Source organism: Massilia sp. 01N417 (assembly GCF_056399645.1).
This window is the reverse complement of sequence record NZ_JBFTRS010000012.1, coordinates 54,883-112,553: the sequence shown is the minus strand read 5'-3', so window position 1 is coordinate 112,553 and position 57,671 is coordinate 54,883. Positions and strand designations below refer to the sequence as shown.

The 57,671-nt window shown below is 66.0% G+C and carries 42 protein-coding genes and 1 pseudogene (2 of these 43 only partly in view); 21 read left to right on the top strand and 22 right to left on the bottom strand.

Translation table 11 applies throughout. The features are described from left to right. The 9 genes and pseudogenes from AC1DOQ_RS14565 to cqsA form a co-directional block, all read right to left on the bottom strand. Window positions 1-1,842, bottom strand: the 5' portion of a protein-coding gene (locus AC1DOQ_RS14565) for an Ig-like domain-containing protein (RefSeq protein ID WP_477365262.1). The gene continues 285 nt to the left of window position 1, outside the view; the window shows 1,842 of its 2,127 coding nt (coding positions 1-1,842); it begins with the start codon at window positions 1,840-1,842; the stop codon falls past the left edge of the window. Between the two features lie 10 nt (window positions 1,843-1,852). After that, on the bottom strand, window positions 1,853-3,217 hold the full coding sequence (locus AC1DOQ_RS14560; RefSeq protein WP_477365259.1) for a multicopper oxidase domain-containing protein: 1,365 nt from the start codon (window positions 3,215-3,217) through the stop codon (window positions 1,853-1,855). Then, window positions 3,214-4,443, bottom strand: a complete 1,230-nt coding sequence (locus AC1DOQ_RS14555) for a multicopper oxidase domain-containing protein (RefSeq protein WP_477365256.1) — start codon at window positions 4,441-4,443, stop codon at window positions 3,214-3,216. The genes AC1DOQ_RS14560 and AC1DOQ_RS14555 overlap by 4 nt, the downstream gene beginning before the upstream one ends. Window positions 4,444-4,474: 31 nt before the next feature. Beyond that, complete coding sequence (locus AC1DOQ_RS14550) at window positions 4,475-10,291, bottom strand: choice-of-anchor Q domain-containing protein (RefSeq protein WP_477365253.1); 5,817 nt, start codon at window positions 10,289-10,291, stop codon at window positions 4,475-4,477. Window positions 10,292-10,906: 615 nt separating this feature from the next. Next, window positions 10,907-11,713 (bottom strand): sensor histidine kinase, encoded by an 807-nt coding sequence (locus AC1DOQ_RS14545; protein WP_477365250.1) that lies wholly within the window; start codon window positions 11,711-11,713, stop codon window positions 10,907-10,909. Window positions 11,714-11,981: 268 nt separating this feature from the next. Continuing rightward, window positions 11,982-13,538, bottom strand: coding sequence for a fatty acyl-CoA reductase (locus AC1DOQ_RS14540; RefSeq protein ID WP_477365247.1), 1,557 nt, complete (start codon window positions 13,536-13,538; stop codon window positions 11,982-11,984). 3 nt (window positions 13,539-13,541) lie between these two features. Continuing rightward, on the bottom strand, window positions 13,542-14,558 hold the full coding sequence (locus tag AC1DOQ_RS14535) for a DUF2156 domain-containing protein (protein WP_477365244.1): 1,017 nt from the start codon (window positions 14,556-14,558) through the stop codon (window positions 13,542-13,544). Further along, window positions 14,555-15,211, bottom strand: a pseudogene (locus AC1DOQ_RS14530) (class I SAM-dependent methyltransferase); the annotation flags it as partial. The pseudogene AC1DOQ_RS14530 and the gene AC1DOQ_RS14535, both read right to left, overlap by 4 nt. A gap of 96 nt (window positions 15,212-15,307) precedes the next feature. After that, window positions 15,308-16,546, bottom strand: a complete 1,239-nt coding sequence (cqsA, locus tag AC1DOQ_RS14525; protein ID WP_477365241.1) for an alpha-hydroxyketone-type quorum-sensing autoinducer synthase — start codon at window positions 16,544-16,546, stop codon at window positions 15,308-15,310. A 186-nt stretch (window positions 16,547-16,732) separates the two neighbouring features. On the opposite strand from cqsA, the gene AC1DOQ_RS14520 reads away from it, so the two are divergent. The 4 genes from AC1DOQ_RS14520 to AC1DOQ_RS14505 are packed head-to-tail and all read left to right on the top strand — an operon-like array spanning window position 16,733 to window position 20,895. Beyond that, window positions 16,733-18,103 (top strand): sensor histidine kinase, encoded by a 1,371-nt coding sequence (locus AC1DOQ_RS14520; protein WP_477365238.1) that lies wholly within the window; start codon window positions 16,733-16,735, stop codon window positions 18,101-18,103. 1 nt (window position 18,104) lies between these two features. Continuing rightward, the gene (locus AC1DOQ_RS14515) at window positions 18,105-19,106 is read left to right on the top strand and encodes a response regulator (protein WP_477365235.1); all 1,002 of its coding nucleotides are present in this window, start codon (window positions 18,105-18,107) and stop codon (window positions 19,104-19,106) included. 44 nt (window positions 19,107-19,150) lie between these two features. Beyond that, on the top strand, window positions 19,151-19,987 hold the full coding sequence (locus AC1DOQ_RS14510; protein ID WP_477365232.1) for a DUF1906 domain-containing protein: 837 nt from the start codon (window positions 19,151-19,153) through the stop codon (window positions 19,985-19,987). Between the two features lie 35 nt (window positions 19,988-20,022). Continuing rightward, window positions 20,023-20,895: a DUF4232 domain-containing protein gene (locus AC1DOQ_RS14505; protein ID WP_477365230.1), complete on the top strand. Its 873-nt coding sequence runs from the start codon at window positions 20,023-20,025 to the stop codon at window positions 20,893-20,895. A gap of 129 nt (window positions 20,896-21,024) precedes the next feature. Here the strand turns inward: AC1DOQ_RS14505 and AC1DOQ_RS14500 are convergent, their stop codons facing one another. Continuing rightward, window positions 21,025-21,903 carry a DMT family transporter gene (locus AC1DOQ_RS14500; protein ID WP_477365227.1) on the bottom strand — a complete coding sequence of 293 codons (879 nt, stop codon included), beginning with the start codon at window positions 21,901-21,903 and terminating at the stop codon, window positions 21,025-21,027. A 248-nt stretch (window positions 21,904-22,151) separates the two neighbouring features. Between AC1DOQ_RS14500 and zwf the strand changes: the two genes are divergently transcribed. Both zwf and AC1DOQ_RS14490 read left to right on the top strand, forming a co-directional pair. Further along, a complete protein-coding gene (zwf, locus tag AC1DOQ_RS14495; RefSeq protein ID WP_477365224.1) occupies window positions 22,152-23,618 on the top strand; it encodes a glucose-6-phosphate dehydrogenase in 1,467 nt (488 codons plus the stop codon). 124 nt (window positions 23,619-23,742) lie between these two features. After that, window positions 23,743-24,441 (top strand): FadR/GntR family transcriptional regulator, encoded by a 699-nt coding sequence (locus tag AC1DOQ_RS14490; RefSeq protein ID WP_477365221.1) that lies wholly within the window; start codon window positions 23,743-23,745, stop codon window positions 24,439-24,441. A 45-nt stretch (window positions 24,442-24,486) separates the two neighbouring features. Here AC1DOQ_RS14490 and AC1DOQ_RS14485 read toward each other — a convergent pair whose 3' ends face one another. Beyond that, on the bottom strand, window positions 24,487-25,479 hold the full coding sequence (locus tag AC1DOQ_RS14485) for an alpha/beta fold hydrolase (RefSeq protein WP_477365218.1): 993 nt from the start codon (window positions 25,477-25,479) through the stop codon (window positions 24,487-24,489). A 157-nt stretch (window positions 25,480-25,636) separates the two neighbouring features. Between AC1DOQ_RS14485 and AC1DOQ_RS14480 the strand changes: the two genes are divergently transcribed. The 6 genes from AC1DOQ_RS14480 to AC1DOQ_RS14455 all read left to right on the top strand — a co-directional run bounded on the left by AC1DOQ_RS14480 (window position 25,637) and on the right by AC1DOQ_RS14455 (window position 36,610). Further along, on the top strand, window positions 25,637-27,031 hold the full coding sequence (locus AC1DOQ_RS14480; protein ID WP_477365215.1) for a glycoside hydrolase family 88/105 protein: 1,395 nt from the start codon (window positions 25,637-25,639) through the stop codon (window positions 27,029-27,031). 7 nt (window positions 27,032-27,038) lie between these two features. Further along, a complete protein-coding gene (locus AC1DOQ_RS14475; RefSeq protein ID WP_477365212.1) occupies window positions 27,039-28,268 on the top strand; it encodes a DUF4861 family protein in 1,230 nt (409 codons plus the stop codon). A 276-nt stretch (window positions 28,269-28,544) separates the two neighbouring features. Further along, the gene (locus AC1DOQ_RS14470) at window positions 28,545-31,268 is read left to right on the top strand and encodes a TonB-dependent receptor (protein WP_477365209.1); all 2,724 of its coding nucleotides are present in this window, start codon (window positions 28,545-28,547) and stop codon (window positions 31,266-31,268) included. A gap of 2 nt (window positions 31,269-31,270) precedes the next feature. Next, entirely contained in the window at window positions 31,271-32,056 is a 786-nt protein-coding gene (locus AC1DOQ_RS14465) for a rhamnogalacturonan acetylesterase (protein ID WP_477365206.1), read from the top strand. Beyond that, complete coding sequence (locus tag AC1DOQ_RS14460) at window positions 32,056-34,713, top strand: pectinesterase family protein (protein WP_477365202.1); 2,658 nt, start codon at window positions 32,056-32,058, stop codon at window positions 34,711-34,713. Before AC1DOQ_RS14465 ends, AC1DOQ_RS14460 begins: the two co-directional genes overlap by 1 nt. A 10-nt stretch (window positions 34,714-34,723) precedes the next feature. Beyond that, window positions 34,724-36,610: a glycoside hydrolase family 28 protein gene (locus tag AC1DOQ_RS14455; protein WP_477365199.1), complete on the top strand. Its 1,887-nt coding sequence runs from the start codon at window positions 34,724-34,726 to the stop codon at window positions 36,608-36,610. 10 nt (window positions 36,611-36,620) lie between these two features. Here the strand turns inward: AC1DOQ_RS14455 and AC1DOQ_RS14450 are convergent, their stop codons facing one another. Next, a complete protein-coding gene (locus tag AC1DOQ_RS14450; protein WP_477365196.1) occupies window positions 36,621-38,867 on the bottom strand; it encodes an NADP-dependent malic enzyme in 2,247 nt (748 codons plus the stop codon). A gap of 76 nt (window positions 38,868-38,943) precedes the next feature. After that, window positions 38,944-39,243, bottom strand: a complete 300-nt coding sequence (locus tag AC1DOQ_RS14445; RefSeq protein ID WP_477365193.1) for an antibiotic biosynthesis monooxygenase family protein — start codon at window positions 39,241-39,243, stop codon at window positions 38,944-38,946. A 111-nt stretch (window positions 39,244-39,354) separates the two neighbouring features. Here AC1DOQ_RS14445 and AC1DOQ_RS14440 point away from each other — a divergent pair, with 111 nt between their 5' ends. The 3 genes from AC1DOQ_RS14440 to AC1DOQ_RS14430 all read left to right on the top strand — a co-directional run bounded on the left by AC1DOQ_RS14440 (window position 39,355) and on the right by AC1DOQ_RS14430 (window position 42,293). Then, window positions 39,355-39,975, top strand: a complete 621-nt coding sequence (locus AC1DOQ_RS14440; protein ID WP_477365190.1) for a flavin reductase family protein — start codon at window positions 39,355-39,357, stop codon at window positions 39,973-39,975. Between the two features lie 69 nt (window positions 39,976-40,044). Next, complete coding sequence (locus tag AC1DOQ_RS14435) at window positions 40,045-40,884, top strand: universal stress protein (RefSeq protein WP_477365187.1); 840 nt, start codon at window positions 40,045-40,047, stop codon at window positions 40,882-40,884. Between the two features lie 32 nt (window positions 40,885-40,916). Further along, on the top strand, window positions 40,917-42,293 hold the full coding sequence (locus AC1DOQ_RS14430; protein WP_477365184.1) for a universal stress protein: 1,377 nt from the start codon (window positions 40,917-40,919) through the stop codon (window positions 42,291-42,293). Between the two features lie 73 nt (window positions 42,294-42,366). Here AC1DOQ_RS14430 and AC1DOQ_RS14425 read toward each other — a convergent pair whose 3' ends face one another. The 6 genes from AC1DOQ_RS14425 to AC1DOQ_RS14400 form a co-directional block, all read right to left on the bottom strand. Beyond that, window positions 42,367-43,260 (bottom strand): N-acetylmuramic acid 6-phosphate etherase, encoded by an 894-nt coding sequence (locus tag AC1DOQ_RS14425; RefSeq protein WP_477365433.1) that lies wholly within the window; start codon window positions 43,258-43,260, stop codon window positions 42,367-42,369. 11 nt (window positions 43,261-43,271) lie between these two features. Then, a complete protein-coding gene (locus AC1DOQ_RS14420) occupies window positions 43,272-44,474 on the bottom strand; it encodes an anhydro-N-acetylmuramic acid kinase (protein WP_477365181.1) in 1,203 nt (400 codons plus the stop codon). A gap of 34 nt (window positions 44,475-44,508) precedes the next feature. Further along, window positions 44,509-45,252 carry a GntR family transcriptional regulator gene (locus AC1DOQ_RS14415; protein WP_477365178.1) on the bottom strand — a complete coding sequence of 248 codons (744 nt, stop codon included), beginning with the start codon at window positions 45,250-45,252 and terminating at the stop codon, window positions 44,509-44,511. Beyond that, window positions 45,249-46,727 carry a sodium:solute symporter gene (locus tag AC1DOQ_RS14410; RefSeq protein WP_477365175.1) on the bottom strand — a complete coding sequence of 493 codons (1,479 nt, stop codon included), beginning with the start codon at window positions 46,725-46,727 and terminating at the stop codon, window positions 45,249-45,251. The genes AC1DOQ_RS14415 and AC1DOQ_RS14410 overlap by 4 nt, the downstream gene beginning before the upstream one ends. Window positions 46,728-46,837: 110 nt before the next feature. Beyond that, entirely contained in the window at window positions 46,838-49,600 is a 2,763-nt protein-coding gene (locus AC1DOQ_RS14405) for a TonB-dependent receptor domain-containing protein (RefSeq protein WP_477365172.1), read from the bottom strand. Between the two features lie 538 nt (window positions 49,601-50,138). Continuing rightward, window positions 50,139-50,654, bottom strand: a complete 516-nt coding sequence (locus AC1DOQ_RS14400; RefSeq protein WP_477365169.1) for a BRO-N domain-containing protein — start codon at window positions 50,652-50,654, stop codon at window positions 50,139-50,141. A gap of 232 nt (window positions 50,655-50,886) precedes the next feature. Between AC1DOQ_RS14400 and AC1DOQ_RS14395 the strand changes: the two genes are divergently transcribed. Next, window positions 50,887-51,171: a hypothetical protein gene (locus AC1DOQ_RS14395; protein WP_477365166.1), complete on the top strand. Its 285-nt coding sequence runs from the start codon at window positions 50,887-50,889 to the stop codon at window positions 51,169-51,171. On the opposite strand, the gene AC1DOQ_RS14390 is transcribed toward AC1DOQ_RS14395, so the two are convergent. After that, window positions 51,141-51,530: a DUF2784 domain-containing protein gene (locus tag AC1DOQ_RS14390; RefSeq protein ID WP_477365163.1), complete on the bottom strand. Its 390-nt coding sequence runs from the start codon at window positions 51,528-51,530 to the stop codon at window positions 51,141-51,143. The two genes, AC1DOQ_RS14395 and AC1DOQ_RS14390, sit on opposite strands and share 31 nt — an antisense overlap. Before the next feature lie 171 nt (window positions 51,531-51,701). Between AC1DOQ_RS14390 and AC1DOQ_RS14385 the strand changes: the two genes are divergently transcribed. Next, on the top strand, window positions 51,702-52,817 hold the full coding sequence (locus tag AC1DOQ_RS14385; protein ID WP_477365160.1) for an alpha/beta fold hydrolase: 1,116 nt from the start codon (window positions 51,702-51,704) through the stop codon (window positions 52,815-52,817). On the opposite strand, the gene AC1DOQ_RS14380 is transcribed toward AC1DOQ_RS14385, so the two are convergent. Next, on the bottom strand, window positions 52,786-53,529 hold the full coding sequence (locus tag AC1DOQ_RS14380; RefSeq protein WP_477365157.1) for a sulfite exporter TauE/SafE family protein: 744 nt from the start codon (window positions 53,527-53,529) through the stop codon (window positions 52,786-52,788). The two genes, AC1DOQ_RS14385 and AC1DOQ_RS14380, sit on opposite strands and share 32 nt — an antisense overlap. Before the next feature lie 15 nt (window positions 53,530-53,544). Continuing rightward, a complete protein-coding gene (gene lldD / locus AC1DOQ_RS14375; protein ID WP_477365154.1) occupies window positions 53,545-54,678 on the bottom strand; it encodes an FMN-dependent L-lactate dehydrogenase LldD in 1,134 nt (377 codons plus the stop codon). A 147-nt stretch (window positions 54,679-54,825) separates the two neighbouring features. Between lldD and AC1DOQ_RS14370 the strand changes: the two genes are divergently transcribed. From AC1DOQ_RS14370 to AC1DOQ_RS14355, 4 genes are all read left to right on the top strand, one after another. Beyond that, window positions 54,826-55,479 carry a trimeric intracellular cation channel family protein gene (locus AC1DOQ_RS14370; protein WP_477365151.1) on the top strand — a complete coding sequence of 218 codons (654 nt, stop codon included), beginning with the start codon at window positions 54,826-54,828 and terminating at the stop codon, window positions 55,477-55,479. A 70-nt stretch (window positions 55,480-55,549) separates the two neighbouring features. After that, window positions 55,550-56,134 (top strand): hypothetical protein, encoded by a 585-nt coding sequence (locus AC1DOQ_RS14365; protein WP_477365148.1) that lies wholly within the window; start codon window positions 55,550-55,552, stop codon window positions 56,132-56,134. 59 nt (window positions 56,135-56,193) lie between these two features. Then, window positions 56,194-57,558: a TolC family protein gene (locus AC1DOQ_RS14360; RefSeq protein ID WP_477365146.1), complete on the top strand. Its 1,365-nt coding sequence runs from the start codon at window positions 56,194-56,196 to the stop codon at window positions 57,556-57,558. Then, a protein-coding gene (locus tag AC1DOQ_RS14355; protein WP_477365143.1) for an efflux RND transporter periplasmic adaptor subunit crosses the window boundary here: on the top strand, window positions 57,555-57,671 show its start. 954 nt of this gene lie beyond the right edge of the window; 117 of the gene's 1,071 nt are visible here — the first part of the coding sequence; it begins with the start codon at window positions 57,555-57,557; the stop codon falls past the right edge of the window. Before AC1DOQ_RS14360 ends, AC1DOQ_RS14355 begins: the two co-directional genes overlap by 4 nt.

Sequence of the window (57,671 nt, the reverse complement as noted above, 5' to 3'; positions counted from 1 at the left end):
CGCCGGGGCCAGCGCTACCGGCACATAGGCGCCGCTGCCGGAAGTACGGCAGGCGGAGCCAAATTGATTGCGCACGGTGCAGCGCGGCGCGGTGAAGGCATCCGCCATCGCCACCGGTGCCCGGTTGTCGATGACCTTGATCGTCACCAGCGTATCGGCGCTCTGGCGCGCGGTGGCGCCGCTGCCCGTCTGGGCCCGGTAGGTCACGCGCACTTCGTTGGTGGCGGTCGACGAACTCATGGCAAGGCTGCCGTTCGCGCCGACCGTGACACGGGTCGAACTTGTATTGCAGTTGCCGTTGACGACCGTGCATTCCCTGATCTTCACCGCGCTCAGCGCCTGTCCGGCAGGCGCGCTGTCGTTGGCAAGCACGCCCGGGGCCGGGACCGACTGGGTCCCTGCGCTGGACGAGTGGGCGATCGCCGTGTAGGCATCCGCCACCGCGACCGGCGCGCCACCGGTCCCGCTCGCAGCCACCAGGGTGTAGGCCTGGTCGGCGAACAGGGTCGGCGTCACCTGGTCGGTTGCGCGCAGGGTCAGCGCATAACTGCCCGCCACCGGCGCAGGCCAGCTGACCAGTCCGGTTGCCGGCGCCACGTTCATGCCGGCCGGCGCGCCGCTCAGGCTGTACTGGACGGCGTGTCCGGCGCTGCCGGTGGCATGCGCGGCATAGGTGTAGGGCTGGCCGACGGTCGCCGTGGTCACCGGCGCCGTATCGAAGACCGGCGGCGCCGCGACCGCGGGCGCCACCGCCAGGCGGAACTGCATGCCGCCGTTCGGGTTGCCGTTGCTGGTATCGTAGAAGCGGCTGTCGAACACGGCGAACCTGAGCGTATCCTGGGTACTGCTGCTCACCGGCTTGAGCAGCACGTCGAGCGTCTTCGCCGGCGGCAGGAAGGCCGTGTATTGCTGGCGCGGATTGCCCAGGAAGGGCACCGGATTGCCGTCCTCCGCCACCACCTGCCAGTACTGGCCATTGATCGTCGGCACGTGCGATTTGAGGCCCGCATTGACGAAGCGGATCAGCAAGCTGCTCCCCGCCGGCACGCCCGGGGAACCGGGCGCCAGAGTGGGAATGTCGAGCGGATCGAGGCCCTGGCCGGGAAAGGGCGTGCCGTTGATCAGGAAATACTTCGGCTGGTATTCGAGTGTACTGCCGGGGCCGCCCTTCCCGCCATAGGTGCCTGCGGCAACCGCCGCATGCATCGCCGGGTCGATCTCGCTGTAGACCAGCGTGACCTGGTTGGCGTACACGATATTGCTGCCGCCGCTGCTGTAGGCGACCTTGCCGGCGCCGGCGTCCTTGGTCATCGCGCCGTACAGGCCCATCTGCACCTGGACCTGGGGATGGGTGCCGCTGCTGTACAGGTAGGTGCCAGGGCGGACGCTGGCCCAGGTATAGGTGGCGGTGCCGCCGCTCGCCGCCGCTTCGCGGTCGAAGGAACGTACGCGCGCCGTCGTGTTGCCGGCCGGCCGCGCACCGGTATAGGTCGCGCCGCCGTCGGGCTCGAACCAGACCGGCTGCATGCCCTCCTGCTTGACCTGGCTGGCGATGACCAGCGAGCTGGGTTCGGGCAGCGTATTCGTCAGGTGGACCACCAGTCCCTCCCCCGGCGGCACGTTCAGGGCCGGGCCGGGAACCGTGACCGGCGCATTGCACCCGGTCGGCGCCGTACTGCCGGTGCCGCACAGGGCATAACCCCACATCGGTACGCCGGCGATCGTCGTGGTCCCCGTCTGCAGCCAGTATTCCGCCGCGCCGGCGGAACCCCACCCGCCCAGTCCGGCAAGCGCCAGCAGCACGGCCGCGGTGTGGACCCGCATCAGTCGATTCTGTTTCATGACCGTCCCCTCACTCAGTGATCGCGACGTCGGGTGCTTCGATGATCAGGAAGGTCTTCATCCCGCCAGGAAACACATTATTGGTCGTGATTTCCTTTTCATTGTGCGAATGCCAGATATGGAAATAGCCGCCGTTCTCGCTCAGGCCGGGGTGGCCCTGCGGCAGGACGCCGAACTTGCCCAGGTAGGGACTGCCGCTGTAGTACTCGCCGTAGGCCACGTCCTGCTGGTTCGGCAGGATGACCGGGAAAGCCTTGCCGTGGTCGGCGCACCATTCGTGAGTCGGGCTGTATCCGCTCGCGTCAGGCACGCAGGTATGGGCATTGTCGGTGCCATAGATGTCCCAGCCGATGCCCTTGCCGGTCCACTCGAAGATCAGGTCGGCGGTCTGGCCGGGGATGCTGCGGATCGTGAAGTCCGGCGAGGCCAGGTCCGGGCCGCTGCCGGGCGCGCTTTCCAGCACCCTCGCATCGCGCGCCAGCGGCTGCATGTGGGCGCCGTGATGGTGGAAAGGATGGAGGTCGCGGCCTGCGTTGAGCTCCCGCACCAGGACCTTGTCGCCGGGATGCATGATCGGCGCGGCGTTATACGGCTGGTTCGGCAGCCATGGCACGCCCGCCGCCAGCAGGGTGTCGGGCGCGTTGCGGCCATTGATGAACCACATGGTGGCGAAGAAGGCCGACGTATCGACGCTCACCGGCTGGTGGTTGCGCACCTGGTTCGCCACGGTGTCGTGCATGGCCGCGTCCATGTCCGTCAGCAGCAGCAGGAACTCGCGGTCGAATTCGGTCCCGGCCTGGTTGTAGGCCTTGCGCGTGGCCTTCGCGGACGGATCGAATCCGGCCGGACGGACGATCAGCGCGCCGAGCAGGCCCATTTCGACTTCCAGCGACGGCTGGGAGCCGCTGTGATACAGGTAGGTGCCCGGCTGGCCGGCGACGAAGGTATAGCTGACGCTGCCATTGCGCCCGGCTTCCTTGGTCAAGAGACCGTCCGCGCAGGCCGGCGCGGCCGCCGCGCAGGTCGCGCTCACGCCGATCTGGCCGGGAAAGATAACCGACACCGGAAGTCCGTCGACCGGGAGCTGGTTGACCAGGTTCACGGTCACCGTATCGCCCTGCTGGACGATCAGCGTGGGGCCGGGATACTGCATGATGCCGGTGGCGGCGTCGGCATAGCCCCAGGCATAGACGGTGTTGCCGTCGCCGGTCACGAGGTTGGCGTCGGTGGCGACCAGGTTGAAAGTGCGCGGGCTGGCCGGGGTTCCCGCTCCGCTGCCGCTGATGCCGTCGATCTTGGCCTGCGCATTGCCGGCCAGGCCGGCGATGCAGAAGCCGACCGCGGCGGCGCGCCGCGCCATGTTGGCGATGTTCATGTCGCATCTCCCGTGATCACGATCTCCGTCATCATCCCGCCGTAGTCCTGCTCGTTATTGCTGAGGAAGTTCAGGTTCGTCGTATAGAAGAAATAAGTCCCGGCCGGCACCGCCGACGCGTCGATCATCACCTCGACCGACTCGCCGCCGCCCAGCGTCACCGAGGCCGTGTCGTAGTACAGGTCCTTGCCGGTGGGCCCGCGCAGCTGGCGCGCGCCAGCGCCCACCACCGTCATCGGCAGGCCATGCGCGGTAACCGTGTAGTAGTCGGCCACCCCCAGGTTCGACAGCCGCAGCAGCAGGCGCGAGCCTTCCGTATTACGGTTCAGGGTCACCAGCGCCGTCGTCTTCTGCGACTGGAAACTGGTGCCGGCGGTATAGGGGTCGACCTGGGTCGGCGGCAGCGGATTGGGATTCACCGTGTCCGGATAGCCGCGGCCGTTGATCATTGGGTAGATGGTCTTGATCTCGTTGAAGGGAATCGGCTGGATCGCGAAATCGGCTTCGTGGGTCGCCGTGTCGAACGCGGTCAGCTGCAGGGCCACGGCCTTGGTGTAGCCGGTCGAGCCGTCGCCGTCGTTGTACACGAACTTGGTATAGGTCTTGCCCTTGTAGGTCTTGCTGGTGCCGTCCTGCCTCGGCTTGACGAACAACTGGCCCTGCATGCCCATCTCGATGTGCTCGGTCGCCTCGACGTGGCAGTGGTACATATAGGTGCCGGGCTCGTTGAGGTTGTAGAAATAGGTCACGCTGGCGCCCATGTTGACCGTCAGCGCTCCTTCCGGCACGCCGTCGAAGATCGGCGCCTGGTTGGCGAAGCCGTGGAAGTGGACGCTGTGGGTATCGAACAGGTCCGGCCGCGCCACCATGCCGACATTGCTCAGCGTGAGGTAGAACTTGTCGCCTTCGTTCAGCTCGATCAGCGGCGCCACGAAATTGGCGCGCGCCAGGTTCAGCACCACGTCCTTGGCCAGGGTGCCGGTTACCTCGTCGAAGCCGAAGGTGTACATCTGGCGCCCATCGGCCATGGTGACGAAGCCGTCGCCGCCGGTCAGGTGCTTGCACACCGTGTTCGGTGGGCGAACTTCGCTGCCGGTCCACCTGGCGTCGCCATTGGTGTCGCCAGGACACTGCACGAATACCCCGGCCCGGGCGGCCCCGGGCAGTGCGGCCAGGGCCGCCAGCAAGGCCGGCCCACCGAGTTTGCTGATGATCTTCACGTTCACGATACGCTCCTTCACATGGGACCAGTTGGCATCAGGGGACGGTGCCGCCGGCGAAGTCGTCGATCCGGGCGTTCCCCGGTTCCGCGATGCCGATCCGTCCGGCGCCGGCTACGAAGGCGGTGGCCCCTGTCGTCGGCAGGGTCGCGCTTCCCAGCAGGGTCGGCACCCCGGCCTGCACCTTCCATACGTTGACGACGCCGGCCGCGGTGCACTGGGCCAGCAGCGTGTCGCCCGCCGCCAGCGTCACGCCGCTGGCGAGCGTGGCGGTGTTGGCGAAGGACAGGCCGCCGGTGGTGGTGGTATCGACGATGACCGAACCTGCGTTGTAGCGGACCCTTACGTAGCTGGGATACGTACCGAGCACGAAGTTGCCGGATGCCTTCAGTAGCAAGCCGACGCCGTTGAGCGTACCAGCCCCCAGGGTCAGGGCCGCAGCCTGGTTGGCGCCGAACTGCGCACTCCAGAACGCCGTTCCGGGCAGCAGCGCGCTGGCCGCCTGCTGGCTGTTCACCCGGATGGCGGCGGCGCCGAGCAGCACCGCCTGATTCCAGCTGGCGCCAAGGGTATTGGCGTTGGCGCGGTTGAAGTTGTCCAGCAGGGCCACTTGCGGCGCCGCCGCCGGCGGCCCCGAGCTTCCGCCGCCGACCTCGTCGGCGCCGATGTCGATCTTCTGCGCGGTTCGGGTTTCGCCGTCGTAGTCCACCGCCGGGACGCCGTTCGACCCGGTACGGCTCAGGCCCTTGTCGATCGCCGGCGAGGATGCCTGCAGGTGGTAGTCCCCGAACAGGCTGCAGTTGGCGGCGCTTTGCGGCGATTTCACCTTGCCGTCGCTGCCCATGCAGTTCCAGAGGGTCAGCGGGCCGTAGCGGATATCGATGTAGTTGCCGCCCTCGTCGCTGGTCGCGGCGGTATCGATCGTCGTCGAGAAGCCCGGAATGAAGGGCGTCGGCTTGCGGTCGCCGTTCGGGTAGTTCGCCACGAACAGCGGATCGACCGCCAGGTTGCCGTTGTTGTCGTAGCCGCCGGTTCCCAGCAGGGCCGACAGGATGCTGTGATCCGGGCTCAGCTTGTCCTTGCCGCTATCGACGTACTTGGCGCCGAAGCTTCCCTGGTTCGCGCTGCCGATGACGGCAAGGTCGACGTAGACCGGATTCGAGCCCATCGGCGAAGCGGTGTTGCAGCCGCCATTCGCGGCGGCGTCGAACAGTCCGAACTCACCTGCCCCGGTGCCGGTGATGGCCCAGCAACCGGCACGGTTGTGCCACAGGATGTTATTGGCAAGAACCGGCTTGGAGAACTGGTACTGGGTGCGCTTGTTCCCCTGGATGGCCGCGAGCAGGCCGGCGCTGCTGCCTTGCGAGACCAGGCCGGCCGGCTGCGGGCTCGACTGCGGGTCGCCAGGATGGGCGAAGGCTTCCTGCGAGGTGGCCGTCGTGTCGTTGAAGGCGATCGTATTGTTCGAGGCATTCACCTTGAGCGCATCGACGATCGCCACGCCGCCGCCGGCATAGCCGGAGACGTTGTCGACGATGATGTTGTTGACCATCGTGACGCTGTTCCAGCTGTTCTCGTTGTTGGGCGCCCGGCTGACGTCCAGGCCGTTGACTTGCGCCAGCCGTACGCCGCCGCCAGCCCCGGATCCCGCATTGTTACCCTGGATCAGGTTCTGCTGCAGGCTGACCGAACCGGTACCGGCCGACAGGGCGCCGGCATCCACCGGTGGCGCGCCGCCGATGAACACCCCGCCGCCGGTGGAATTGGCCGCCTGGTTGAAGACCTGGTTGAAGATGATGCGGTTGTTGGCGATCATCCCGCCGTCGGCCAGGCCCAGCTGGGCGACGCCGCCGCCATGGCCCAGGCTGAAGTTGCCGCATACATGGTTGTTCACGACCTGGTAGTTGCTGGCGCCGTTGCCCAGGCTGATGCCGCCGCCGACGCCGGCTTCGGTGCCGCCGTTCTGCACCACCCAGTTGTGATGGATGTTCGCATTCGGATCGACCGAGTCGGTATAGCCGCCATAGACCGTATTGGTCTGGTCGAGCAGGTCGACGTGGCCGATCCGGATACCGCCCGCGTAGGTGCCGGAATTGCCGACGATGCGGTTGTTTGCGATCTGCACGTTGCGGCCATAGCCGCTGACCAGGATACCGCCACCGCCGTCCGCGCCGGTCACGGTCAAGCCGTCGATGCGGGCCGGATTGGTCGCATTGAAGTGACCGTTGCCGGTGCCGCTCGATGCCGCCTTGCCGACCACCAGGATGCCCGGCGCTTCGTCGGCGCCGAACAGGATCGGTTCATTGTCGCTGAGATTGCCGCCCAGCGACTGGCCCGGCAGCAGGTCGAAGGTCCGGTTCGGACCGGCGTTCAGGGTGTTGACGCCGGTGTCCGGATCGATCACCGGCGGGTTGGCCGGCCTGGCGTCGATCTTGCGGTCGATTAGGTTACGCCATTTCTTGAGCGTGTCGTTGGCCAGCTTGGCGGCGTTGATCATGGTCGACATGGCGCCCCAGCCCTGCAGCTGTACCTTCTTGTCGACGATGACCGGCGTGTTATAGATGCCCGGCGGGACGATGATCAGGTCGCCGTCGTTGGTGGTCGGCGCGTCGATGACGGCCTGGATGCTGCCGCCGGCGGGCACGTATTTCGGGGTCGCCCCGCCCACGGTCACGGTCAGGCCGACCGGCGAGACCACGCCGGCGCGGTAGACCAGCAGCTGTCCGGTCGCGGCGTTGGCCGGCACCGTCACGACCAGCACGTCGTTGGCCCAGTTGCCCACCACCGGCAGTTCGACGCCGTTGAGGGTGACCTTGTTGCCGGCGTTCGGCGCACCGAAGCCGAAGTCGCGCTTGATGAGACGCGCCGAACCGTCGTTCGGATCATAGTAGGGGTTGAGCACGTCCATGCTGCCGGCCGAGACGATGGTCAGCGTGCGCGTGCCCGTTGCCGGGACCCAGGGTCCGCTGTTGCCGTTACCGGTGACGCTGTAGATCATCGGCACGCCGTCGGCGAATTCGCAGTCGACCGGGTTCTGGGACGGTCCGGCGAAGGCCGCCACCGGCACCACCGGAGTATCCAGGTAGGTCGTCTTGCCCGGCAGGTACTGGAAGGTATAGCAGAACTGGCTGTAGCGGCGGTCGAAGTACGGGTCGATCACCATTTTCGGGCTGCCGTCGGAATTCCTTGCGCCGCTCGGGTCGGGGATCGGCCCCGGGGAGTTCATGCACGAGGTCATCATGCTCGGCGAGACGCCGGATGGGAATGGCGGATTGATCGTGAAGGTCGACGGCACCAGGAAGTTGAAGGAGCCGAATTCGTCCGCGTACACGCGGCCGACCTCCCGGCCGGTCCAGTCGAGCAGCGAGACGGGCAAGTGCGGCGGCGCGTGCTTTTCACCGAAGGTCGGCGCATTCACGTCGAACTCGCTGGAGAGGTCGTCGAGGATGAAGCCGACGCCATGGCCGGCGACCGGCGCTTCCGTGTACAGGTAGAAGTTGGGCGCGGGATTGCGGCCCGGCTGCATGTCCACCAGCTTCATGTCGCACTTCTTCCAGGTCTGGCCGGCAGACTTGTACATCGGATTCGACTGCTGCTGGTGCGGGAACAGGGTCAGGTACTGCGGCACCGGCAGGTCGCGTCCGACGCAGGGGAAAGGCTCGGCCTGGGGCGTCGGCGTGATGACGTCGCCGAACACCACGTTCTTGTCCCCGTTACCCTGGTGGAAATATCCCGGGGGCGCGACGGCTTCCACGACATACTTCACGTTCGGCAGGTTGGCCTGGCCCGCCACGCTGCCGAAGGCATAGCCGCCATCGAACACCGCCGGACGGGCCTGGTTCCAGTTCCGCAAGCCGTCATAGCAGTCGAGCGGCTTGCCGGCATCGGGGCCATACGGCACCTTGTACTTGTCGCCCGGGCATTCGGAAGGCAGCGCGTCGTCCCAGCCGTCGGTCTTGCCGAGGCCGACATAGGGCTGACCATTGTTGTCGGGATCGGCGCCCCATTTGACGACGTCGCCGTAGCTGAACTCGTCTGCGCCACCGCTCCTGCTGCGCTTGACGTCTTCCGGGCCTTTGAGCGGCACTGCGGAATTGCAGGACGCCGGGTCACGCCAGCAGAACGGGTAATTGTCGACATCGGGCGGGTCGTACACATAACCGTTGCTGCTGAGAGTGGGATTGGAACCGTCGCTCTCGCTGCAGGTGCCGTTGTTTGCCGCTGCCGGCTTGTCCGGCTTGCCGTCGCCATCGCAATCCAGATACAGGTTGACCTGCACGCGCGGGATGCCCGGCTCCCAGTTTTCCGCGGTCGCATTCTTCGGATCGTCTTCCGCCCGCGTGATGCCATACTGGACGATGCCGGCGATGCCGCCATTTTCCTGACCGGCATAGGCTTTCTTGCCGTATTCAATATGGTTGGTCTGACCCAGGAAAGCCTGCATGCCTTCCAACAGCACGACGCCCTGCTCCACGCGGTAGGGCATGGTCTGGCCTTCGGATTGGCACAGGGTGGGACTACCGGCGGAATTCGCGGTAACGTCTTCCTTGGTGCAGGTGTAGAGCTGCGGCGTGAGGCGGTTGAAGGACGGCGTCGTCCAGCCGTTATGGGCCGGCACCGCGCCGCCGGCGTCGACGACGATGGTCGCGCCGGTCGCCTTGAAGCGGGAATAATCGACCTCGCCGATCATCCAGTTAAAGAACGGGAAGAATTCGTTGAACTTGAACTCGCCCTTCGAGTCGGTCAGGGTCGACTGGTAGATGCTGCCGTCGCGAAAACGGATATTCATCACCTGGTTGGCGATGCCGACTTCGTTCGCGTCCGGGAAACCGTCTTCGTTCGTGTCGTAGAACACCTTACCTTCGTAGCGCGCAAACCAGTTAAAAACGGGGACGTTGCCCAAGGCCAGGCTCGTGGCGCCCGGAGCGACCGTGACCGGCGCCGTGGCGATGATCAGGTCCATCGCCTCGTCCCATACCACCAGTTCCCAGGTGCCGGCCGGCACTTTCGGGATCGAGAAGGTGCTGTCGGCATTGCAGGGCGTCGCATACAGGGCGCGCCGGGTGCCGGTCGACTCGTTCAGTCCGACCCAGCATCCCGGAAACGGTGCGCCGTCATGGAAGCTGTAGTCCGGCGGCCGCGAATTATGGATGTTGACGATCTTGCCGGTGATGGTGGCATTGCCGTTCAGGACCGGCGTCGTTCCGTTCTTGGCCAGGAAACCCTTGTGCGTAAAACCGGTGAAGACGTGGTGCCCCGGGGGTCCGAATTCCTGGAAAAACGGTGGTTCGCCATTTCGAACCCAGGCGTCGTCGCCCTTGGTACCTTCGATGGTGGTGGTCTGCTGCCAGTCGGTGCCGGTCGGCGGCACCACCTGCACCGTATATTTTGCGGGGAACAGGTTGCGGATATTCGCCACGCCATCGGGGCCCGACTTGATGATCCCGCTGCCGCGCACCAGCATCACCGGCTTTCCGCCAACATCATAGCAATAGCCTGCCACCGCCGTTTCACCGGCCGCGCAGGCAGTCTTGTAGGTCGTGCCAAGGGGGTTGCCGAAAGCATCCTGCGTGACCTGGCCGCCCGAGGCGCCATAGGTGCCGCCGGCCTCCGTCAGTAGGATGGTGAAGCCGGCAAGTCCCTGTTCCTGCGGCAGGTCGGGGGCGGCATTCAAGGGACTGTTGTCGTTGAAAACGAATACCGAAATCTGCGCCGCGGGCAGCGGATATTTATTCACGTAAACCGTGACCGAGCTGGCGCCGGCGGGAATCGCCGCGCCGCCCATCGCGTATCCGTCATCCGGCAGGATCGAGATGTAGTAGCGCTTGGCCGGATCCAGTTTCGGGAGCGGCATGTATTTGCGGTCCGGGTCGAGGCACGCTACCGAGTCGGTAGCGGTACAGTCATTCCCTGTCAGCGGCGTACCGTCGACGGTTTTACCTGCCGCAATTACCGGCATGTAACTGGAGTGAAAGCTGAAGGAATAATTGTCGCGCGTCGCGTGTTGCCCGGGCACCGAGTCCTTGCTGACGTCCTGCTCGATGGTCCAGCGATAACTCTTTACCTCGGTAACCGCGCCGCTGGGATCGACTCCCTTGACCGTTACCTGTAAAGGATTCGTTTGCGCCTGTGCAAAATTACACAGGATGGCCAGCAAAAGCGACAATGCCGTCGACAGCAGGCATTTCGCCCTTCCGGGAACCGCGCCGAAAAACGTAAGCATATCCATGTTCACTCCCCAGGCACCCTTTAGTTTTATGAAAGCCGATTTGGACAAATACAGCGCCGTTTAACAATGGCTTCACGAAACCAGTATGGCGGAAGGAATCCAGCGGCACAGGGAGGCGAAGAGTGCAGTTGAAAGGGAGGTAAACTACGCACGCGGAAGCGCAATACAAGGTAGGGGAACTACCGTCCCAGAAATGAAAATGGCCGCAATGCGGCCATTTTTACTTATGGATCGGGGCCATCAACAGAGTGGTGTGATACTCCATTCCACGCCGATCCTGGTCCCTTTTCCCGGGCTGCTCGTGATCTCGATTGCACCGCCCGAATCGTGAACGCGGCGTATCATGCCGACAATGCCTGAGGACAGGCCGCGCTCGCGCATACACGACTTTGGCATGCCGGCGCCATCGTCCGCAATCACCAGAGACAAGTGGCGGGCGCCTGCAGAAAATGCCACCGTCAGAAGATGCGCATCGGCGTGCTTCAGAACATTGTTTACCGCCTCCTGCAGGATGCGGAAAGCGACGATCCGGAGTTCGGAAGGCACCTCATTGTCGCTGACCGAGATATCGGCGTCGACCTGCAGTTGCGGACGGGCTTCGCGCGCTTCTCTCAGGATGAAGGAAATACTCGCAACCAGGCCCAGGTCGTCCAGCATGGACGGATACAGGTCCATGACCGTGCGATGCAACTCGTCGATGGCATGGCGCGCGCTCGAACATGCGTGATCGAGGGCGATCCCGAGCGCAGGCATGAATCCACTACAACTCGCAGCGGTTGCCTTTGCGCTACGTAATTCGATCGCCAGCATCGTCAGTACTTGTCCGAGTCCATCGTGCAGGTCCGCGGCAATTCGTCTCCTCTCTAATTCTTGAATTGTAGAAACACAGTCGATCCATTCTCCTCCGTCGTAATGCTGAACTTCCGAAAAAGATACTCGCTGCTTCTCTCCTTTTGACTTCCTTGATCGGGAAATGTGATTCGGACCCTTATGGTTTGCACGTCGGCTAATTAATAGGTCCGTAAAGTCTATTGAGTAATCTCCCATCTCGTTCCCCTAGGCCACTCGGCATTTTTAAGTATTGGTCAACTCATTACTGCGAATCCATGTTACTAAAGATCGGCAGGTAATCCGTCGTAAATATGCCTCGACATGGCATTTTTTTTGCTTCACGATAACTTCACAATTACATGAGGGAAATGTTTTCGAAATTAATGTGCTGCTTTTTCAGCTGAATGGGCAAAAAAAAATCCAGCCGGCGGCTGGATTCAAATATGCGGCAACGTGGAGCCAGACTTGCCTTCGCCGGCAGGTCTCAAGCGGAATCGGCCACCGGCACCGGATAGGTGTGGGTTTCTACTGCGGTATCGCTGGCGTCCGTAGCGCTGCCGGCCGCCCTCGCCTCCTTGCGCTTGAGCGCATAGCGGTTCAGTCCCGCCATATGCACCCGGCATAGATAATCCTCCCAGTCGATCAGGCGCGGATCGACCGGATAGATCGCCCGCCCCTCCTGGCCGAAGCGCGCCGCCAGCGCCATCAGGCCACGGTTGTCGAAGCGGTAGCGCGGCTGGGCATAGAACGAAAAGGTGATCGCCAGCAGGCGGGTGGTACGCAGCTTTTCCATCGCCGGGGTCGCGCCGGGCTGGCCGGCCAGGCGGCGCAGGCCGCTCCAGGCCAGGGCGCCCAGCGCCACGCCGGCCATCGCCAGCCGGAAGCGCAGATTGCCGACCACCCGGAAGTCCTGCTTCGGCTCCTTGTGGAACAGCTTGTCGTACTGGCGCCAGTTGCGTCTGGCCTCGTGCTGCAACAGGCGGATCAGGTCCCCGACCAGGATCGGGTTCGAGGCGCCGCTGCAGCACTGGTAGATGCGGTGGCCCGCCGGCCGCGCCAGCGCTTCGGCGGCCGCCAGCAGGATGGCGTTGGCCACCAGGTCGGCCGGGATCACGTCGATGATGCCCTGCGGGCGCGCCGGAAAGAAGCTGGTGCGGCCGCGCGCATACGCCAGGATCACGGCGTCGGCCACCTTCACGCCTTCCAGCCAGCCCGGCGCCGGATCGCGCAAGGTGCTCTCGATGATCGAGGGCCGCACGATGGTCAGCGGACGGCCGCGCATGCCCTGCATGGCGAGCTGCTCGCCCATCCACTTGGTGAAGGTATAGGTGTCGTTCCAGCCGTGGCGGTTGGCTTCGCGGATGCCGAGCGCGGTCAGCTCCCGGTCCAGCACCTGCGGGTCGGTATGCCGCGCCTTCACCGCCTCGATCCGGCTGCGCAGGCGCCCGGCCAGGGCCTCGATGTCGTGCCGGCCCTCCTCGTCATGCTCGATGGCGGCGCGTCCGGCCGGCGCGGCGCCATCTTCGAGGATGTCGCCGCGGCGGTAGCCGTTCACGTAGCAGGTCGAGACCTGCACCAGCGGCGCACCGGCCGCGCGTGCCAGCGCCGTCAGCTGCCGCAGGCTGAGAGTGTTGATGTCGAGGGCCTCGTCGAGCGGTTCGCGGAAGTTCACGCTGGCCGCCGCGTTGATCACGAGGTCGGTGCGCGCGGCCAGTGCCCGGAAGCGTTCGGCGCCGAGGCCGAAGCAGTCCTGCGTCACCTCGCCGGTCACGCATTCGAGCCGTTCGTCGAAGAAGCGCTCCAGCCAGGGGCCGCGCTCGGCGCGCAGGGTATCGAAGATCGAAGAGGTGGCAACCTGGCGCTGGAAGCGTTCGCGCGCATTGCCGCCGTCGCCGCCGCGGATCAGCAGGATCACGCCTTGGATCTCCGGCACGGTGCGGATCAGCTTTTCGAGCACCACCTTGGCCAGGAAGCCGGTGGCGCCGGTCAACAGGATGCGCTTGCCGGACAGGGCGGCCGGCACGCTCAATTCGTTGGTCATGGTTCAGATGATCCGGGTGAGGCGGAACATGGCCGTCATCGCCAGCGCCGGCATGGCGTTGCGGTGGCAGCAGTAGGTCTTCTCGATGCGGCCCTGGAAGCGCGACTTGGCGAATTCGAGGCCCTTGAAGTTGTACAGGAAATCCATGCGTTCACGGATCAGGGACATGGTGGCGCGCAGCACGCGCGACTCCTGCGGCTCGATTTCGGCATCCACCTGCAGCGGCACCAGTCCCAGGTCCACGTAAGGCACGCCCTCTTCCCGGAACACCGCCAGCGCATGCGCCATCAGCGCATACCACAGGCCCTGGCGGAAGTTGGCGGACGAGCGCGAGATGTTCGGCACATAGCCGGCCAGGCGGCCGTCGCGGTAGATCGGATCGAAGAAGATGAAGCCGACCGCCTCGCCCCCGGCGCCGTAGGCGTAGAAGTAGCGCGTGCCTTCGCGGTAGTCGATGATCATCGGCCGGATCAGGAAGCGGATCTCGTTGTTCTTGCAGCGCCGGGTGCGGATCCAGGCTTCGGAGATGCGCTTGACGTCGTGGTCGAAGCCGCCCTCGCGGATCTCGATGCCCTGGCTCCTGGCGCCGTTGACGGCGGTGCGGACGATCTGCTTGCGCGCGCCGCGCAGGCTCCAGTCGGACAGCGCGATCTTCGATTCGCTGCCGAACTGGGTGCCGTAATAGCCGTGGCGTCCGTGCAGGTGGTCGACCACCGCCTTGCTCACCTGGACGAAGACGGCGCGCGGAAAGCGCTCCAGGAAGCGGTCGATCAGCGGCGCGCGCTGCTCCGGCGCGCATACCGGATCGGCGAGCGCGAACTGCATGCCCCAGTACTGGGCATAGGCGATGTAGCCGACGCCCGGCAGCTCGAAGTAGGCCATGTCCGGCTGCATGGTCGAGAAGGACATAGGGTGGCTGCCGTAGTCCTTCAGCCAGGCCACGCGCCGGGCCAGCTCGGCGTGGGCGTCGGCGTCGGCCGGTGCGAGCGGCCGGGTGAGCGCGAGAGCGGCGTCGCTCATGCGAGGTCCGGCTTCTCGCCCAGCACCGACCAGTAGCAATCCAGCAGCAGCAGCTTGTAGTGCTTCTGCTCCTGCACCCGCAGGCCGAGCCTCTTCATCCACTCGGGATAGTTGTAGATATTGTGGAAGGCGTTGCCGGCAAACAGCCAGAAGAAGCCGACCGCGCCATACCAGTACAGGGTCTTCACCAGCCGGCTCAGGACGTTCCCGGTCGGGAAGGAGAAGTCGCCGACCACCACCCGCGCGCCCGGCCGGCCGAGGCGGATCAGGTGCTGCAGCACCTTCACCATCATGTCTTCGTGGAAGACGTTGAGGAAGAAGTTGGCCACCACCATGTCGTAGCGCTCGTACTCCTCGACTTGCATGATGTCGCTGTGGACCTGGCGGATCGTGACCTGCACGCCCTCTTTCGCCAGGTTGGCCTGGAACTTCCTCAGCATGGTCTCGGACAGGTCGACCACGGTGACCTCGGCCCCGCGGCGCGCCGCGTAGACCGCGTCCCTGCCGTGGCCGACGCCGGCGAACAGCACCCGGTCGCCCGGCTGCAGGCGGTCGAGCATCGCGACCTTGCACTTGTGGATCGACTTCCCGCTGTAGAAAGCACTCAGCCAGTCGTAGATCGGCCCGACGAACCTGTATTTGTCGCTCACGCTTGTCTCCTTCTTGTCTTTTGTATAAGCGTAAGCGAAAGCGTCAGCCCTCCACGATTTTGTGCCTGCCTTTAGGAGCCAACTTTCTGGCCTTCCGAGTCAGTGCACGCGGCGCCGGCGGACGGTCGAGGTCCAGTTCTCGAGGTCGACCTCCTCGCGCATCTCGGCGCAGGCGCCCAGCAGCTTGGCGATCTCGCGCTTGGTCAGGCCCGAGTTCAGGGTCAGGCGCACCAGCGCGCGGTTCTTGGGCGTGGCCGGGGCGCAGAACACGGCGCCCTGGATGCCGCGGTTTTCCAGCGCCTTGCGCAGCACCAGGGTCTTCGGCTCGGTCCCCACTTCGAGCGCGACGATCTGTTCGCTGCCCTCGTCCACGCAGTAGCCGAGCCGTCCCAGGCCGGTACGCACTTCCTCGGTAATGCGGCGCAGGCCGGCCCGGCGGGCGTCGGCCTGCTCGACGAAATCGATGGCGGCGTCGAACCAGACCAGCTCGTGGTTCAGCAGGCAGGAGCTGAAGATGGCCGGGCGCGAGGCCGACAGGAAGTAGCCCTTGAAGCGGCTCGAACAGGTGATGATGCCGGCGCGGCCGGCGAAGGCCTTGGCCAGCGAAGCGGTGCGGAAGTGCACGCGGTCTTCCAGTCCGGCGGCGATCACCAGGCCGGCGCCGCGCGGGCCGTGGGTGCCGAGGGAATGCGATTCGTCGACCACCAGCACGCTGCCGGTCCTCTCGGCCAGGGCGACCACCTCGTGCAGCGGGGCCAGGCTGCCGTCGGTGCTGTACAGGGCGTCGACCACGATCACGCCGGCGCCGTGCTTGTTCAACTGGCGCTGCAGGTGGTCCATATTGTTATGCAGGAAAGGCACGGCCTTGGCGCCGCCCAGCTGGACCCCGTCCCACAGCGAGGCATGCGCCATGATGTCGAGGTAGACCGGCACGCCCGGCTCCGCGACGCTGTGCATCAACCCGACGTTCGCGGCCCAGCCGGATTGCGCCAGCACCGTCTCCTGGGCACCCATGAAGTCGGCGAACTTCTCTTCCAGCCGGTGCTGCCGGCTGCCGGCCTGCAGGTAGACGGCGGACATCAGGTTCTGACCGTCGTTCCCCTGCAGGGCGCGCACCTGGGCCTGGAGCAGCGCCGGCTCGTTCGCCAGGCAAAGGTAATCGTTCCCGGCCAACATCACGGCACCGGGTCCCTGGCGCTTCCACACGTGGACGTGCTCGCCGCCCATCAGCTGTTCGATCCGGTTCACATGGTGTTCGTCCATCCGGCGGGTGACGAAGGCGGGCATGCGCAGGCCTGCGGGGCGGACATTGTTTTGGACTTTGGTCAGTCGTGTCATTTTTTTATCTCCAGGAAAAGTTTCATTGTGTCCATACGCAAAAATTCAGTTCAGCTTATCGACGCACCCTTGACCGAGATCAATCACGTCGGAGCGGTTTCCTTCAAGCTCAACGAAAAATTGAGTGAGATCAATTGCGAATTGACAAGAAGCGAAAACAGACGGTCTACGACCGGGAGTTGCCGAGTGAAGAATCTGCTGTACAGAAGCATCGCGAACATCATTGCGCCGATCAGGATGCGTTATCGGCTGACCCGCCCCGCCTTGCTGGCGTGGCTGCTGCGCCAGGACCAGTTGCAGGAGCATGCCGTGGTGCGGCTGCATTTCCTGGCCTGGGTCGGCTGCATCGGCATGCCGGCGTACTACCTCATCTGGACAATGTGGTTCCCACAAAAGTTCGAGAGCCCGGGCCTGCGGATACTCGGTTTTGTTCTATGCCTTCCAGCACTATTGTTCCCGCGCAAAATCAAGCGAAACTGGCTGCGCTCCTACGAGTTCATCAGCGTCACCTATGTCATGCCCTTCTTTTTCAGCTACATGTTCCTGATGAACCACGGCTCGGCCGTGTGGGGCGAATCCCTGCTGCTGGCGCTGATCCTGCTGTTCCAGTTCGACTCCCTGTGGGCGCTGCTGTCCTGCAGCGCCGGCGCGCTGGCCGCCTGCCTGCTGTACGTGGTGCTGGGCGATCCGAACGCCAGCAGCGACTTCCACGCGCTGCCGCTGACGCTGGAGCAGGCGCCGATCTATCTCTTCACGATCGTGATCGTGGCCCTCACCAGGATCGGGCGCCGGCTGCTGGCGAGCGAGAAGCTGGCCGGCATGGCGCAGGCGCTGGCGATGGTCTCGCACGAATTGCGCACGCCCCTGATCAGCATTTCCGCCAACGTGCGAGGGATAGCACGGGCGGTGGCCGGCGCCGAGGAAGGCGTGCCGGAGGCGCTGGAGCGGATCGGCTTCGAGGTGCGCCACATGAACCAGATGATCGACTTGTTCCTGATGTCGGCGGCGGCCATGAACCAGCAGCTGGCGCCCACCGAGCGGGTCTCGATGGCGGAGCTGGTGAACGGCGTGATCAAGCGCTATCCCTTCGTCAGCGAGGAACAGCAGCGCCTGGTGAGCGTGGTGGTGCGCAGCGACTTCGCCTTCCGCGGACGCCAGGAACTGGCCTCGGTGGTGCTGCTCAACCTGCTCCGGAATGCCCTGAAGGCCCTGCAGCGCGCCGGCAAGGGGAAAGTGCGGATCATCGTCGACGGCGCCCGCAGGCGCCCGCGCCTGCTGCTGATGGACAGCGGCTGTGGCATCCCGGCGCGCCAGCTGCCCTACATCTTCGAGCGCTTCTATTCCTACCCGGCGAACACCGGCGCCGGCATCGGCCTGGCGCTGTGCAAGGACATCGTGCACGCCTGGCACGGCAAGATCCGCTGCCGCTCGCGCGAAGACCTCTACACGGTGTTCGCGCTGGAGTTCCCGCCGGCGCGGCGCGCCGCCGACGCGTCCCCGGCGCCGCGTTCTCCCCAGGCAATGAACGACCGAGTCGAACGAGTCAGCGAGGCCTAGCATGAACCTGCCGATCTACCAGCATCCCACCATGACCGTCCTCGTGGACGACAGTCCCAGCTTCCTGCACAGCCTGCGCTTCCAGCTCGGCGCGAGCTTTCCCAGCATCGGCTTCAGCGACACCACCGCCGCCATCGCCTGGCTGCGCCAGCACGGCGCCGCGCCCGCCGCCCTGGCCGGCCTGCTGTCGCCCAGCGTCGACACCTATACCTTCGCACCGCAGCCCTACAACATCGCCCTGCACGTCGAGCAGGTGTGCGGCATCCGCCGCCACGCCCAGCGCTTCCTGACGCCCTCGGTGCTGGTGGTCGACTATGCGATGCCGGGCATGGACGGGATCCAGTTCTGCGAAGCGGTGCGTGACCTGCCATGCCGGAAGATCCTGCTGACCGGGGTCGCCGACGAGCGGGTCGCGATCGAAGCCTTCAACCGCGGCCTGATCGACCGCTATGTGCGCAAGAGCGACGCCCACGCCCTCGACCGCCTGGAGGAGGAACTCACCCAGCTGCAGGAGGACTTCTTCCTGGCCCAGTCGGAAGCGTTGCGCATGCTGCTCTCGCTGCACGACTTCAGCTTCGTCAACGATCCGGCCATCGGCGGCCTGGTGCGCGAGCTGGGCGCGCGCCACAAGATCGTCGAGCACTACCTGTTCAAGACCCCGCCCGGCTTCCTGATGTACGACCGCGACGCCCGCCCCTGGCTGCTGGCCGTCGAGACCGAGCAGAGCATGAACGCCCATTTCGAGATCGCCCTCGACGGCGGCGCCCCGGCCTCGCTGCTGGAAGCGCTCGGCCAGCGCCGCGTGGTGCCGAACTTCAGCGACGGCGACGGCATGTATTCGCCGGTGCGGCACAAGGAATGGCACCGCTTCACCGCGCCGGCCCAAAGCCGCCATGGCCGCGAGCTGTATTACTGGGCCATGTTCCCGCTCGACCCGGCATTCCTGGACGGGCCGGTGGAGTCCTTCTCGAACTTCCAGCGCCGCTATCCGGGCAATGCCTGAGCCGGCGCCGCCATCCCATCACAACACCACCAAGGAGACCACCGATGCCCACCCTGCCCCGCAAGGCGCCCGCCGGGCTGCTGCCGGCCCTGTTCGCCGCCGCCCTGTTCGCCACGCCGTCCGCCCAGGCCTATCCCGGCGGCGGCGCGGCCTTCAACGGCCGCGGCTTCGACACCTGCGCCGCCCCGTCCACCTCGCAGATGCAGGCCTGGTGGACGAATACCCCGTGGAGCTTCGTCGGCGTCTACATCGGCGGCGCGGTGCGGGCCTGCTCGCAGCCGAACCTGAGCGCCACCTGGATGAACACCACCAACAGCCAGGGCTGGCGCCACTCGCTGATCTGGGTCGGCCCGCAGGCGCCCTGCACCACCTTCTCCAGCCGCATCAGCTACGACACCGCCACCGCCTACCAGCAGGGCAAGGACGAAGCCCTAAAGGCCTACAATGCCCTGACCGCCCTCGGCGTGACCAACAATGCGGCCGGCACGCCGGTCGTGTACGACATGGAAGGCTATGCCAACGACGCCTCCTGCAAGGCCGCGGTGAAGCAGTTCCTGCAGGGCTGGGTGGACCAGCTGGCGGTGGCGCCGGCCCAGGCTTCCGGCGTCTATGGCTCGGCCTGCAATACCTGGTTCGGCGACCTCGCCACCATGGCGCGGCCGCCGCAATTCATCTGGGCCGCGAACTGGGACGGCAACCCGTCGACCTCGACCCTGTCCTGCGTCGCCGGCACCTTGTGGTCGAACCACCAGCGCCTCAAGCAGTACCAGGGCGACCACAACGAGACCTATGGCGGCGTGACCCTGAACATCGACAGCAACTGCGCCAACGGCCCGCTGGCCCCGACCGGCGGCCTGAATTCCGCCAGCGTATGCAACTGACCGTCCACATCACGAAGCCATCCAGGAGCGCCACCATGCCAAGCTGCTTTTCACTTCCGCCATCCGCCATCGCGCTGGCACTTCTCGCCGCGGCGCCGGGCGTCCACGCCGTCCCGGCCGCCGCACGTCCCTGCGCCGCCGCCGACGTCCAGGTCAGCGCCGGTCCGGCCGGTGCCTGGCGCGGCCAGGCGACCCAGGAGATCCGCATCCTGAACAACGGCAGGGAAGCCTGCGCCCTGCCCGGCTTTCCCTCCCTGCAGCTGCAGCCCGCCAGCGAAGCGCCGCAGACGGTGGGCGCCAGCGAGCAGGCGCCGCAGCTGGCCAGCAGCCTCGTCGAACTCGCCCCCGGCGAGGAAGCGGTCGTCCTGCTCGGCACGCCGGGCAGCTGCGAAGCCGCCAACAGGCCGGAGCGCCGGGTCAGCCGCCGCCTGCAGCTGGCCCTGGCCGGCGGCGGCGTCAAGGCCCTGGACGGCGTCCACATCGATACCCTGTGCGGGCGCGCCACCGTGCTGCGCTTCGAGCGCGTGCAGGGCGAAGGCGCGGCGCGGGCGGCGGCGATGAAGGCGGCCGGCGCGCTCAGCCAGCTGACGGGCAGCCTGAGCGCGCCGGACGAGGCCAGCAGCGGCGGCACGCTGCGTTACACCGTGACCTTGAACAATCCGACCGCGGCGCCGGTCTCCCTGGCGGCCTGCCCGGCCTATACGCAGTCGCTGTACGCGGACGGCAAGGCCGTCGACAGCACCCGGCGCCTGGACTGCGGCGCGGCCGGCGGACAGATTCCGGCGAATGCCAGCGTCAGCTTCGAGATGCAGGTGCAGGTGCCGGCCGGGCTGGCCGCGGGGAACGGCAAGCTGAGCTGGAAGCTGGACGGCGGGCCGGGCGTGGGCAAGATCATCGGCCTGCACTGAGTCCGGCGGGATCGGCCATCCCGCCAAGCAGGCAGCCAGGCGTCGGCCCCGGCAGCCTGCTTGCCGGTTTTTTGCTTTGTCTGTCGCTCACCGTCGGTTAGTTGCAAAACCCTGAAACGCACGGCGCCATCAAGCGCTGCGGTGCGCGGCGCGGCTGCCCAGCACCAGTGCGATCCCGCCCAGGATCGCCAGCGCCGACACGCCCAGCCGCAAGGTGAAGGCCTCGCCCAGCAGCAATGCGCCGCCGGCGGTGGCGATCAGCGGCACCGACAATTGCACCACCGCCGCCCTCAGCGCGCTCAGGCGGCGCAGCGCCGCATACCACACCACATAGCCCAGGCCCGAGGTGATGGCGCCGGAGGCGATCGCCAGCCACACGCCGCGCGCGTCCGCATGCAGGCGCGCGGCGAACGGCAGCGCCAGCAGGAGGCCCAGCGGCGCCGCACGCATGAAACTCGCGGAGGTGGCGGCCAGCGGATCGGCGGCGCCCTTCCCGCGCAGCGAATAGCCGCCCCAGGCCGCGCCCGCGCCCGCCATCAGCAGCGCCCCCAGCGGCGGCGGCGCGGCGGCGCCCGGCAGCAGCAGGACCACCAGTCCGGCCATCGCCAGCATCAGGCCCAGCCAGCCGGCCGGAGCGAAGCGCTCGCCGCGCAGCAGGCCCACACCCAGCATGCTCAACTGCACGGTCCCGAACAGGATCAGGGCCCCGGTACCGGCCGCCAGCGACACATAGGCGAAGGAAAACAGCGCCACGTAGGCGAACAGCAGCGCCGCCGAGCGCCAGTCCCCGCCCGCGCCCAGCGGCTCTCGTCTGGCCCGCATCACGCATGCCAGCACCAGCGCCCCGGCCAGCAGCCGCACCGCGCCGAAGCCGGCCGGATCGATGTGATCCTGCTGCAGGGCGAAGCGGCACAGCAGGGAATTGGCGGCGAAGGCCAGCATCGCCACCGCGGTCAGGCCGGCGGCGGCCAGGCCAGGGCCCGCGGCCTCAGGCGCGCGCCGGAACATGCTTCAGCAAGGAACGAATCACGGCATTCTCCTCATCGATACGGCTATCATCGCCTGGATCTTGGCGGCATGGAAGGATTCCCTAAATCGCCTCCAGATTGTAAGCTAGGTAAAATCAACGATATGGATCAGACGCGCAGCGCCGCCAGGCCAAAAGCCGGCCCGGACGAGCGCGTCTTCCGCCCTTCTGCTACCGTATGGGGCTTGCCGGCCCAGCGCCTCCTTCAAAACATTTGACCGCACAAGACATGACCCTCTCGACAGAATCGGATACCGGCCTCCCCCTCGACATGACCATCTTCGGTGGCATGGGCGACCTGGCGATGCGAAAACTGCTGCCGGCCCTGTACATGGCCTACCTCCACGGCAACCTGCCGGCCTCGACCCGCATCATCTCGACCGGCCGCCAGGACTACGACCGCCACGCCTACCTGGCCCACGTGGCGGAGCACTCGCGCTCCTTCATCGCCGAAGCCAATTTCAACGAGAAGACCTGGGACGGCTTCCTGCAGTTGCTCGAATACGTCCGCCTGGACGTCCAGCAGGCCACCGACTTCAGCGCCCTGGCGAACGCCTCGCGCGCCGGCGCCCAGCGCGTGTTCTACCTGTCGACCGCGCCCTCGCTGTTCACCACCATCTGCGAAAAGCTGGCCGCGGCCGGCCTGGTCGACGGCAACGCCCGCGTCGTACTGGAGAAGCCGCTCGGCACCGACCTCGCTTCGGCGATCGAGATCAACGAAGCGGTCGGCAAGCACTTCGAGGAATCGCAGATCTACCGCATCGACCACTACCTCGGCAAGGAGACCGTGCAGAACCTGATGGTGCTGCGCTTCGGGAACTCGATCCTGGAACCGCTGTGGCGCGCGCCGAACATCTCGAGCGTGCAGATCACGGTGGCCGAGGAAGTCGGCGTCGGCAGCCGCGCCGGCTTCTACGACGGCGCCGGCGCGATGCGCGACATGGTCCAGAATCACCTGCTGCAACTGCTGTGCATCGTCGCCATGGAGCCGCCGACTTCGCTGAATGCGGACGCGGTGCGCGACGAGAAGCTCAAGGTGCTGCGCTCGCTGCGCCGCTTCAGCCTGGCCGACATCGCGCGCGACACCGTGCGCGGCCAGTACACCCGCGGCGTCAGCGGCAACCAGGAAGTGCCGGGCTACCACGAGGAGAAGAACGTCCCCGCGGACAGCAAGACCGAGACCTTCGTGGCCCTGCGTACCTTCATCGACACCTGGCGCTGGTCCAAGGTGCCGTTCTACCTGCGCACCGGCAAGCGCATGCAGCGCCGCTCGTCGAAGATCGTGGTCGAGTTCACCAACCCGCCGTTCCCGCTGTTCCCGGATGCCCCGGGCGGCGTCGCGAACCGCCTGGTCATCGAATTGCAGCCCGAGGAAGCGATCAAGCTGCAACTGATGGCGAAGGAACCCGGCAGCGGCATGCACATGCAGCAGGTGGCGCTGAACCTGGACCTGCAATCGGCCTTCCAGCAGCGCCGCGCCGAAGCCTACGAGCGCCTGCTGATCGACGTCGTGCGCGGCCGCCTGACCCACTTCATGCGCCGCGACGAACTGGAAGCGGCCTGGGAATGGGCCGACCCGATCATCGAAGGCTGGGGCACGCTGGGCGAGAAGCCGCACGCCTATGCAGCCGGCTCCTGGGGTCCGGCGGAATCCTTCGCGCTGCTGGCGCGCGACGGCTACAGCTGGGTCGAGTAAGTCCAGACCGGGAAAGTTTGGCTATGCCGCATGCATAATTGGTTAGTCCACTTGCAAGCTTAACAGTTGCCAACTAATATGCGGATCTGGCATTTGCCACCAACTTTCCTGGACGACCACCGCAATGAAAAGAGCCACCGCGCCGAACGAGGTCTTGTCGACTGAGCCGCGACTGTATCGGGTCGTGTCCGCGCGCATCGAAGAGCTGATCCGGGAAGAGGACATCCGGCCGGGCGAACGCCTTCCGGCCGAGCGCGACCTCGCCACCAAGCTGGGCGTGAGCCGTACCTCGCTGCGCGAAGCCCTGATCGCGCTCGAGCTGGGCGGCGTGGTCGAAGTGCGCGGCGGCTCCGGCGTCTACGTGAGCGAACAGGCGACGCCGAAGGCCGAGGGCCCGGCCGCCGGGCCCGGTCCCTTCGAGGTGCTGGCCGCGCGCCGCCTGATCGAAGTCGAGGTGGCCGCCCTGGCCGCGAAGAACGCCACCGCGGCCAACATCGACGCCATCCTGGTGGCTGTCGAGCAGATGGAACAACACCACGAACACAGCAGCGATAGCGAAGCCGCCGACCGCAACTTCCACCTGGCGATCGCCCGCGCAACCGGCAACAGCGCCCTGACCGGTGCGGTCGAATACCTGTGGAACCAGCGCGGGACCTTGTGGCACAAGCTGAAGGAGCACTTCCAGACCGAGGAGCTGCGGCAGCAGACCTTGCTGGATCACCGGAATATCCTGACCGCGATCGCTTCGCACGACGTGGCCGGGGCGAAGGCGGCGATGCGGAATCATCTGGATCGGGTTACGCGGACTTTTTCGCGGGGGTGATCCGCGCCACGAACTTGGGTTCCCGCTTTCGCGGACGGGCGAACGCTAGCGGGGTTCGTCGTTCCGCAAACACTCATCCAGAAACCCCGCGACCGCCTCCACCGTAGGCCCGATCCACGGCTCGAACAACCAGAAACCATGCGGTGTCCCGGGCAGCACGACCACCCGCCCCGGCACGCCGGACTCCCGCAGCCTCGCCAGCATCTCCTCCCGGCCCGTACTGAACCGCGCCTGCCCGCTGCCGATGAACAGCACCGGCGGCGTCTTCGCATTCACGTAGAACAGCGGCGAAGCCTCCTTCCACAAGGCCGCCTTCTCGGCATAGCGCCCGCCGAACCAGGCCCCGGCCGACGACGGCTGCCTGGCCGGATCGTCCTCGTACCGGCGCGCCGCCTCGGAGGTGAAATCGGACAGCCCGTCGATGTTGACGATGGCCTGCACCGCGCCGGACACGGCGCCCGGCCCACCATCCGGATCGAAGCGCGTCAATCCGTCGGTCACGCCGGCCAGCGCCGCGATCTGGCCGCCGGCCGAGCCGCCACCGATGGCGATGCGTGAAGGATCGATCCCGTACTCGGCCGCGTGGGTTCGCATCCAGCGCACGGCGGCGCGCGCATCCTGCACCGCGGCCGGATACAGGGCCTCGGGCGAGAGCCGGTAGCTGATCGTCGCGGCGGCATAGCCCCGTTCGGCCAACCGGATCGCCATCGGCGCGAAGTTTTCGCGCACGCCCGCACGCCAGCCGCCGCCGTGGACGAATACGATGCCGGGCACCGGAACCGCCTTCGCCGCGGCCGGCAAGTACAGGTCCAGCTGCAGCGCATGGCCGCCGTGCCGCACATAAGCGAGGCCCGTGATCGCCCGCACCGAAGCCGGCACCTCGCTGTCCGCGATGCGGATGAAGGGATAGGCCGGCGCCAGCTTTTTATAGGTGGTAGCGGCGGTATAGCTGTCCGGCGCAGGCGCAGGCCCAGCAAACGCCGCCATCGAAGCCGCAGCGGAAAGGCCCGCCGCCACCAGCATCACTCGTCCCATCATTCGCCACTCCTCCTGAACCTGGAAGACAAGTATGCCATGCCATGCACAAGTCCGGCTAGTCCGCCTTGCCAATGTGGTTGGACCACATTAGAATGGCCCGACCACATAACAAATGGCCAACAAAAACAGCAAAGGCCATCACCACACGGAGACGCCGGTGACCCCACCGACCCTGACACGCGCCGCGCGCGCCCTGGCTGCGCTTGCGGCCACGGCCGTCCTGGCCACCCCCGCCCATGCGGACGGGCCCTACCGCAATCCCGACAACAAGAGCAAGGCCGATCCGGCCGAGGGCACTTACCCGGTGCCTTACAAGAAACCGGTGGCCGCCGAGATCGCGGCCAGCCTGCATCGCATCCGCGCCTTCCTCGAAGCCCAGACCCCGACCCGCGTCGTCCACAAGGGCAGCGGCGCCGAGATCACGGATTTCAGGACGCCGGTCGCGGACGCCGTGGTGCCGACCACCGACATGGATTTCGGCCTGCAGGTCTACGAGATGGGCGTGGTCCATGCCGGCATGCTGAAGGCAGCCCAGGTCACGGGCGACCGCCGCTTCAGCGACCTCACCGCGCGCCACTTCCAGTTCTTCGCCGACCGCCTGCCCTACTTCCGCGCCCAGCAGGAGCGCTTCCACCTGGAGCGCGCCAACAGCTTCGCGCGCTTCCTCGATCCGCGCTCGCTGGACGACGCCGGCGCCATGTGCGCGGCGATGATGCGGGCGCGCCGCGCCCACGTCGGACCGGATCTCGCGGGCCAGATCGGGGTCTGCGGCGACTGGGTCGCGAAGCGCCAGTTCCGCCTGGCCGACGGCACCCTCGCGCGCGAACGCCCGCAGCCACGATCGCTCTGGGCCGACGACATGTACATGGGTGTACCGGCGCTGGCGGAACTGGGGCGCATGACGGGGCGGCAGGGCTATTACGACGACGCCGCCAGGAACGTGCTGCAGATGTCCGGCTACCTGTTCAACCCGCAGGCCGGCCTCTACACCCACGGCTGGAACGCCGACAACCCGGACGCGCCGCAATTCTACTGGGCGCGCGCCAACGGCTGGGCGGTGCTGTCGATGTCCGACCTGCTGGACGTGCTGCCGAAGGACCATCCGGGCTACCCGGAGGTGCTGGAGCAGCTGAGGAAGAGCCTGCGCGGCATCGCCCAGCTGCAGTCGGGCAGCGGCTTGTGGCACCAGATGATCGACCGCAGCGACTCCTACCTGGAGACCTCGGCCAGCGCGATCTTCGTCTATGTGCTGGCGCACGCCGTCAACGAGGGCTGGGTCAGTCCCGTCACCTATGGTCCGATCGCCCAGGCCGGATGGGCGGGCCTGTCCACCCGCATCAATGAACGGGGCGAGGTCGAAGGGACCTGCGTCGGCACCACCTTCGCCGGCGACCAGGTCTACTACTACAACCGTCCCACCAGCCCGGCCGCCCTGCACGGCTACGGCTCCACCCTGCTGGCCGGCGCCGAGATGATCCGCCTGCTGGGCAACCCGGCCTTCGAGATCCAGTACAAGGTCCGCACCTACCACTATGTGCCCAAGCGAGATTGACACCACCATGAACATGCCATCCACGCCGCTGCGCCTCCTGACGGTCGCCGCTCTGCTGGCCCCCCTCTTCGCCGGCGCCGCCGAGCGCCTCACGATCACGGCCAGCCACGAACTGGACGCCGGGCGCCCATCCGAGACCATCGCCGTGCCCTGGCCCGACGTGAACCGCGCCCTGCCCGGCGCCCTGGTCCAGCACATCGTGGTGAAGGATGCGGCCGGCCACGTGCTGCCCTACCAGGTGACCAATGTAGCGCCGCTGGCCAAGGACCCGAAGAACGTCGGCGCGGCCTATGGCGAGCTGCTGTTCCAGCACAGCTTCGCCGCCGGCGAGCACAGCGCCGTGTTCACGGTCGAGAAGACCGATGAACTGGAACCGGTGTTCCCGGTCAGGGCCTACGCCCGCTACGTGCAGGAACGCCTCGACGACTTCGCCTGGGAAAACGACCGCATCGCCCACCGCATCTACGGCCAGGCACTTGCAGCGCCGGCCCCGCCGGGCAGCGGCAAGGAAGTGCTGGAGACCAGCGGCATCGACATCTGGTTCAAGCGGGTCGAGTATCCGATCGTCGACCGCTGGTACAACAAGGGCCACGACCACTACCACAAGGACGAGGGCGAAGGCCTGGACATGTACAACGTCGGCCAGTCGCGCGGCGCCGGCGGCACCGGGGTCTGGGCAGGCGGCAAACTCCATGTCGGCGGCAACTACCGCAACTGGAAGCTGCTGGCCAATGGCCCGGTGCGCGCCGTGTTCGAACTGCGCTACGACGCCTGGGACGCCGGCGGCATCAAGGTGTCGGAGGTGAAGCGCTTCACCGTCGACGCCGGCCACCAGCTCGACCAGGTCGAAAGCACCTTCGACTTCAGCGGCGCCGCCAAGCTGACCGTGGCCGTGGGCCTGAACAAGACCCCGGCCAACAGGAAGCACGAGCCGCAGATCCTGGTGACGCGCAATGCGGCCGATCCGTCGCTGGTCCAGTGGGTCGCGCTGAAGGCCAGCCCCAACGGGGCCTACGGCACCGCGATCGTGCTGCCCGGCGCCGCCGGCTTCGCGGAAGACGCCCTGAATGAGCTTGTGCTGGCAAGTGTCGAACCGGGCAAACCGCTGCGCTACTACATCGGCGCGGCCTGGAGCAAGGCCGGGCGCATCGCGTCGCTGGAAGCCTGGCAGGCCTATGTGGCGGCGGCGGCCGAGCGCGCCGCGCATCCGGTAAAGCTCGCGCTGCGCGCCGACTGATCCCGGCGCCGCCCCGCCAACGGACGCCCGCCAACGCGGGCGGCGCCCCCGTCTTGCCTCCGCCTTGCCCCTTCCAGGACCGTGGCGTGTTGACAACATGCATTAATGTGGCTTGTCCGATTGCTAAAAGTGGTCAAACCACTTTAGAATGGTCCGACCACAACGAGCTTCCGGTCCAATCAGCTGAAGCACCCGTCTGGCAGCATCAAGAAGCACGAGAGACGCCGCGGCAACGACGGCGTCCAACGCACCGATAACAAATCAGGAGACAGCTTGATGAAACACCCGCGTCACATGGGCCACTGCGCCCGCGCGCTTCCGCGCACCCTCGTCCTTTCCTCGATCACGCTGGCGATCATGGCCCTGAGCCAGCAGGCCGCCGCGCAATCGTCGATGCAGCGCGTCGAAGTCACCGGTTCCAGCATCAAGCGCCTGGCCGCGGAAGAGGCCCTGCCGGTCACCACCATCAAGGCCGAGGAACTCGAGAAGCAGGGCCTGACCACCCTGGCCGACGTGATGATGTCGATCCCGCAGTCGGTCTCGCTCCAACCCTCGAACGCCGGCTCCGGCACCAACATCAACCTGCGCGGCCTGGGCGTGAACCGCACCCTGGTGCTGCTGAACGGCCGCCGCCTGGCCAACGAGGCGATCGCCGACGGCTACGCCAACCTCGACACCATCCCGATCAGCGCCCTGGCAAGGGTCGAGATCCTGCGCGACGGCGCCTCCTCGATCTACGGCTCGGACGCCATCGGCGGCGTGGTCAACTTCATCACCAAGCGCGAAGTGGAAGGCGGCTCGGCCACCGTGCAGTACGTGCAGCCGGAACGCAAGGGCGGCGGCGACGAGCAGCGCGTCACGCTCACCTTCGGCAAGGGCAATCTGTCGCGGGACGGCTGGAACCTCTACGGTACCGCCGACTTCCACCAGCGTTCGCGCCTCCTGCTGGCCGACCGCGCCGGCTTCGTGCCCGACGATGCGGCGATGGCCGCGATCGGCCTGCCGCGCAGCGCCGCCAGCGGCGGTTACGCAACCCCGGCCAACTTCACCAGCTCGGTCAACAAGAGCGCCACCAACCCGTATTACGCGAGCGGCTGCCTGCCGGGCGCGTCGATCCAGGGCGCCAAGAACACCTGCGTGCTGGACGATGCCGTCTACGGCAGCGCCCTGCACCCGAACAAGCAGCTGTCCTTCTACCTGAAGGGCACCAGGAAGATCAACGAGGACAACACCGTCTCGATCGAGTACACCCGCGGCGAGTCCTTCATCTTCGCGTCCAAGAACCCGACCCAGGCGATCGCGGTCGGCAAGATCACCGCGATCCTGCCCTCGACCAGCAAGTGGTACCCGGGCAAGAGCGGCGGCGTGCCTGCCGTGGCCGGCCTGACCAACCAGCCGCTGACCGTGAGCTGGGCGGTGGCCGACGGCGGCGCCGCCGTCACCCGCGACAACCAGCTGAACCAGCGCCTGCTGGTGTCGGCGGACGGCCGCGTCGGCAGCTGGGACTACAAGACCGGCCTGTCCTACGGCCTGTCGCAGCGCCGCGTCTACTTCGAATCCGGCTACTACAACGGCCTGGGCCTGCTGACCGGCCTGTCGAACGGCCTGCTGAACCCCTTCGGCCTGCAGGATGCCGCAGGCAGCGACTACCTGAAGTCGATCGCCGCCGACGGCATGCTGAACCGCACCGCCAAGACCGCCTACTACGGCGTCGACGGCACCATCAGCCGTCCCTTGATGGCCCTGGCCGGCGGCGACATGGCGCTGGCGCTCGGCGCCGACCTGCACCGCGACACCAACGAAGACACCAAGCTGCCCGTAGCCGCCGACATCAGCTTCGCCAAGATCGCCCCGGGCCACGGCGAGAGCGCGCGCACCGTCACCGGCCTGTTCGCCGAGATCGATGCGCCGGTCACCAAGACCCTGAACCTGGACGCCGCCGTCCGCGTCGACCACTACAGCGACGTCGGCAGCACCGTGACGCCGAAAATCAGCTTCCGCTGGCAGCCGGCCAAGACCGTGATGTTCCGCGGCTCGGCCAATACCGGCTTCCGCGCCCCGACCCTGTTCGACCGCTACGGCTACCGCACCGCCACCGCCAACGGCACCACCTCGGGCCGCTGGGACGATCCGGTCCTGTGCCCGAGCAAGACCCCGACCATGCCAGGCACCGGCACCGCGGTCGCCGGCGTCAACGCGGCCGACGTCTGCAACGCCAAGCTGAACCGCATGACCGGCAGTAATTCGGCGCTGGTCCCGGAAAAATCCAAGGGCGGCACCCTCGGCGTGGTGTTCGAACCGAGCAGCAAGGCCACGCTGGCCTTCGACTACTGGCAGGTCAACATGAAGGACATGCTGGCCAACCTGCCGGAATCGGTCTACTTCACCAACTACGCGCAGTACAAGAACCTGTTCGTGCGAAACGCCGACGGCTCGCTGGCCTATATCGACAACCGCACCATGAACCTGGGCGGCCAGATCGCGGCCGGCATCGACGTCACCGGCAACTGGCAGGCACCGACGACCCGCGCCGGCGTATTCCAGGTCGGCCTGGACGGCACCTACCTGACCCGCTTCGACAACCAGCTCGAGAAGGGCGGCGCCTGGATGTCGAACATCGGCCAGTTCGGCTGGGCCAGCAACGGCACCACCAGCAGCTACCCGATCATCACGCCGCGCTGGAAGCACAACCTGCGCCTGTCCTGGCGCTACGGCGACTGGGGCGCCCAGCTGACCAATGTCTTCTCCAGCAAGTATCGCGACGCCAACAGCGCCGTCACCGAGCAGTACTACCGCGACATCTCCTCGGTCTCGCTGTGGAACCTGACCGCTACCTGGAACGGCATCAAGCAGGTCAAGATCACCGCCGGCGTCAACAACCTGTTCGACAAGGCCCCGCCGATCACCAACAACACGGTGTACAGCAACGGCTACCTGAGCAGCGTGGTGAATCCGACCGGCCGTGCCTACAATGTGCGCGTGACCTACAGCTTCCTGTGACGATGAAAGCGACCTGCCTTGCAAGCGCGCTCCTGCTGGCGCTGCCCGCCCACGCGGCGGCGGCCCAGCCGGAAGCGATCCGCGTCATCCTGGTCGGCGATTCGACCATGGCGACCAACAGCGGCTACGGCGACGCCTTCTGCGCCCGCTTCACGCCCCAGGTCAGCTGCATCAACCTGGCGCGCGGCGGCCGCAGCACCAAGAGCTTCCGGGAGGAAGGCCGCTGGGATGAAGTCCAGCGCCTGCTGAAGAACGGCGGCGCCTGGCGTGCGACCTATGTGCTGGTGCAGTTCGGCCACAACGACCAGCCGGGCAAGCCCGGGCGCTCGACCGATTTCGTCACCGAATTCCCGGTCAATATGGCGCGCTATGCCCAGGAGACCAGGGCGCTGGGCGGGGTGCCGGTGCTGGTGACGCCATTGACGCGCCGCAGCTTCCACGGGCCATGGCTGCACAACGATCTCGCGCCCTGGGCCGACGCCACCCGCAAGGCCGCCGCGCGCGAACATGCGGCGCTGCTCGACCTGAACGCCGACAGCCATGCCGCCGTGCAGGCCATGGGCCAGGCGGAAGCCGACACACTGGCGGTGGCGCCGCCGCCGGCCACGCCGGCCGCGCTGCCGCAAGACCCGAACAAGGTCGAGCCGCAGGGTGCGGCGAAGAGCGCCTTCGACCGCACCCACGTCGGCGCGAAGGGTGCGAAGCTGTTCGCGGCGATGGTCGAGCGCGAAATGGTGCGCGCCTTACCGGAAACACGCACGTACTTCAAGGATGGAGGCAAGCCGTGATGCCCCGCCTGTTGCCTCTTTTGATCGGCCTGGGTTTCATCGGTGCGGCGCAGGCGCAGGACACCCGCGATGTGAAGGAGCCCGTACCGCCGCCCGCCTGCGCCGTGCTCGCCGGCGAGGTCTTTTCCCCGGAGCGCAACGACGCGCCCCGCATCCAGTCGGCCATCGACGCCTGCGCGCCCGGCCACGCCGTGGTACTGGCAGCCAGCAATGCCAAACGCAGCTTCGTTTCCGGCCCGCTGGTGCTGAAAAGCGGCGTGACCTTGATCGTCGACGCCGGCGCCACGCTGTACGCCAGCAGCGATCCGCGCCTGTTCGACAAGGGTGCTGGAAACTGCGGCACCAACGATCAGAACGGGCGCGGCTGCCGGCCCCTGATCACGGCCGAGAACACGCGCGGCAGCGGCATCATGGGCCGCGGCAGCATCGACGGCCGCGGCGGCGAGAAGATGCTCGGCAAGGAGGAAAGCTGGTGGCAGCTTGCGCGCCGCGCACAAAAGGAGAAGACGCGCCAGAACGTGCCGCGCCTGATCCAGGTGGATAAATCGCAGGACTTCACCATGTACGGCATCCTGCTGAAGAATTCGCCGAACTTCCACGTGACCATCAACCAGGTCGACGGTTTCACCGCCTGGGGCGTGAAGATCGATACGCCCCACGACGCCCGCAACACCGACGGCATCGATCCCATCTCCTCGCGCAACGTGACCATCGCCCACAGCTGGATCCGCACCGGCGACGACAACGTGGCGATCAAGGGCGGCAGCAACGGCCCGACCGAGAACGTCTCCGTCCTGCACAACCATTTCTACAGCGGCCACGGCATGTCGATCGGCAGCGAGACGAATGGCGGCGTGCGGCGGGTACTGATCGACGACCTGTCGATGGACGGCACCACCTCCGGCCTGCGCATCAAGAGTAATGATACGCGTGGGGGCATCGTGGCCGACATTCTGTATCACGACGTCTGCCTGCGCGGCACCAAGGCGCCGATCGACATCTACACGCGTTACGAGCAGGCCGAGAAGCCGGGCAGCCTGGTCCCCGACTACCGCGACATCCGCATGGAGCGCGTGCACAGCCTCACGCCCGGCAAGATCAAGCTGCAGGGTTACGACGCCGCCCACCAACTGCGCCTGCGCCTGGCCGACGTGGTCGTCGACGGCAAGCCGGAGATCGCGAGGGAATTCGCCCAGCTGAGCGGCAGCGCCAGCTTCCTGGGCCAGGCCGCGGCGGCCGTCGATTGCAGCGCGCGCTTCCCAGCCTTCCCGGCCGAAGCGCCGCGCAATGCGCGCCCCCAGCTGACGGCCGAACAGGCCAGGGCCTTCGAACGCGGCGAGGTGCTGAAGTACGTCGGCCCGATCGGCGCGGAACGCATCGATCCCTGGGATCCGATGGCCGATCCGCTGGCAAGCGGCGCCGTCTTCACGGCCGACTACACGGTGGGCGCCGGCGCAAGAGCGGACGGCCACAGCGGCTTCAACAGCGTTCAGGCGGCGGTCAACCAGGCCATCGCCGACGCGGGCGCAGCCGGCCGCCGGGTCTACATCCGCGTCCTGCCCGGTATCTACCGCGAGCTGCTCTACGTACCGGCCGGCGCCCCGCCGATCACGCTCTACGGCGATGGCCCTGATGCAAGCGCGGTACGCATCGTCGCCGCCCTCGATGCCTCGACCACGGGCAGCGACTACCACCGGCGCCACGGCACCGAATTCGAAGGCGCCCCGCCGGCCGTGCGCGCGATGTTCGAGCAACTGAAGGACTTGCCTGCGCTGTCGACCTTCGGCTCCAGCACCGCGTGGGTGAAGGCCGACGGCTTCCAGGCCCGCAATCTCACCATCGAAAACGCCTTCAACCGCGAGGGCGCAACAACGCCGAACGAATGCGTGGGCGAACGCTGCCCGGACAATACCGGCGGCAGCCGCGTCCACCACCAGGCCGTCGCCCTGCGCGTGGACGGCGCCGATCGCGTCCAGTTCGAGAACCTGCGCCTGCTCGGCCTGCAGGACACCCTGTTCCTGAACACCAGGGACGGCAGCCAGACCGTGCGCAGCTTCTTCCACAAGTCCTACGTCGAAGGCAACGTCGACTTCATCTTCGGCGACAGCATCGCCTACTTCGAGGATTGCGAAGTGAAGGCCATCGGCGACCGCGCCGCCTCCTACGCGCTGGCGCCGGACACCAGCCGCCGCGCAAAATACGGCTTCGTCTTCAATCGCTGCCGCTTCACCGCGGATGCGCGCGGCGGCAAGCAGCCGACCCGGTTCTACCTGGCCCGCCAGTGGTTCCACAACCAGCGCTGCACGCCCTATGGCTGGATCGCGGTCGACGGCTACCGCTGCCGCCTGGGCGACACCGACGCCTACCGCGCGCCGGAAGGCACGATCCGCCTGCGTTCGCTGGAATCGGTGGGCAAGGCCGTGATCCTGAACTCGCGCATCGGCGCCCACATCGACCGCGAGCATCCCTGGTCGGAATGGAACCGCAACGGCACCATGGCCCATCGCCCGGCCCAGTTCAGCTCCGACGATTACTGGACCAATCTGCAGAACGTGAATCCTGCGACGGGGCTCGACACCGCCAAAGTCCTCGGCGGCATGCCGCGCCCGGCCCCGGCCGAGGTCTACCTCGGCGAATACGACAACACGAATGAATGACGGAGACCGCATGACTCGTTTCGACACCCGCCGCGCCTTCCTGCGCAAGGGCTCGCTGGCCGGCCTGGCAGGCCTCGCCCTGACGCCGGGCGCCCAGGCCATCGCCGCCGCCGCACGAGCCGCGCAAGCCGCCGGCGCCACAGCGGCCGATCCATGGCGCCAGGCCCAGGCCATCGCCAGCCGCCTGGCGATGCCGGTCAAATTCCGCAAGAAGGATTACCCGGTGACGGCCTTCGGCGCCGAGCCCTGCAGGCTGGTGCCCATCGAAGCCTGGGTGTCCTTCGAAGACCAGGAAACCCTGCAGACCCCGGCCGAAGGCGCCAGGGACTGCTACCCCGCCTTCAAGGCCGCGATCGAGCGCTGCCACCGGGAAGGCGGCGGCAGGGTCGTCATCCCGAAGGGCGACTGGTTCTGCGCCGGCCCCATCGTGCTGCTGTCGAACGTGAACGTGCACCTGCAGAGCGGCGCCCACGTCTACTTCAGCAACGACCCGCGCGACTATGCGAAATACGGCGACGTCGACTGCGGCCCGAACGGCAGGCTGGTGGTCTCGCGCTGGCAAAGCAACGACTGCCTGAACTTCTCGTCGATGATCTATGCCCGCAAGGCGAACAATATCGCGCTGACGGCCGACGACTGGACCGCCATCCTCGACGGCCAGGGCGGCGTGCCCTTTGCCGGCTCGGCGGATTGCTGGTGGACCTGGAAGGGCAGGAACGCCACCATCAACTCGGTGGCCCAGGACAAGTCGCCGAATTACGTGCCGGGCAAGCTGGCGCAGAACCAGCCGAATCCGCTGAATCCGGTCTCGCTGGCGGCGCTCGCACCGCACCTGCCCGAAGAACGGCGCCTGCTGATCCAGGGCGAAGGCGACAAATGGCGGGCCGACGACGCCTGCCTGCCGGCGCTGTCGGAGGCCGGCGTGCCGATCGAAAAGCGCGTGTTCGGCCTCGGCCACTACCTGCGCCCGCCGATGATCCACCTGGTCGAATGCAGCAACGTGCTGCTGGAAGGCTACCAGGTCACCCACACGCCGTTCTGGCAGCACCATCCGGTGGCCTGCCGCAACCTGACGATCCGCCGGGTCTACGCCAACAGCCTGGGACCGAACAGCGACGGCTTCGATCCGGAAGCCTGCGACGGCGTGCTGGTCGAGGACTGCGAATTCGACACCGGCGACGACTGCATCGCCATCAAGGCCGGCAAGAACCTCGACACGCAATACGGTCCTTCGCAAAACATCGTGATCCAGAAGTGCAAGATGCACAGCGGCCACGGCGCCGTGACCCTGGGCAGCGAAATGGCCGGCGGCATCCAGAACATCTATGCCCAGGACCTGGTCTTCGAGAACAAGAACTGGGCCACCAATCCGCTGAACATCGCGATCCGCCTGAAGACGAACATGAACCGCGGCGGCTTCCTGCGCTACTTCTATGTGCGTAACGTCAGCATCCCGAACGGCGTGCAGACCAGCCCCTCCTTCTATGCCACCCTGCCCGGCTCGCCGATTCCGAACCGCTCGGTGGCGGCCGCGGCCGGCGGCGTGATCACTTTCGATTGCGACTACACGCCGCGCGCCGACAACGTGCGCGTGCGCCCGCCTGCGGTCCACGACATCCACATCTCGAAGGTCAAGGTGGGCAATGTAAAGACGAAGGACGGCAGGCAGGCTTCCAGCTACCAGGCCTTCGTGGTGCTGGGACCGGTCGCCTTCGACTACAACGGTCCGGCGCCGCGCCCCGACGTGCTGCCGGTGCGCGACGTGACCATCACCGATTGCGACTTCGGCACGCCGTCCAACCTCGATGATCCCTGGTACGTCTACAACGTCAAGGGTCTGAAGCTGGACAACGTGACGATAGCCGGGAAGAAGGTCGACACCGTGCTGTCGACCTGAGGCAGGGCTGTTACTGCGCTTGCTGCTTGACGTTGGCCACCGCCAGCGCCGTCATGTTGACGATACGGCGCACGGTGGCGCTGGGGCTGAGGATGTGCACGGATTTCGCGGCGCCCAGCAGGATCGGCCCCACCGTCACGCCCTTGCCGGACGAGACCTTCAGCACGTTGAACAGGATGTTGGCGGCGTCCAGCGAGGGTGCCACCAGCAGGTTGGCGCTGCCCTCGAAGTTGGCCTGGCCCGGCGGCAGGTAGATGGCGCGGATGTCTTCGTCCAGCGCGGCGTCGCCGTGCACTTCGCCGATCACGTCCAGCTGCGGAGCGTCCTTCGCCAGGATCTCGCGCGCCTCGCGCATGCGCTGCGCCGACGGTCGGTTCGAGGAACCGAAGATCGAGTGCGAGAGCAGCGCCACCTTGGGCTCCAGGCCGAACTGCCGCAGCTCGCTCGCCGCCAGGCGCGCGATCTCGGCCAGCTCGCTCGCCGAAGGCTGGTCGTTGACGTAGGTGTCGGCGATGAACAGGGTCAGCTTGTCCAGCACCAGCGCATTCATCGCCGCCATCACCGAGGCGCCCGGCGCCAGGCCGATGTCGCGCCGCACGTGCTCCAGGTGGCTGTCGTAGCTGCCCTGCATGCCGCAGACCAGGGCGTCGACTTCGCCGGCGGCCAGCATGGCGGTGCCGCGCGCAGTCGTGTCATCGGCGCACTCGACCAGCACGTAGTCGCGGTCGCGCTGCATGCGCAGGCCGGCGGCACGGATGCCCTCTTCCACCTCGCCGGCGCGGCCGATCAGCACCGGCTTCGCCAGGTTCTCGTCGATCACGGTCTGGGCGGCGCGCAGCACGCGTGGATTGGCGCCTTCCGCATACGCGACCTTGCGCGGCTCCGGCCGGCTCAGTGCGCGCGCCTTGGCGAACACCGGCCGCATGAAGAAGCTGGTGTGGTAGATCATGGCCGCCAGGCGTTCGCGATAGGCATCCATGTCCTCGATCGGACGGGTGGCCACGCCGGAGCGCTCGGCCGCTGCGGCCACCGCCGGCGCGATCGCCGCGATCAGGCGCGGGTCGAACGGCTTCGGGATGATGTAGTCGGGACCGAAGCGCAGGTCCTGGCCGGCATAGGCGGCGGCCACGGCGTCGTTCGGCTCGGCCTCGGCCAGCGCGGCGATGGCGCTCACGCAGGCCAGCTTCATTTCTTCCGTGATGCGGGTCGCGCCGCAATCGAGGGCGCCGCGGAAGATGTAGGGGAAGCACAGCACGTTGTTGACCTGGTTCGCGTAGTCCGAACGGCCGGTGGCGACGATGCAGTCCGGGCGCGCGGCCTTCGCCACTTCCGGACGGATCTCCGGTTCCGGATTCGCCAGCGCCAGGATCACGGGGCGGTCGGCCATGGTCTTGACCATCTCGCCGGTCAGCACGCCGGCGGTCGAGCAGCCGAGGAAGACGTCGGCGCCCTTGACGATGTCGGCCAGGCTGCGGGCATCGGTATCCTGGGCGTAGCGCGCCTTGTTCGCTTCCATGTGGGAGTCGCGGCCGCGCCAGATCACGCCCTTCGAGTCGGTCACGTAGATATTCTCGCGCTTCACGCCCATGCTCACCATCATGTCGAGGCAGGCGATGGCGGCGGCGCCGGCGCCGGAGGCGGCCAGCTTGACCGTGGCGATGTCCTTGCCGACCACCTTCAGGGCGTTCAGCAGGGCCGCGCTGGAGATGATGGCAGTGCCGTGCTGGTCGTCGTGGAAGACGGGGATGTTCATGCGCTCGCTCAGCTTCTTCTCGATGTAGAAGCACTCCGGCGCCTTGATGTCCTCGAGGTTGATGCCGCCCACGGTCGGCTCCAGCATGGCGATCGCCTCGATCAGCTTGTCCGGATCGTTTTCGGCCAGCTCGAGGTCGAACACGTCGACACCGGCGAATTTCTTGAAGAGGCAGCCCTTGCCTTCCATCACCGGCTTGGAGGCCAGCGGGCCGATATTGCCCAGGCCGAGGACGGCGGTGCCGTTCGAGATCACGGCGACCAGGTTGCCGCGCGACGTGTACTCGGCGGCCATGGCCGGGTCAAGGGCGATTTCCTCGCAGGCATAGGCCACGCCCGGCGAATAGGCCAGCGACAGGTCGCGCTGGTTCGACAGGGGCTTGGTGGCCACGACCTCGATCTTGCCGCGTACCGGCGAGCGGTGGTAATCGAGGGCATCGGCGCGCAGTTGCGCGTCCTTGCCCGGTTCCTGGAGGCCGCTGTCGAGGCTGCTTTCAGTGCTCATGGTGTCATCCTTCTATAGTCGATCAATGTATGGTGGCAGAAATGCGGTTCACGCTGCGCACGGCGCAGGCCGCCACTCAGAACGCCTCGAGGACGCCGCTCAGGTGCGTCACGTTCGGCGCGCCGTCGAAGCAGTCGCCGACCAGGCGGCGCCATTCCTTGAAGTCTTCGCTGCCGCGGAAATGCACGGTATGGTCTTCCAGCGTGTTCCACTGCACCAGCAGGCGGTAGGCGCGCGGGTTCTCGATGCCGCGCTGCAGGCGCATGCCGGTGCAGCCCTGCGCACGCTGGAACAGCGGCGCGGCGGCGCGCACGCCTGCCTCGAACCTTTCTTCCATGCCTTCCTTGACCAGGATTTCCGCACTTTCCAGAACCATCTCGCTTCCTTTCGCTTGTGTTGTTGCAATGTGGATCAGGGGATTATGCCAGTCCCGGCGGCAAGGCGTGCGCGGATGGGTTATCGTTCGGCTTTCCCGCATGGAGTTGGCATGAGTCAGGCAATGCATTTCTACGAACCGCGCGCCGGCCACGGCCTGCCGCACGATCCCTTCAACGCCATCGTCGGCCCGCGGCCGATCGGCTGGATATCCTCGCGCAGCGGCGCCGGCGTCCTCAACCTGGCGCCCTACAGCTTCTTCAACGCCTTCAATTACGTCCCGCCCATCATCGGCTTCGCCAGCATCGGCTACAAGGACACCCTCCGCAATATCGAAGAGACGGGCGAGTTCTGCTGGAACCTGGCGACCCGGCCGCTGGCGGAACAGATGAACCTGAGCTGCGCCGCGGTGCCGCCCGATACCGACGAGTTCATGCTGGCCGGCCTCGCGCCGGCGCCCTCGCGCGTGGTGGCGCCGCCGCGCGTGGCCGAGAGTCCGGTGTCGATGGAATGCCGGCTCAGCCAGCTGATCCAGCTGCAGGGCGCCGGCGGCGCCAAGGTGCAGACCTGGCTGGTGCTGGGCGAGGTGGTCGGCGTGCACATCGATCGCGCGCTGCTGAAGGATGGTATCTACGATACCGCCGCCGCCCAGCCCATCCTGCGCGGCGGCGGCCCGGCCGACTACTTCGCGATCGGACCCGAACAGCTGTTCAAGATGTTCCGCCCTGCCTGACGCCGCAGGGCTTTGACAGCGGCGGCGGCAAGGAATACAGTGACCCGTACCGCATTGGAGGGTTCGGCCATGTATAAAACCATCGTCGTCCACATCGATGGCGGCTCCGCCCAGGAAAGCCGGCTGCGCGCTGCCGCCCTGCTTGCCGTCAAGTACGGCGCCCACCTGGTCGGCAGCGGCGCCACCGGCATCTCCTGGATGGATTACAGCCTGCTGACCGGGTCGATGGCGGCGCCGGTCATCGGCGACGACTACCAGGTGCTGCGCGATACCGCCGCCCGGCACCTCGAGGAATTCAGGCAGCTCGCCGCCCGCCTGGGGGTGGAATCGCTCGACGCCCGCCTCACCGAAGACGATCCGCGCTACGCCCTGCTGCTGCAGTCGCGCTACGCCGACCTGGTGGTGCTGAGCCAGGACAGCGATGCCGAACCCGGCGGGCCGGCGCGGGTACGCGCCCTGCCCGCCCACGTGGCCCTGCGCGGCGTGCGGCCGGTGCTGGTGGTGCCCCGCAATTACCAGGGCGAGCCGATACCGGGCACCGTCATCGCCGCCTGGGACGGCGGCATGCAGGCGCTGCGGGCGATCACGGCGGCCCTGCCGCTGCTGGCCCACGCCGCCATCGTCAGGCTGGTGGTGATCAATCCCGATGCGCTGACCGATTTTCATGGCGAACAGCCGGGCGCCGACATGGCTCTCTGGCTGGCGCGCCACGGCGCCAAGGTCGAGGTCGTGGTCGAGCACACCCGCGCCACCACCGGCGACACCCTGTGCGCGCTGGCGGGCGCCAGCGGCGCCGGATTGATGGTGGCCGGTGCCTTCGGCCACAGCCGCTACCGCGAATGGATGCTGGGCGGGACCACCCGCGAACTGCTCGAGCGCGCCCGGATTCCGCTGCTGATCGCGCACTGAGCTTGTACACGGCCGCCAAGGCCGCCTCGGCAATGATCCCGCACCGCCCGCCCGTCTCGCCGCCGATCTATTCGGCGGCTTTGCGCCACGCCCGCCGCCAGCTGTGCGCCCGGCTGGCCCACGCGGCCAATTTGCCCGACGAGGGCTTCGCGCAGGCCTACGCCGCGCTGGTGGCCGAGGTCGAGTCGCACCTGCGGCACGAAGAAACCCTCATGGAAGCCTGCCGGGTCAAGCGGCTCGAGGAGCGGGTGCACGAGCAGCGCCAGGAAAACGCGGCCGTCCTCGCCGCCATGCACCACGTCTTGCCCCAGGTCGAGGACGGCGACCTCGATATCGCCCGCCAGCTGCTGGCGGCCCTCACGGACATCCTGTCCCTGCACCGCATCAGCGCCGACCTGGCCCTGCCGCAGCGCGCGCCGGTGCAGCCAGGCCCGCCGCGCATGCGTGGACGGGCCGCGCGCGGGCCGCATCCGCTTCCGCGCGCGGCCTCGCCTCGTGTGCGGCCGCATGCCGCGGCCACGCCGCTTCGCTTTTCCCTGCCCCTGGAGGTGCCGATGTCGCTGCAATCCATCCTGGTCCACGCCGACCTGTCGCGCCACGCCCCGGCTCGCATCCACGCCGCCGCCCTGCTCGCCCGCGAACACGGCGCCCACCTGACCGGCGCCGCCATGCTCGGCGTTTCGCGCGCCGTCTTCCCGAACGGTTACCAGATGCGCCCCGGCACCCTGGCCGCCCAATGCTTCGACCCGCTGGCGGACAAGGCACGCGAGGCGCTGCAGCGCTTCGAGGCCATCGCCAGCGAACAGGGCGTGCCGCACGACGCCCGCCTGATCATGGATGAAGCCGACGACGGCCTGGCGATGCTGTCGCGCTTCGCCGACCTGCTGGTGGTGAGCCAGGACGATCCGGCGGAATCGCTGTCGGACCACGTCCTGCGCCTGCCCGATTACGTGATCATGAACAGCGCACGCCCGGTACTGGTGATCCCGCGCGGGGACCAGGTCCCGGACGCCGGCTTCGCCCGCCGCGTACTGCTGGCCTGGGACGGCAGCCGCGAAGCCGCTGCCGCCATGGCCGCCTCGGTGCCGCTGCTGCGGCGCGCCGAGGCGGTGACGGTGGCGATGCTGTCCGGACCCGCGCTGGCGCCGGCCGAATGCCAGGCGCAGCGCGACGACCTGCTCGGCTTCCTCGGGCGGCACCGGGTGCGGGCGGAGGTGCTGGTGCGCGACGCCCTGCCCAGCCGCGCCGGCGACATCGGCCGCGCCTTGCTGTCAGTGGCCGACGAGCTGGGGGTTGGCCTGCTGGTGATGGGTTGCTATGGGCACAGCCGCATGCGCGAGCTTTGCCTGGGTGGGGCGAGCCGGACCGTGCTGGCTGAGGCGCGGATTCCGGCGTTGTTGGTGCATTGAGGATTGGTGTGGCCGGGAACGCTCGGGCAAAATCCATGTTCCCGACACGATTGGCGATAGGGCTGATCTCGGGTCAAGAGGTCCTGGAAAGCGCGGCCCGCACGCTCCCCCCACTGGCTTCCAACGCTAGCCTTGCCTCGACTGCCGTCACTGACTTCTTGATCATGATGATCGCTGTCTTGACGTGGAAATCACAGGCCTGCAATGCGCGGTGGGCGGTATCGTCGTCTACGCCGGCGGCTATTTTCGTAAGGGATACCGTTCGACGGATGAGCTTGGCATTCGTCGCACGCACGTCCACCATCAGGTTTCCATACACTTTGTGCAACATAACCATCAACATGCTCGAAAACGTGTTCAGGGCGACCTTTTGTGCGGTACCGGCCTTCAACCGAGTGCTACCGGAAATGATCTCGGACCCCGTATCGAGCGTAATACCGATCTCGGCGCTGGCGTTGATCGGCGAGTCCCGATTGTTCGCGAAACCGATTGTCAACGCACCGGCGGCGCGGGAACGTTCAATGGCGCCCAGCACGTAAGGCGTACTGCCGGACGCACTGATCATCAAGATGACGTCGTCCGGTCCCGCTGCGCAAGCGCTGATATCTTCGCCCCCTGCGGCGTGGTCATCTTCGGCATACTCGACGGCGCCAAACATCGCACCAGCTCCGCCAGCCATCAAGCCGATCGCACGTGCCGCGGGCCACGAAAACGTCGGGCTCAGCTCGACGCTGTCCAGCACACCCAGACGACCGGAAGTGCCGGCACCCACGTAGATCAGGCGTCCGCCCCGCGCAATCCGCGGCAGGGCAGCCTGTACAGCTTGTGCAATCCCCTTGTGTGCTGCCAGGACCGCATCGACGGCATTGGCCTGGTCGGCAATGAAGGCGCGCGCCATCGTCTCCGCGTCATATTGGTCCAGATCTCGGTGAAGCGAATTGGGGGTTTCAGTGTTTAGCATCGCAATCTCCTGGATCCTTAGCTAGGAAAAGAAATCTTGCCCATGAAGACAGACGGAATACCCTTCCTGTTCCCAAACGACGTTCCGTTGCCCGCAACGGTTTCATTGGCCAGTACCGCAAACAGAACGGCTTCCTTGGCGTCGCCAGCGACGCCAAGATCATCCGTGCGCATGAAGCGGCAAGGCAGTTGGTCCTGAAGTGTCTGCACCAGCAGCGGATTGTGCATGCCTCCGCCGGACATATAGATATCGAAGCTGGCCAGGCCGGCACCACGCGGGACTGTCTGGAGGATCGCTGCGGCGATAGTGTCGGCGCTGAAACGGGTAAGCGTTGCCAATACATCCTCCGGTCCAAGATCCGCCGTGTGGCTTTGTTCTTGCGCCGCGAGCACATATGCGACGTTGAACAGCTCCGGTCCGGTCGTCTTCGGGAATGACATGGAAAAGAAATCGTTCGCCTTGAGTGCAGCCAAAAGCGCTTCGTTGACGCGTCCTCTGCTGGCGATAGCGGCGTTTTCGTCGAAATCCTTGTTCGCCAGACGCCGGGCGAAGGCGTCCAGCAATGTATTCCCGGGGCCGGTATCCGTTACGAAGACTTCTTCCGCATTCGCACTCGCAGGCAAATAGGTGAAATTGGCAATGCCCCCCATATTCAGGAGGATGCGGTTTTCGCCCTTCTTGCTGAAGATGTAATAGTCGCCAAACACCGCCAATGGCGCGCCTTCGCCCCCGGCGGCTACGTGCTTTTGCCGGAAATCGGAAATGGTGGTGATCCCCGTGCGAACCGCGACGTGGTCGCCATCGCCAATCTGGAAGGTGGCATTTGAAAAGTCAGGCAGCATGTGCAAGCTTTTTGGGGAATGCATCACGGTCTGGCCATGCGACGCCACCAGGTCGATGGTAGACGCTGCGATGCCCCATTTCTCCAGCGCCCCGAGCACCATGTGTGCGTGCAGTTCGCCGATCCAGCCATTCAGCAGGACCAGATAGGGAAAGGGCACCACGTCCTTGGCGAACACTTCGCGAATGCGGCGTTTCACGTCCTCCGTATAAGGCACGGTGGTGAACTCGACCAGCGCTACCGAGGTGTCCGTGCCCGAGCCCGCCACCTCACATAACGCGATATCGAGTCCGTCCAGCGAGGTGCCGGACATCAGGCCGATGATGCGGCGCGCGGGTTTCGCGGCCAATTCATACAAGTTTGCAATGTTCTTGTTCATTGATCTTCCCTGTGCAAATCGATGTTGATCCAGACTACAGGTCGCGTCGCATTTCGGCGACGAAGTCGAAATACTCGCTGCGGCAATAAGACGTCGTGATTTCTACCGCGATACCGCTGGCCAGGTAGCCGACGCGGGTAATGAAGAATACGGCCAGCCCTTCCGGGATACCCAGCTTGGCAGCGACGTCGGCGTTCGCGTTGACTGCCTTGAAGCGTTGCAGTGCGCGCACCGGCATGTGGCCCCTGCGCGCCAATAGTTCGTACAGGGAGTTTTCGACTTCCCAGGGGTTGGGAACGAATTCTTCGGGAAGGACACAGATTTCATAGCTCATCGGTGCGCCTTCGTGAAGGCGCAAGCGCTCGAGGCGGGCGATCCGGGTGTTCGATGCCGACAATCCGAAGGTGAGCTGTTCGTCGGAATGGGCCTCGGTAATCGAACGGGAGATCCACTGCGAGCCAGGCTGGTAGCCACGCTTGGTCATGTCTTCCGAGAACCCACTCAGCTTTGTCAAGGGCACTTCAATGGGGGCGACATAGTTTCCCGACCCGCGCACCCGCACCACCTGGCCATTTGCCGAGAGATGGGCGAGTGCCTTGCGCGCCGTGACCCGAGAGATCCCCAGGTTCTCAGCCAGTGAGCGCTCGGCGGGCAAGGCGTCGTTGACCCTGAAATGCCCAGCGCTGACAGCATTGCTCAGCAAGCGTGCCACCTGCAGGTACAAAGGAGTTCCGTCGTCGGGGTTGGGACGAAAATCGAGGAATGGCCTGGCGGTCATGGCTGGGAGCTGGAAAGCGATTGGTTGGCGGTATGCTGCGGGGAAGAGATCGACCACAGCACCAGGAAGGACAAGGCCCCATTCAGCGCCAGGATCTCCAGGCCCATCTGGTAATCGCCGAACAGCGATCCCTGGTAGCGCTGCAGCAGGAAGCACAGGACCGGCGCGGCCAGCAGAACATAGGGAACCAGCTCGTCGCGTACCTGGCGACTGGTGAAGATGCCGAAGCTGAACAGCCCCAGCAAGGGGCCGTAGGTAATGGCCGCAAGTTCGAGGATCAGGACGACGATACTTCGGCTATCAAGCCATTTGAGCAGGGCCAGCAGAACAAAGACGATCAAAGCAAACCCCAGGTGGACCTTACGGCGAAACCTGGTGCGTTTTTCCGTGCTCCACGTGGCCTTGCGATGAAGTTCGACGATATCGATGCAGAAGCTGGAAGTCAGGGCGGTAAGCGCACCGTCGGCACTCGGGAACAGCGCTGAAATCAAGGCGATCACGAAGACGATCTGCAAGGCCTGCGGCATATGCGAAAACACGACGGCCGGGAAGATCCGGTCGCCGGTGGCTGTGATGCCGGCCAGCGGGGCGTACAAGTAAAGCAGTCCCCCAAGCACCAGGAACAGCAGCACCACCGCCATCATCGAAAACGCGAGCGTCAGTACGTTTTTCTGGGATCCCGTGAGAGTTCGCACCGAAATATTTTTTTGCATCATTTCCTGGTCCATTCCCGTCATGGCGACGGTGATCAGGATGCCTGCCACGACTTGCTTCAGCCAGAAATTGCGACTGTCGCCATCAAACGAGAAGATGCGTGTGAATCCATTCTCGTCCATTTTTTGCAGGCTCTCCAACAGCGACATGTCGAGCGCGCCCAGGAGGTATTTGGCGCTGATGACTAGCCCAGTCAACATGAGTGCGGTTTGCAGCATATCGGTCCAGACGATCGTCTTGACACCGCCCTGATAGGTGTACAGCAGCACCATCGCGATGGTTACCGCTGCGCTGATCCAGTACGAGACATGCAGGCCATCCAGTATCGTCTCCTGCAGCACAATAATGACCAGGTAAAGCCGGGCACTAGCGCCAATACAGCGCGACAGAATGAAGAACCAGGCGCCGGCCTTCCTCGACTTCGGCCCCAGGCGAATGCCCAGGTAATCGTATATCGATGTCAGGTTCAGCTTGTAGAAAATCGGCAGCAGGATAAACGCGATCACGAAATAACCGAGCAACTGTCCGAGCATGATCTGGAAATAGCTGAATGCGCTTTCACCGACCAGGCCCGGTACGCTGATGAAGGTCACGCCGCTCAGCGATGTTCCGATCATGCCGAAGGTAACGATCATCCAGTTACTGTTTTTATTCCCGCTGAAAAAAGACTCATTGGTGGCATTTCCCGACACGCGCCGTGCTACGAAGAACAACAGGGCGAAGTAGCAAGTAATAAAAAAGAACAAGGTGGTCGGATTCATTTTCCTCCGCTTGGCGCTGGCAGATAGACGGATCCGGTCCGTGCGCGGCGTGGGCGGCACGGACCAGGTTCGTGGCCCTCACGGGCCTGTGGAGATCCTCGCGATGCCGGTCAACGCTTATAGGTCAGGGACAAGCCGAATGTCCTGCCCAACACGTTGTAGGTTTCGGCGTAGGTGTTGAAGGTGCTGGCGTTGGTCGGCAACGGCGGACGCTTGTCGAACAGGTTGTCGATGCCGAAGTTGAGGGTCAGCCCTTCGATACCCGGACGGACCGAGAAATTCAGCTCGAAGTAATCTTGGGCGGCAATCGTTTCGCTGCTGCCGATGGTGCTGTCCTTCACCTTGCCGATGCGCTTCCAACCCAGCTGGGCCGTCGACTTCTCGCCCTCCCAGGTAATGCCTGCGCGGTGGCGATACGCAGGCGCCACCAGGGAGACCGCATCAGAGGAGCAGCGGAAGCCATAGCTGCCCCTGCAGTCGATCGGGTCGAGTACCGGGTTCTTCTGGATGCTGTACGAGGTCACCACGGCAGCCTGGTATTGCCAATTCAGGCGCTTGCCCGGCAACCCGAAGGGCACCGCCTGCTTGTAAACCAGATCGACGTCGACGCCATTCTGCTTGATGTAGGCGAGGTTACGGTCGACAGGGTAGGCATCCTTGATCCGGCCGGTGGCGGGGTCGCGGGTGACGGCCTGGCACAGCGGATTGTCGGCGCGCGGATCGGTAATGTAGCAGCTGGTAAGCGCATCGATCGGCTGTATCTGGCCGACGGCGTCCTTCAACTTGATGCTGTAGAAGTCGACGGTGACCGACAATCCCCTGGCAAAGACCGGGGTCAGCACCATACCCAAGGTATTCGTCTTGCCTTTTTCGGCGCCGATCTCGGGATTGCCGCCGTAGTAATAGCCGCCGGTGAGCAGCGTCGGGTTAAACGAGTCGTAGGAGCCGACCGGCGCCGCGTTGAAGCGCTTGCACTGCTCGGCGTTGCCGGTACCGAGCACGCACGGATCGCCGCCGTAGCGCGGCTTCAGGCGGGCGGTCGTCACCAGCGCGCTGAAGGGAAGCGAGAAGACCGGATTCGCGAATTCGCCCATATTCGGTTCGCGGATGACGGTCTGCCTGGTGGCGCGCAGCCGTACGTCATCGGTGATGGCCCACGAGGCGCCAAGCTTGTTGGTACTGTAGCTGTTGTCTGCGCCGATCGATTTCGAGTAATTCGACTTCCGGATTGCACCTTCGAGTGAAAGGTTGTGGATGAACGGGCGCTTGGCCAGCACCGGCACCAACACCTCGGCATAGAACTCCTTCGCTCGGAACGACGGTGGCGTGGCCGGCCCGACGAAGGTGGCTTGATTGAAGGACAACGACAGGTCAGGGTTATAGTTGAAGTCCCCTTTTTCGCGCCGGGTTTCGGCGCCGAGGGCGAAGCCGACCGGCCCCGCGGGCAGCTTGAACAGGTCGCTGCTGTCGCCGCTGATGGTGGCCGCCGCCACGAATTGTTCGCGCACCCGGCTGCCATAGTCGAAGTCGCGAGCAATCGCCGAAACATCCGCACCCGGCCCGAAGATATTGGTGTTGTTGACCAGTGCGGCCGCGCCCGACTTGAGCGCATCACCCTTGACGGTAATCTTTTCCGATGAGCGGCCGTTCTGCAGGTAGGCGTCCCAATTGATCGCGTTCGTCAACGGCCCACGCACGCCGACCTGGGCCTGGTAGGTGTCGCGATCGTTGTCGACGGTAATGACGCCCAGCTCGCCCAGTGAACGCTCGATCCGGACCTGGGCAACGCCGTTGACGAAGGTCAGCTGGTTGCGCACCGCCGCCGGAATGAAGGTATTGCTACTGTTGATCGCATACACGCCCGACAACGCAGCCGGGGCCTGGCCGGTAGTGGGGGCGCCGGTGGTCTTGACGTTCGAATACATCAGACGACCGTAAGCCTGGATGTCGCCGGTCAGATCATAGTTGAAGAAGGTCGATGCGTTGACGCGCTTGAGGGGCTGTACCAGCAGGTACTGGGGCGTGAAGTTGGTCGACTGCGGGGTAGACGCCAACTGGCCGGCATCGGTGAAGGAAAAAGTGCGTCCACTGGCGACGTCGGTGAAGTTGCCGCCCGCGCCGGGTCGCAGTGTCGGCTTCAGCTGCGCGAAATCGCGTTCGCCGGCGAGCAGCGAGGAGCGGTCGGTGTATTCCAGATAGCCGACGATGTTGCCGCGGCTGCCGAGGTCCATGCCGCCGGTCAGATTGACGCCTTTCTGGACCGCACCTCCCCGCGCGCTGCGGTAGTTGACGTTGGTCTGCAGGCCACGGAACCTGTCGTTGATGACGAAGTTCACGACGCCGGCGATCGCATCGGCGCCGTACACAGCCGCGGCGCCGCCGGTCAACACGTCGACGCGTTTCAGCAACGGCGCCGGAATGAAGTTGACATCGACAGCATTACGAAAACCGAAGGGCACGGCACGTGTGCCATTGATGAGTACCAGCGTCCGGCTCTGGCCAAGATTGCGCAAGTCTAGCGTTTGCGCGCCGAAAGCATCACTGCCTGCCGAGGTACCGTTCGCACCGCTCGCCAGTTGAGGGAGCTTCATGGAGAAATCTTCCACCGTGACAGCCCGCGTCAACGCAATTTCGGCATCACTGAACTGGCTAACCGGGCTGGTGGATGTGAGCCCGGCTGCGCGGATCCGGGTGCCGGTCACTGCCACTTGCTGCATCAGTGTGGCTTCGACAGGGACAGGTGCGGCAGACGGGGCGGCGGCAGAATCGGCCGACGCCGAGCTTTCCTGGCCGCATGCCACAGTGTTAATCAGCGCCAGGACTGCGAGCGAAATTGCATTGCGATGAGTCCGTGCCGGTGCTTTCGGTTTCATTGATCCCCCAATAAATATGTCGCGACTTGGATGTAACAGTCCAATCTGCGTGTCGGAGTTAAGGTGGTCTTTAAGCTCCCGCGATTGGACTGCTTTTGGTATTCTTTTCTTGTCAACGAAGCGAACATATCTGAAGGATTATGGATATGCAATGCATGTTTGTTGCATTCCGGCGAAAATTTGACGGAATACTGAAAATAAATTTTCAGGCTTAATACCAATTTTTCGACCTCCTTGGCGAGGACTAAAAACCGGTACAGGGGGGCGGTTCCGGGACGTGGAGAAAACGACTTTGGAAGTGGAGCGTTGCGTCATCGTGCCGGCGGTGCGCGCCGCCTTGGTAACGGCCAAATTCGCCATGCCGGATTAGCTGCGTGGAATCGGCGCCGTTACTTTGCGCATCACAACTCCCGTCGTTCCGCTCGGAGGGTCGACATCCCAATTCGCGCGAGCGCCAAACAGATGCTGATCGAGTACAGCGGCCTGGCGCTTCCGGAGCTCAGCTTCCATCCACTTCGATTACACGGCCGCGGAAATATCAGCCGCCCGAACCAGGCAAGCGCCGAACATTCGGAAATGCCTCGCTTAGCAGCCAGTGATTGAAACGCACTATCCGCCGCGTCGCATGGCGATCACCGAGGCGAGTAGCAAGCAGCCGCTTTATTCCATCCTCCGTAAAGCCGCGTAAACTTTTCCCGGGAACGACACCGTACTCGCCACCAAGTTGGCGTCGTTCACGCTCGGTGAGTGCCTGACCGAGGATTCCAGCCACATCGGACTCGGCTATCCAGATGGATTCATGAACGATGAAGAACCGGATGCGCTGCTCATCAAAGCTGTAGTACTTTCCCTGCATGGCGCCTCGCGCCGAGCGTTCGGAAAAGCCGATAAATCCCGAGACCATATCCACGAAGATCGGTGCGCAAAGCCGTGCCATCAATGGAGCGCACAGCAAGACAAGGATCACTGCGTAGGCAATCCCTGACTGCTTCAGGTACTGAAACGCAAGCACGAGAGCAGCTGCGAAAAGGAGAATACTCAGGTAACGCCGCATACTTGAATAATGAAGTGGAAAAGTGCTTGTCGACGTCCGGTTCTGGCCGGCTTGGTCACGCAAGTCATCAGTGTACGCCCGATGTTGACGCCAGAGCAACATCGATCCATTCAAGAAACATGGCCACTTGGTGCGCCGGCGTATGGCGGCTCCTTCATTTTCTTCATTGAGTTCAGGCCGGGACGACCCATATAGGGAGCACGAAACGCCCCAAGCCTTGGAGGAGAACGCCTTGAAACGCATCTTTGCACTCTGGCGCGTGGTCGCCGGCCAGGACCTGCGCCTGCTTTGGTTCGCTATCCGGCATGAGCGTCGTCCGGGGTGGTTGCTGCCCGGGCTGGCTGTCCTGACGCTGTTCGCTGTCGAGCCGGCAAATTTCGCGCTGCCGGTACTCGGCGCAGTCGACGAGCTCGTGCTCGTGCCGCTCATCCTGCACGGCATGGTAAAAATGCTGCCCACGCAGGTCGTCGAGGGTTTTGCGCGCGTTTACGCCGGCCGTCCGCGTCGCCGGGCTTGACTAGGACGGCGGCGCCAGATCCACACGTACAGAACCGCATTAATGACCAGTACGCCCATACCCAGCCCGATCTGCATCCCGCGCGTCAAGCCCGCCGGATAGATCAGCGGCACCAGGTAATGGTCGATGAAACCGCCCTGGTAGCCTGCGTCTCCGGCCAGCCGGCGAAAATACAGCTCGGCCCAGGTCAGCGGGCAGATCGCGCCCGTGGCCTCGATCAGCACGCCCCAGCCGGCCGCCGCCAGGTGCACGGGCAACCAGCGGCGCCGGCGCGCCACCAGCAGTGCGCCGAATACGACGAAGAGGATGAAGCCGAGGTGCAGCAGCAGGACAGCATCGGCGAGCAGGCGGTAAGGCATGAGCGCATGCTAGCGCAAGCCGCGCCGGCCCCGCAATTTGTTGACAGGAACTGTCCTTGAAGCCAAACACTTGGCCGACCTCAAGCGCAAGCGTGATTCATCCGAACACCGATTGGAAGGACCGCAAGCTTCGCGTACATTTGCAGTCTTCCTGAATGAGACGAGGCCGTCATGTACCCGACCAACTGGAATTCCTTCGGCGCCATCGGTGCCATGGCCCTGAAGCAGATGGACCGAAGCCGCCGGGCGCGTGGCCAGATGCTGGAGCGTGCCGGCTACGGCCCCAGGCCCACGCCATCCACCATCGTGCACGCCGAGCCGGGCCTCAAGCTGCGCCGCTACGGTCCGCTTGCGGCCGAGGCGCCGCCGGTGTTGCTGGTGCCGGCGCCGATCAAGCGTTCCTACATCTGGGACCTCGCGCCGGAGGTCAGCGTCGTGAAGCGCTGGCTGGAGCGCGGCTACCGGGTCTACCTGGCCGACTGGCTTCCTCTCGACGACGACGCCGGGGAGCAGGACTACGGCCTGGCCGACTACGCCGACCGCCTGCTGGGCGCCTGCCGCCAGGCGATCGCCGCCGACGGTGCCGATGGGAAACCCGTGATCGCCGGCCACTCCCTCGGCGGTATCCTGGCGGCCATCCACAGCGGCCTGTATCCGGACCAGTTGCGCGCCACCGTCCTGCTGGAGTCGCCGCTGCATTTCCAGCCGGCTTTCTGCTGCTTCAACAAGCTCGTGCAGGCCACGCCGGACGCGCGCCAGATCGCCGAGACCTTCGGCCACGTCCCCGGGGTGTTCCTGAACACGATGAGCGCCATGGCCGAGCCCCAGGCCTTCCAGTGGGAGCGCTTGCTGGATCGCTGGCTGTCGATGGCCGACCCGAAGGCCCTCACCACCCATATGCAGGTGGAGCGCTGGACCCACGACGAGTTCGCGCTGCCGGGCAGGCTGTTCGCCGAACTGGTCGAATCGCTCTACCGGCGGGATGCCCTGGCACAGGGCGAGCTGGACATCGGCGGCCGCCGCATTGGTCCGCGCGAGCTCACCGCGCCGCTGCTGTGCGTGATCGACCCGCGCAGCAAGCTGATTCCGCCGGCCGCGGTGCTGCCCTTCCACGAAGCGGCGGCCAGCCCGCGCAAGCAGGTGCTGCACTATGAAGGCGATATCGGGGTCAACCTGCAGCACGTCGGCGTGCTGGTCGGCCGCAGCGCCCATGCGCGGATCTGGCCGGCGATCTTCGACTGGCTGGACCCGGACCTTACAAGGGCCGCAGGAACAGCCCGACCGTGAGGGCGACGCCGATGCAGACGATGGCGATGCGCAGCGCCTTTTCGTTCACCCGCTGCAGTGCCCAGGTGCCGGCCAATCCGCCGAGGATGGCACCGAGCGCCAGCACGCCCGCCTGCAGCCAGTGCAGCTCCGGCGAGGTCAGGAACAGTGCCACCGCCGACGCATTCATCACGCCCGCCAGCACGTTCTTGGTGCCCCCGGCATTGCGGGCCGAGAGTCCCGCCATGGTCAGCGCCGCCATCATGAGGATGCCGATGCCGCCGCCGAAATAGCCGCCGTAGACCGCGATCAGGAATTGCGCGGCGCCGGTGGCGATGGGGCCCAGGTGCGCCGCCTTCTCGGCGGAGGCCTTGCGAAAGAAGCTGCCCCAGGTGAAGACGGCGGTGGCGAACAGCACCAGCCAGGGCACCAGGCGCGCGAACACCTTCGGCGAGGTGTGCAGCAACAGCAAGCCGCCCACCGCGCCGCCGAGGATGCTCAGCACGAACAGCGTCCGGAAGCGCAGCCCGGCCGCCCCGCTCACCAGCCTGCGGCCGGCATAGCCCGCCGTGATCTGACCGGGGAACAGGGCGACCGTGGAGGTGATGTTGGCGGCCAGCGGCGACATCCCGGACAGGATCAGCGCCGGCAAGGTGACGAAGGAGCCGCCGCCGGCCAGGGTGTTCTGGACGCCGGCCCAGAGTCCCGCGAAAAAGACCAGGAGCAGCAGCATGGCGGCGCCTCCCGTCTATGCAGCCAGCAGGTGAGGCCCGATCTCGCGCACGCTCTTCACCCCGGTCAGGACCATATTCGTCCGCAAGTCCTTCTCCATGATCGCCAGCAGGCGCTCGACCCCGGCCTGGCCCTGGGTCGCCAGCGCGTAGATGAAGGCACGGCCGATCAGCACGCCGTCCGCGCCCAGCGCCAGCATGCGGAACACGTCGGTGCCGGTGCGCACACCGCCGTCGGCGAAGATGGTCATCTTGTCCTTCACCGCCTCGGCGATCGCCGGCAGCACGCTGGCGGACGATGGCGCGCCGTCGAGCTGGCGGCCGCCGTGATTCGAGACCACGATCCCGTCGGCACCGAAGGCCAAGGCGTCGCGCGCGTCCTCGACGTCCAGGATGCCCTTCAGGACCAGTTGCCCCTTCCACTCGTCGCGGATCCACTGCAGGTCCTGCCAGCTGATGCCGGGGTCGAAGTTCGATCCGAGCCAGCCGATATAGTCTTCGAGCCCGGTCGCATGGCCGCGGTAGGCCGAGATGTTCCCGAGGTCGTGCGGGCGGCCGAACAGGCCGACGTCCCAGGCCCAGCGCGGATGCAGCATCGCCTGCCACATGCGGCGGCGCGGGCCGGCGTCGCCGCTCATGCCGCTGTGGAGGTCGCGGTAGCGGTTACCCGGTACCGGCATGTCGACGGTGAAGATCAGCGTCGTCGCGCCAAGCTCGCTGGCGCGGCGCATCACGTCGCGCATGAAGCCGCGGTCCTTCAGTACGTACAGCTGGAACCAGATCGGCTTCGGGGCCTTGGCCGCCACCTCCGCCAGCGGGCAGACCGACACCGTCGACTGGATGAAGGGGATGTTGAAGCGGCCGGCCGCCTGCGCCGCCTGGACTTCGCCGCGGCGCGCATACATGCCGGCCAGGCCGACCGGCGCCAGCGCGATCGGCAGCGCGTGGTCCTGGCCGAACCAGTGGGTCGTCAGGTCGAGCTGCTCGGAACCGCGCAGCACGCGCTGGCGCAGCTTCACGCGTTGCAGGTCGTCGACGTTGGCGCGCAGGGTTTGCTCGGCGCCGGCGCCGCCGTCGAGGTAGTGGAACAGGAAGGGCGGCAACTTGCGCCGCGCGGCTTCGCGGAAGTCGGTTGCGGATGAGATGATCATGGATCGCGAAAGGCTGGTGGGTGCTTGTTCTTGTCGTATTGTCCAGTGTACGACGAAATCATCCTGCATGGGCGGGCCAGGCGCTTGATTTCCCGGCTGCGATACTATAACGTTCCGCCCCTTTCACTGAACAGTAAAGACAACCCGATGTTCCCGGCAGTTTCCCTCGACGTGGCGGCGGCCCTGAAAACGCTCGTGCTGACCCTCGACCTCATCGGCACCTTCGTGTTCGCCCTGAGCGGCGCCACCGCCGGCGTCAAGCGCAGGCTCGACATCTTCGGGGTGCTGGTGCTGTCTTTCGTGGCCGCCAACTCGGGTGGCATCGTGCGCGACGTGCTGATCGGCGCGACGCCGCCGGCCGCCTTCAGCGACTGGCGCTACCTGGTGGTGTCGGTGCTGGCCGGCCTGCTGATCTTCTTCTGGTATCCAAAGCTGCGTCACCTGAAAAGCCCGGTGATGGTGTTCGACGGCGCCGGCCTGGCCCTGTTCTGCGTCGCCGGCGCCCAGAAGGCGCTGGTGTTCGGCCTCGAACCGATGATGGCGGCCTTGCTCGGCATGCTGACCGGCGTCGGCGGCGGGGTGGCGCGCGACGTCCTGCTGTCCGAGGTGCCGGCCGTGCTGCGCGCCGAGGTGTACGCGGTGGCCGCCCTGGCCGGCGCCAGCGTGGTGGTGATCGGCCATGTGCTCGGACTGCCGTCGGCGCCGATGGCCTGCGCCGGCGCGGCCCTGTGCTTCGGCCTGCGGATGGCGGCCATTCGCTACGACTGGCATTTGCCGGTAGCGCGCACGCCCGAAGATTGATCCAGCTCAGTTGCCCCGGAACATCGTTGACGCATGCTGAAAGCTTGTGTCAATACCGGGAGCGGCTGACATGAAACCGGAAACCATCGTTGCAGATCCATCCGCCGCCAGGCGGTCGCCGGCGAACCTGGCTTTCGCCGCCCTGCTGTTTTCCTTCCTCGGCTGGGCCATCCTGGAGCGCTGGAGTTTCGGTGCCCGCACCGGCCCCCTGCCCCACCTGATCAATACCCTGGCCTGCGCGCCGGTGCTGGCCTGCTCGCTGCGGCGCTTCCGCGCGGCCTGCCCGCGTCACGTGCGGGCGCGGCCCCGTCGCCGTGGTTGGATCAAGGCCGGCGGCCTGGCGCTGGCCGCCTTGTTCGCGCTCGGCGCCGTCTGCGGAATGGTCGCCGGCAGCGGTTCGATGACCCTGCTGGCCCTGCCGGCCGCGCTGTGCTGCTGCACGCCCTGGACCCGGCTGCGCGCCCACCAGCTGCACCTCTGCCTGTCCTTCCTGGCGGTGGCGGCCGGCTCCACGCTGGCGCAGGGCCTGGCCGGCCGGCCGCTGCAGCTGATGTCCGCCCTGCCCGCGGCCTGGTGCCAGCTGGCGGCGGCCGCCCTGCTGTGCATCGGCCTGTGCGGCGAAGAGCTGCTCAGGAAGAAAGGCACGCACCTTTAATACTCTGTTCATTGTCCGATCGGTAAGCTGGGCATCGATGCTATTCATGCCCAGCTACGATGGCCCAACGATTCGCTTCAACCATTCTTTGCCTGGCCCTGGCCGGCTGTGCGGCCTACCGGCCCTTGCCCCTCGGACCGGTCCCGGAACTGCCCGGGAATCCGGGCCTGATCCAGGTCGACACGCGCAGCCTGCCGTTTACAGCGCTGGCGGGGCACCCCTTCGACCCGCGCGACGGCCTCGACGAGATCGAAGTGGCCACGCTCGCGGTGGCCAACAATCCCGACCTGAAACTGGCGCGAGCCGATCTTGCGGTGTCGCGCGCACAAGCCTTCTCCGCCGGCCTGCTGCCCGATCCGCAACTGGCGCTGGGCGGCGACCTGTCCAGCAGTGCCGGCGGTCCCGGCGCCACGCGTGCCTTCAATTTCGGCCTGAGCTATGACGTCGGGGCCTTGATCAGCCATGCCGCCGGCCGGCGCGCCGCCCAGGCCGAGGTCCGGAAGACCGACCTGGCCCTGCTGTGGCAGGAATGGCAGGTCGTATCGACCGCGCGCCTGGCCTTCGTTCGCCTGAGCCATGGCCGGCGCCTGCTGGCCGTGCTGGAGGAAAACCGCAAGCTGTTCGCCGACCGTGCCGCCCGTACCGGACAGGCGCAGCAACGCGGCCTGCTCACCAGCGACGCGGTACTGCCCAACCTCACCGCACTGCAGGACATCGACAAGCAGATCTTCGACCTGCAGCGCCAGCTGAACCAGACCGCCCGCGAGTTGAATACCTTGCTGGGCCTGGACGCCCGCTACGAGCTGCGCCTGCAGGACGGGGCACCTGGCGCCTTCGCGGACGAGAATGCTGCGCAGGCCGCGCTGGCCGAGCTGCCGCAGCGCCGTCCCGACCTGCGCGCCCTGGAGGCGGGCTACGCGGCACAGGACCAGCGTTACCGCGCCGCGCTGCTGGCCCAGTTCCCTGCGCTGAACGTCGGCCTGACCCGCTCGCGCGACAACAGCAACGTGTATTCGAACAGCCTCGGCATCACGCTCAGCTTGCCGCTCCTGAACCGCAACCGCGGCAATATCGCCATCGAACAGGCCACGCGCCAGAAGCTGCAGGACGAGTACGAGGTGCGTGTCCAGGCGGCGCGCAACGAGATCCGCGCCATCCTCGACCAGCAGCGCCTGGACCGCCGGCAGCTCGAATCCGTCGACACCGCGCTGGCCCGGCTGGAACCGGTCATCCGGAACAGCGGGCTGGCGGGACGCGCCGGCCTGGTCGATGCGCTCGCCTACGCGAATGCGCGTGCGGCGCTGCTCGCCAAGGAGGCCGAGCGGATCGCCCTGCGGCAACAGATCGCCGAACAGCGCGTCGCGCTGCAAACCCTGCTCGGGATCGCCCCCGATGCATCTTCGCCAGGACACCAACAACAATGAAGACTTCGACTCTCGTCATCGGCGCCCTCGCCCTGGCGCTGGGCGCGGGGGCCGCCTGGCACTGGCATCCCGGCGCCGCCGCGGCCGATGCCGCGCCGGAAAAGGCGCCCGCC

Coding starts and splice junctions, on each gene's coding strand:
- AC1DOQ_RS14370 (WP_477365151.1), top strand. CDS start 54,826: ATGTTCCCGGCAGTTTCCCTCGACGTGGCGGCGGCCCTGAAAACGCTC.
- AC1DOQ_RS14505 (WP_477365230.1), top strand. CDS start 20,023: ATGCCAAGCTGCTTTTCACTTCCGCCATCCGCCATCGCGCTGGCACTT.
- AC1DOQ_RS14535 (WP_477365244.1), bottom strand. CDS start 14,558: ATGAGCGACGCCGCTCTCGCGCTCACCCGGCCGCTCGCACCGGCCGAC.
- AC1DOQ_RS14475 (WP_477365212.1), top strand. CDS start 27,039: ATGAACATGCCATCCACGCCGCTGCGCCTCCTGACGGTCGCCGCTCTG.
- AC1DOQ_RS14450 (WP_477365196.1), bottom strand. CDS start 38,867: ATGAGCACTGAAAGCAGCCTCGACAGCGGCCTCCAGGAACCGGGCAAG.
- AC1DOQ_RS14445 (WP_477365193.1), bottom strand. CDS start 39,243: ATGGTTCTGGAAAGTGCGGAAATCCTGGTCAAGGAAGGCATGGAAGAA.
- AC1DOQ_RS14420 (WP_477365181.1), bottom strand. CDS start 44,474: ATGAACAAGAACATTGCAAACTTGTATGAATTGGCCGCGAAACCCGCG.
- AC1DOQ_RS14415 (WP_477365178.1), bottom strand. CDS start 45,252: ATGACCGCCAGGCCATTCCTCGATTTTCGTCCCAACCCCGACGACGGA.
- lldD (WP_477365154.1), bottom strand. CDS start 54,678: ATGATCATCTCATCCGCAACCGACTTCCGCGAAGCCGCGCGGCGCAAG.
- AC1DOQ_RS14485 (WP_477365218.1), bottom strand. CDS start 25,479: ATGATGGGACGAGTGATGCTGGTGGCGGCGGGCCTTTCCGCTGCGGCT.
- AC1DOQ_RS14540 (WP_477365247.1), bottom strand. CDS start 13,538: ATGACCAACGAATTGAGCGTGCCGGCCGCCCTGTCCGGCAAGCGCATC.
- AC1DOQ_RS14470 (WP_477365209.1), top strand. CDS start 28,545: ATGAAACACCCGCGTCACATGGGCCACTGCGCCCGCGCGCTTCCGCGC.
- AC1DOQ_RS14500 (WP_477365227.1), bottom strand. CDS start 21,903: ATGTTCCGGCGCGCGCCTGAGGCCGCGGGCCCTGGCCTGGCCGCCGCC.
- AC1DOQ_RS14380 (WP_477365157.1), bottom strand. CDS start 53,529: ATGCTGCTGCTCCTGGTCTTTTTCGCGGGACTCTGGGCCGGCGTCCAG.
- AC1DOQ_RS14545 (WP_477365250.1), bottom strand. CDS start 11,713: ATGGGAGATTACTCAATAGACTTTACGGACCTATTAATTAGCCGACGT.
- AC1DOQ_RS14405 (WP_477365172.1), bottom strand. CDS start 49,600: ATGAAACCGAAAGCACCGGCACGGACTCATCGCAATGCAATTTCGCTC.
- AC1DOQ_RS14460 (WP_477365202.1), top strand. CDS start 32,056: ATGCCCCGCCTGTTGCCTCTTTTGATCGGCCTGGGTTTCATCGGTGCG.
- AC1DOQ_RS14490 (WP_477365221.1), top strand. CDS start 23,743: ATGAAAAGAGCCACCGCGCCGAACGAGGTCTTGTCGACTGAGCCGCGA.
- AC1DOQ_RS14385 (WP_477365160.1), top strand. CDS start 51,702: ATGTACCCGACCAACTGGAATTCCTTCGGCGCCATCGGTGCCATGGCC.
- AC1DOQ_RS14360 (WP_477365146.1), top strand. CDS start 56,194: ATGGCCCAACGATTCGCTTCAACCATTCTTTGCCTGGCCCTGGCCGGC.
- cqsA (WP_477365241.1), bottom strand. CDS start 16,546: ATGACACGACTGACCAAAGTCCAAAACAATGTCCGCCCCGCAGGCCTG.
- AC1DOQ_RS14365 (WP_477365148.1), top strand. CDS start 55,550: ATGAAACCGGAAACCATCGTTGCAGATCCATCCGCCGCCAGGCGGTCG.
- AC1DOQ_RS14550 (WP_477365253.1), bottom strand. CDS start 10,291: ATGCCGCTCCCGAAACTGGATCCGGCCAAGCGCTACTACATCTCGATC.
- AC1DOQ_RS14515 (WP_477365235.1), top strand. CDS start 18,105: ATGAACCTGCCGATCTACCAGCATCCCACCATGACCGTCCTCGTGGAC.
- AC1DOQ_RS14510 (WP_477365232.1), top strand. CDS start 19,151: ATGCCCACCCTGCCCCGCAAGGCGCCCGCCGGGCTGCTGCCGGCCCTG.
- AC1DOQ_RS14430 (WP_477365184.1), top strand. CDS start 40,917: ATGATCCCGCACCGCCCGCCCGTCTCGCCGCCGATCTATTCGGCGGCT.
- AC1DOQ_RS14390 (WP_477365163.1), bottom strand. CDS start 51,530: ATGCCTTACCGCCTGCTCGCCGATGCTGTCCTGCTGCTGCACCTCGGC.
- AC1DOQ_RS14410 (WP_477365175.1), bottom strand. CDS start 46,727: ATGAATCCGACCACCTTGTTCTTTTTTATTACTTGCTACTTCGCCCTG.
- zwf (WP_477365224.1), top strand. CDS start 22,152: ATGACCCTCTCGACAGAATCGGATACCGGCCTCCCCCTCGACATGACC.
- AC1DOQ_RS14400 (WP_477365169.1), bottom strand. CDS start 50,654: ATGCGGCGTTACCTGAGTATTCTCCTTTTCGCAGCTGCTCTCGTGCTT.
- AC1DOQ_RS14435 (WP_477365187.1), top strand. CDS start 40,045: ATGTATAAAACCATCGTCGTCCACATCGATGGCGGCTCCGCCCAGGAA.
- AC1DOQ_RS14440 (WP_477365190.1), top strand. CDS start 39,355: ATGAGTCAGGCAATGCATTTCTACGAACCGCGCGCCGGCCACGGCCTG.
- AC1DOQ_RS14465 (WP_477365206.1), top strand. CDS start 31,271: ATGAAAGCGACCTGCCTTGCAAGCGCGCTCCTGCTGGCGCTGCCCGCC.
- AC1DOQ_RS14560 (WP_477365259.1), bottom strand. CDS start 3,217: ATGAACATCGCCAACATGGCGCGGCGCGCCGCCGCGGTCGGCTTCTGC.
- AC1DOQ_RS14455 (WP_477365199.1), top strand. CDS start 34,724: ATGACTCGTTTCGACACCCGCCGCGCCTTCCTGCGCAAGGGCTCGCTG.